Here is a 57,671-nt window from a genome sequence, read left to right as displayed (position 1 = left end):
GGTAGTAATCTTCTTTATAATCGAAATAACTGATCGTATCAAATAAAATATCCGTAATCTCCTGCGTCAGCTTTTCCGCGTCGCCGCCCCACCAATCTTCAAACAGGGCGGTGCGATCCTGCGCCGCGATTCTTTCCTCGAACCACTTTTTCACCGTACTGCCAAACACGGACTTTACTTCCTCATTCGGAATACGCAGCGCCATTTTCCCGTCCTCCGGCTGCATTCCCTTCGGAAGCTTCTCCGGCAGAACCTGCGTCAGATATCCCGTCAGATACAGGATGCTCCACAGGTTATCCTCTGTGGAATGGGCAATGTCGTATGTCAGGTCCTCACGAATTGGCTCCTGGATCACTCCTCCGGCGAGCAGGGTCTCAAATTTGTCATTGACATTAATCTGCGGATGGTCGATAAAACGCCGGATGATGTTATTATGACTCGTGTCGATCCAGTAATTTCCGGGCTTGGCAGCCCTATCAGTCAGCAGCACACCCACATGATTGATTACATCCCAGGGGCAGTATATCTCTTTTTCTCCGAAGAGGTACCCGTCATACCATTTCTTCATTTCAGGCAAGGCATCCTGCAATTCAGCGGCATCCAGCAGCGCGGTCACTTCTGCCTCGCTAAACCCAAAGCAATCCTGGTATTTTTTACTGGATATTGAATTGGAAATAAAATTGTTCGCTCCTGTGAAGATGCTCTCTTTCGCGATTCGAAGGCATCCGGTCACCACAGCAAATTTTAAGTTTGGATTGGATTTCCATACCATGCCAAGAAACATTTTAATGATGTTCAGCATTTCCTTGTAGTATCCGTTGTCGCTGGCTTTCGCAAGCGGAACATCATACTCGTCGACAATCAGGACTACATTCTTACCATAGTGCGCCTTCATCATACGCATCAGGACAAATAAAGCAGATTTAACATCAGCGGGTGTTCCCGACTGTTCCGATAAGCGTTGAAATATTCTTTTATCTGTCTCCAGAACGCGATTGCTGTCCAATAGATAATGATGTTCACCGCAGACGGAGGAAATTACAAACCGGAGCATACCATACGCATCTTCAAAGCTGTCCCCATCCACATCCTTCAGCGTCAGGAACAGCACCGGCCACTGGTTCATCCATTCCGAACAAAACTCTGTGTGTTTCACAATTTCAAGTCCTTCAAAAAGTTTCCTGCTATCCTTGCGGATGTCAAAAAACTCCGCAAGCATACTCATTGTGAGCGTTTTTCCGAAACGGCGCGGTCTGGTAATCAGGTTCACATCAAATGTCCAATCCAGAAGTTCCTTAATGAATCCGGTCTTATCAATATAGTAGCAATTGCTTTCCCGCACCTTTGCAAAATTATCAATGCCGTACGGCAGATTCACTCTCGCCATCTGTCCTCACACTCCTTCCCCGGTCATCCGGTCTGACTGTCTTCCAACAACGTATAATAACCCTATTATGTTTACCATACCATAAAACCTCCCCCTGTTGCAAGAGGATTTGCAAATAAATTCTCTGAATTTTCAGATAATTTTTAGACATAGACTGCCTCCCCGTAAATGCGGAAAAATAAAGAACGCCTCCAGGCATTTAAACCTGAAAACGTTCTTCACCGGTGAGGACTTTTTTCACAGCCTCATCTACTATTGTTCAACGGATTACCATGAGCATCAGCAATATGACAGATACTGCACACCAGACAAGCTGCGGTATACCGATGCGGCACAGAAGAGACCGGGTGTCCCCCTCCTCTTTTTTCTCTGCCAGTGCCGTAATCACGTAGCAGACGGTTCCAAGCGCCGCTCCGGCTGCCAGATTCGAAAGGAGTAACGTTCCGGCGACCGTTGTCATAAAGGGGGCAGTTTCTGTAAATTTTTTCAGCTCGGGGTACATACTGCCAGCTATCATGGATACTCCGACCAGAACCATAACGATATCGGCAACTACAAATCCGGTTTCCGCCATAAGCTGCATCACCGTTCCGTAGTGACCATACAGGTTAAAACTGATATCATAGGAAAAAGATGTTGCAAAAATAAACGGTACGATCCACACAAAGATGGATACAAGGAATCCAATGGACGCCACCACCGATGCCAGTCCCGACTTCGCTCCGTCTTTACCTGCAGCAACGGATTCTTTTCCGATGCTTACCGGCGTCGTACCGATCAGCGGAGCAGCGATGTTGATCACCGCATTGCACAGAAGCGCCTTCTGGACATCCTTCTGCTCGTCGGCGTCAAATACTCCGGTGGCTTTTGATACCGCCTGCAGCGCCGCCTCCGATTCGTACATATTCAGCAGCAGGAAGGTAAGGATTCCCACCGCAAACAGCAGCACCACGCTTCCGCCTGCTTCTGTGTAGGCGCTGAAATCCGAACCTTTTGTGAGTACCCTGGTGAAGGAAAAGCTCTTCAGCATAGCGGACAGATGCGTCTGCATGGCATCCTCGCTTCCCACCATCCACAGGCGTCCCCAGAGGGAATCCAGCGCAAATTTCTTTGTCTTCCAGTCGAAGCACACCCGGAAGATGCTCACCAGCAGATAAAATACCGTTCCGCCCATAAGGGAGATAAAAAACGGTCGCTTCGTGCGCTGGCGTACAACAAGGAACAATATTACTGTAAAGATTACCGCGATCGTTCCGATCAGCAGCAGCGGATGATACTTATCCGTTGAATAGGAATACTGCGAAAGCGCCACGCCGCCGGAGAGCAGAACGTTCTCATTTTCCGTAAGACCGTTGGTGCCCGCACCGTAAATGGTGATATTGCTTGCCGTCAGATTTATAATTCCGGTAAGCTGGAGGGCGATCCACGCCATCAGAAGCCCGGAGGCCGCCGGAAGCGCCCTGCGCACAGGCTGCGGCAGTGCCCGGAAGATAAACTGCTTTACTCCCGGCACCGCCACCAGAGCGGTGTATATGATGGAACTGATAAAACACACAAACAACAGATTATAGTAGTTCAGCCCCGTCTCAATTCCTATCATGGACACCAGAACCGTGGAAATGCCAAGCCCGGAGACCTGCACCAGCGGCAGTCTGGCAACCAGACCGATCAGAAGGCTGCCGGCAAACGCGATAATCATAGAAAGGAACCAGGTCAGCGCGTAGTATTCCCCGTTGACGGCGATCTGCTGCGAGGTCGCCGCCGCATATTCCCCGGAAATACTCAGCTTTGCAATTAGCTGCATATTGATAAATAATCCGCAGACCGACAGGAAAAACATGCCAAGTCCGGCTGTAATCTCCTTTCCAATCGTTCCGCCTCTGTCCTTGTAGTGAAAAAATCTGTTCATCATAACCTCCACTCCTTCTAATCTTTTATTCCAGCAGCAGTCCGGAAATTCCCTGGGCCGCCGCAGTATCCACGCGGTCCTCCTGCTGCCCCGGATTTGCCCCCGGCATATCCATCAGCGTCGGGTCTGTCCAAAGCTCTGTTGTAACTGCTGTATATTCTTCGGTGCACTCCCCGTCTGTCAGCGTGATTTCCAGCGCCGTGCTCACCTGGGAGTCTTTTGTGTAATCGTCCTTCGACAATGCCTGCGCCGTCACATAATAGGTGCCCGGCTCCAGATTATAGGTATAAATATCATTTTTAAATGCAAACGTTGATTCGTTGCTGTCAGAAGTAATCGTGTAAAAATGCGGTCCTTCCGACGTGCTCCAGCCCCAGATGTAAATCATGCCCGGCGGATTCTTGCGCAGGGTATCCATCAGCGGCTGCAGATCGACCGTTTCCGACTGTACCTCCTGCGTACACTCTGCATCCGCGTAGAAGGTAAACTTCATTTCCGGCATGTACTGCGTAAAAGCGTAATCGCACAGTGTCCACCAGTCCACTACCAGCTCAAGCTGATTGCCGCTCGTCATCGCCAGCAGCTCCGGACGCTCCAGCGTCTGATCCACGCCGTACTGGATGCTCACGGTAACAGGAGCCGGGTTTGCATAGTCCGTTCCCGCCGGGGCAAAGGAGGTCAGATTTACATGATAGGTTCCCCATGCCGCGCCGGAAAGGTCCAGCGTGCCGGAATATTCCCCGGTCTTGCCGCCGTTGATTCTCTTTGAGCTTGTAATATATTCGCCCGTCTCATTGCCGTTTTCATCCAACGCATAAAATCGCACAAAGTAGTAGCCCACCCGCTCATCCGTCGCGTTGAAGGAATATTCCCCCGTATTCGGATCGATCTGAAAATCGGTCGGCGCTCCAAGCTGGTCCTCAGATGCTTCCGCAGCCTCCGTTTCCACCGTATCCGCCGCTTCTGTCTCCGGCGCCTCTGCTTCTGCCGCTTCTGTTTCCACAGCCTCGGTTTCCGCTTCTGTCACCACTTCCCCGGCATATGCCGCGGACGGCACCGCCGCAGAAATTCCCGCGCATAAAACAAGCGCCCACAGTTTTTTTCTCTTCATCTCACATTTCCTCCATTTTCTCTTCTTATTCCAGCAGCTCGCCGTATACCTCCTGGTCGCCTGCAAAATCTGTCCGGTCTGTCTGGACACCGGCGCTTGCGTACATGCGCTGGAAGCCGTATGCCGGGTCTGTCCACAGCTCTGTGGAAGCCGCCGTAAATTCTTCTGTGCTTTCTCCTTCTGTAAGAACGATTTCCACCGCCGTGCTCACCTGAGAATCCAGACAATATTCATCTTTTGAAAGCGCCTGGCAGGTCACATAGTAAGTGCCCGCATCTAAGGTGTAAGTAAAGATATCATTGATAAAGGAGAAGCTGACCTCCTGCGTTCCCTGCTCACTTTCCGATGTCACCGTGTAGAGATGCTCGCCCTGGTTCATCGCAAAGCCCCATGCACTGCCGTTTGCCGGCGGGATCGCCTCGTAGCCGTCTCCGTCCGGAAGTGCCGCCAGGTCTACAGTATCCGAGAATACCTCCTGCGTACACTCCGCGTCAGAATAAAACGTAAATTTCATATCGGGGAGATATTCATAGTAGAGATAATCCGAAAGAGAATACCAGTCTACGATCAGCTCCGCCTGATTTCCGCTTGTAAGTATCAGCATTTCCGGGCGCTCCAGCGCTTTCCCGATTCCATAATGCGCCTTCAGCGTCACTGCCTCCGGGCTGCTGTAGTCCGTTCCCGCCGGTGCGAAGGAAACCAGATTGATATGATAACCGCCCCACGGCATTGCAGATACATCCAGCGTGCCGCTTGCTTCCCCTGTGCTGCCGCCTTTGATGCGCTTGGAGCTTACGACATACTCTCCTGTTTCATTACCCTCCTCATCCACATGATAAATACGGATAAAATAATAGCCCATGCGCTCGTCCGTCATCTGAAAAGAGTATTCCCCGGTATTCGGGTCGAACACAAAATCCGTCGGCGCCTGAAGCTGCGTATCTGAATTCTCCGCCGCGGTTTCCTCTGCAGCCGCTTCGTCCGCAGCCGTCTCTTCTGCTGCCGCTTCCGTGCTCTCCTCCGCTGCAGTTTCCTCCTGGGTTACTTCCGCCGCAATTTCCGTCTCCGCCGTCTCCTGCGCATATGCCGTTCCCGGAACCGCCGCCAACCCGGCGCACAGACAAAGTATCGTCATTTTCTTTTTATTCATATTCTGCCATTACCCTCCTTCTCCATATCTTTGCGCAATCCCCGGCAGCGCTCTGCAGCGCCGCCGGAAGTTTCTCTGAAATCTTTCTGTATCGTCTGCCCGCTGCTGTAAGCACAGTGGGCAGCCCTATTTATTCTGCCGCCGCATCCGAGGAGCCGCAATACTGATAAAGCGCGTCTCTCATGATGTTGTGGAGCATATGGCGGGCATAAACAGATTCCGTCGGATCGCCGTATGCATCTACTGTTGCAGAAGCGTTGATATAGTTGCTGATGCTGAGCATGCTTCCTTCGATGCAGAGCATTGCCTGCGGTGTATTGTAAACATCGCCGGTGCCGCCGTCACCGTCGGTAATAAGCATACCATGCCATCCCCACTCGTCTCTCATCATGGTCTTGTACATTCCATAGTGGAACCAGCTCATACCGATTCTGTTCAGGGAGCCCATCACACCGTCTGCACCATATTCCTTGATGCTGATCTCATACGGTACCATATAAAGCTCACGGATTGCCTGCTCATTTGCCCAGGTCGTGTTTCCGCCGCGGTTTGTATCGCCGTCGTTCAGTGCGCAGTGCTTGATAAATACGTTTGTTCCTGTGGACATGATTCCGGAAACTGCGTTGCCGCCAATCTGTCCGGAGAGCAGTCCATCCTCAGAATAATACTCAAAGTTACGTCCGCCAAACGGGGAGCGGTGCAGGTTCATTGCCGGTGCATATGCATTGCCGATGCCGTACAGTACACACTGGTTGCCGTAAGCAACACCCTCTGCATAAGCAAGGTCCTTGTTCCAGGTTGCCGCAATCGTAACGGCGCAGGTAAACCAGGTACCGCCGCTGTACTGTCCGTTGCCCGGTTCGCCCGGTCCGTCCACTGCGATTTCTTCGCTCTTTCCAACGCTGCTCACTGCCGGAACCTTCCAGCCGCTGTTGCCCTGCAGCTCAATCGCTTCATCCATAGAGGTCTCCGATGCCAGCATATCCCAGATTGCCAGCCCTTCCTCGGTATCGATCGGCACATTTGCCATATCGTCCACGGTCAGCTTGTGATAGGAGCCCTCTGTCGGTTCCTCCTCCACAACTACCGGCAGACCGCTTTCCGTTGTTTCACCCTCTACCACATAGTAGGTCTGATCCCAGAGCGGATCTTCCACTGCCGCTGCATCCTCGCCGTCCGGTGTTGTCTCCGCAAAAGGCATCATATTGTTGCCGTTTGCATAAATCGTCTCTGTTACGGTTGTCTTTTCACCCTTCAGATAAGTCTCAAAGGTATATTCCACACTGTCCGTTCCCTTTACCGCAAGCGCCTCCGCAATGCCATCCGCCAGCATTTCATTCGGCTCTTCGTTGGAGGTATGCTCCATGATGGTCGCCATGCCGCCCGCAATATCATTTCTGGAAAGATAGCCCTCCAGCATGTTTCCGTCGCCCGCGGTCACATCATCCATCGCATTTTTCGCTACTGTTACATCGGAATCTCTTGCTCCCGCGTACTCTGCGTCCGCCACATCGCCGCTCTCATCATAGATAATGGAGGTCTCCAGCGTCACTGCCTCTGAATCGCTTGCCGCGTTCTCGCTGCCTTCTTCGCCCCACTGATGCGCGTCCTTCTGCACATTGAATTTATAGTCGCCCTTTTCCAGAACATAGCAGCCCTGTCCGAAGTTATCGAAGGATGCCAGGTCATCAGTATCAAATTCAATCGTCACTTCCTCAGAAGCGCCCGGCTCCAGTGTGGAGGTCTTTCCGAATCCGACCAGCACTACCTTCGCCTTTTCCAATCCGACGCCCTTGATGCCGAAATTATCGGTATCGCTCTGATACGGCGCTTCCATGTAAAGCTCTACCACATCTTTGCCTGCCACATCGCCGGTATTTGTCACCGTCACAGTCACGCTGTTCGTACCGTGCGCCTCCAGGCTGATATCGGAAGCGGTGATTTCCTCAGTAAACTCTGTGTAGGAAAGACCGTAGCCGAACGGATACTGTACAACCTCCTCATAGCCCGTAGCTGTTCCGTTCTTAAATTCGATGCTGCTGAATTCCTCGGAATCAAAGTAGCCTACAGAATCCGCCGTCTCGTAATAGCGGTAGCCCACGTAGATGCCTTCCTCGTACTGATAGAAGGTCTGGTTGTCAGCGTTCGCATAACGGTTGTCATCTGTATTGTAATAGGTCGGATTCGTTGTCATATCGTATGCATAGGTATCTACCAGGCGTCCCGACGGATTTGTGCGTCCGGTCAGAATCGTTCCGACGCCTACCACACCTGCCTCGCCCGGATGTCCGATCCACAGGCAGGCATCTACGTTGTACTCCTCCGAATCCACGAAGCCGAGTTCCATTGCCGTTGCGGAGTTGATCAGCACGATGGTGTGCGTATAATTCTCTTTGCAGAACGCAAGCAGGTCTTTTTCCTCCTGGGTGAGCTCCAGATAGGTGCTTCCTGTCAGCGTGCTTCCATCCCCGTCATAATCCATAGAGGGCGATGCTCCCTCTGCTCCGGAACGCGAGAAGGTTACGACTGCATAATCTGTATAACCATCTGCTGTCAGTACATCCTTGCCGCTCTCATAAACATCGGAACTGAACTCGTGTACCGTCGTGTAGCTTGTCCAGTCACCGCCGCCGGCGCCGCCTGTTCCAAAAATATCATCGCCGCTGTCCTCACCGGCGCTTGCGCCCGGATCGGAGTCACCGTTGTTCCGGTAGCCGCCGCACTGCTCCTCCAGCCAGCTCCACGCCTCTTCGTTGACATCCAGCCCCGCCTCGATAAACGCATCGTTCATCATAACGGTGTTTTCGTCGTCCTGTCCTCCGGCGGAGCCTGTGCCGCCCTCCACGTAGTTATAGGACATAGCCCCCAGCATGGTCACCTTTGTTCCCTCTGCCAGCGGCAGGCAGTTGTCGTCATTTTTCAAAAGGACTGCGCCCTCCGCCTCTAACTGTACATTGACATCGTACCCTTCCGCGTAGCACTCATCCGCAGTGGGAGCCGCCTGAACGTAAATGGTCGCCGGATTCACCACGGACATTACCATTGCTGCCGCAAATGCCATACTTGATATTCTTTTTACTGCATTATGCTTCCTCATATTTTCCCTCCTGAATTGTTTCTGCGGTTTCTTTCAGCGGATTTTCTTTCCCCCTTTTTGCTGTGTCTGAAACCGGAATTGCTTGTTTTTTTGTGCCATCAGCATAACACGATTTCCATTTAAGTTTTATTTTCTGGCATGATTGGTAAATTTTGCGGCACGATTGGTAATTTTTCGTCAAAAAACAGCACAGCCGTTTTCCGGTTGTGCTGTTTTTATATCTGTTTACACTATTTACCTGTCTGTTTGTGCTATTTTTATATCCAGAGGCTTCCTAATGTAAAATACTTTTGCACCGAACATCCCTTTTAAACCGATGCCGCAGCAGAGTCTGCCGGCACCGGCAGAAGAATCTGCAGGGAAAAGTAATCTTCCCCGGCTACGCAGGTAATCCCGCCGCCGTATTTTTCCGCGGTATAGCGGATGCTTTTCAGCCCGTATCCGTGGTAATCGCGGTCCGCCTTGGTGCTGACCGGAAGCCCGTCCTCAAAAGCCGGCTTTGTCTCGCAGTAGTTGCGGACGCGGATCATCTGGAAATTGCCTTTGGGAAACACGGAAACCTGGATGACGCGCTTTTGGCGGTCCTTATACTGCATGACCGTCTCGATGGCATTATCCAGCGCATTTCCGAACATCGTGTACAGATCCACGCTCCCGACAAAATCCAGCGCGGTTCCGTCCGCCATGCAGGTCATCTGAATCGCATGCTCCTCACAGAAAAGGCTCTTCTCCGTCAGAACCGTGTCCAGCACCGGATTGCCGGTTTTCATCGCCGTATCGTAAATCATGATAGATTTTTCCATCTCGTCGATCTGCTCATGCAGCGCCTGCTCGTCGTGCAGCGCCCGCAGCGCTGCGATCTGATGCCGCAGGTCGTGGCATTTACGGTTTATCAGCTCAATATTCTCCTTCGACATCCGGTACTGCTCCTGCTGCTGGTGCCAGAGCTGCCGGATGGTATCCAGCTCCTGCTCCGTGCGCTGAATCTGCTCGACTCTGTTCTGCAAATAAAGCATCGTAAAGCAAAACACCGCCATAATCAGACGGAATACCGTGATCATATTGGAGCCGCTCTCCGGCTCATACCCCAGCAGCCAGAACAGCACCTGGTAGTTGGACAGTACCGCGTAAACTACCAGAATGAACATGCTGAACAGAAGTTTCTGCCTGCCGACATGATAACGCCCGTTTTCTGCAAATCTGCCAACAAGAAATTTTTTCGTCAGTATGCAGCAGAGCGCCGTACACGCCAGATAAACCAGAAAAATCCAGACATAACGTACCGGGGTCTGTATCCGGTAAAAAATATCCGAGACCGGCATGACGATCTGTGTGAGCGCGTCGGTCACCAGATACACCAGCACCGTGCAGTAAAGCGCCGCCCTGCGCGGGATTTTGTATATTGCCGTTCCAAAAAGAAAGGCTCCCAGAAAATACAGCGGCGCCTCCAGCGAAGTGGAAGCATTCTCAAAATCAACAAAAACATCATCCAGAATCAGGAGCACTGCAAGCAGCAGCGCCGCAAGAAGCCCCTGCCGGACGCGATTTCTCTTCCGCTCACAAATGCTGCAGAAGACCGTCATCAGCGCGAGCGAGCAGGCGGTCATAAAAAACATCGGTCCGCTAAATACCATTCTCTCAAGCATCCGCCGTTCCTCCTATATAATTTGTTAAAGCGGAAATAAAGGTTTTCCGCTTCTGCCTGCTGACAGGCACGCGCTCGCCGTTGACGATCACCATTTCTTTTTCAAAGCCGGAAACATAGGCGAGATTAATCAGATAGCTGACGTTGCAGCGCGCAAAATGAAAGGGCAGAAGCCGCTCCTCCACCTCCCGCATGGTCGACCTGGTCTGGATATTTCCGGTTTTCGTGTGGTAGAAAATCCGGTGTTTCTGACTCTCCACATAGCAGATATCCCCGATGCTGATTTTATACGCGCCATCCTCGTCCGATACCAGAAGCGCGTCGTCCGTCTTTCTTTTCAAAGAAGCGATCGCGTCGGAGAGCTCCATCGAAAAGCTGATGTAATTCACCGGCTTTAATATGTAAGAATGCGCCCGCACCCGGTAGCCCTGGATGGCATACTGCGCCATGCTGGTAATAAAAATCAGAATGACATCCCGGTCCTTTTCCCGTATTCTTTTTGCCGCTTCCATTCCGTCCATTTTCGGCATTTCGATATCCATCAGAATAATGTCATAATCCGATTCGTAAGAAAACAGAAACTGCTCTCCATTGTAGAACACCTTCGTTTCCAGAGTAATGCCCTTTTCCTTTACATACGTCCCCAGATACTCCTTTATGACGCTGATGTAAGCTTTGTCATCCTCCACTATGGCAATTCTTATCATGTGCTCCCTCTCCCGTTTTCCGTTAAAAAAAGAATCCCGCTTTGCGAGATTCCACGCCGCAAAATATGCTGCACAGGCAATCTGTCTCTTCCCGGCGAGACCTGGAAAAGATTCACCTGTTCTAAATGATGTGTGAGCAGAGCGGTAAGCCGGGTTATGTCGTGAATGGTCATCTATCCAGACCTGGCGTCGCCGCCAGGCTCGAGCGACCTACCTAAAGCTGACGGGCCGCCATATGCTTTGATTCGGTCTTGCTTCGGATGAGGTTTACATGTGCCCCGTCCGTTACCGGACGGGCGGTAGTCTCTTACACTGCCCTTCCACCCTTACCGGACATGCGCATCCCCTGCGGGTGCGCACGCCGGCGGTTCATTTCTGTTGCACTGTCTCTGGAGTCGCCTCCGCCGGACGTTATCCGGCATCCTGCCCTGTGAAGCCCGGACTTTCCTCGTCTGGCACCTTTCGGACAGCCAGCCGCGACCATTTGCTCTACTCACATTTACCATCATATCCCGGATTTGCTTTCCTGTCAACCACTGCCTGCTTCGCGAAAGTTACTGCGAACGGAGTGAACATTAACGTTTTCGTGTTACTGTTCACGCCAGCCATGCAGACCACAGACCGCCTTTGCTATACGCCGAAGCAGCCTCCGCCGATAAACTCGCGCAGCAGCGAATTCTGCGGAATGCTCTCGCCCGGGATCGCCACAAAGTAATCCAGGAATTTGAGCAGGCGCTTCGCCTCCACGTACTCCGGCGCCGTGCGCTCGATGCCAAATAAAAGCGGCTGTGCATAAGTTTTCAGCACGGCAAGCTCGTAGATAAGCGCGGAGTTAAACATCACGTCCGCCTCCTCCTGGTTCGGGAAGATGTATTGCTCCTCCCCGCGGCGCACGGAGGGCCACATCGCGATCGTGTTTTTCGCAGAGGTCCCCCGCGTGCGCGCATCGCGGATGATACGGCGCAGGAGACGTCCGTCCGTCGTCGGAATGCGGTTGTGCTCGTCAATATTAAGCTGCGTGAGCGCACTGATATAGATCTTAAACTTATTCTCGCGCGGCAGGCTGTGAGAAAGCTGATCGTTGAGCGCATGGATGCCCTCGATCACCAGCACATCCTTCTCGCCAAGCTGCAGGCGGTTCCCCGTATATTTGCGTTTGCCGAGGCGGAAATCGAACTCCGGAAGCTCTACCTCTTTCCCGGCAAGCAGATCACTCATATTCTGATTAAACAGCTCGATGTCAAGCGCATCCACGCGCTCAAAATCGTAATTTCCGTTTTCATCGCGCGGCGTCTTCTCACGGTCCACGAAATAATTATCCATCGGGATCGGATGCGGCTTGATGCCGCTGACAGCAAGCTGGATCGCCAGCCGGTGGGAAAACGTTGTTTTTCCCGAAGACGACGGTCCTGCGATCATGATCAGCTTCTTTTTCGGATCCGCCGCGATCTCACTGGCGATCTGCGCGATCTTTTTCTCCTGCAGCGCTTCCTGTATCAGAATAAGATCACTGATCTTTCCGGTGACTACCCGCTCGTTCAAGTCTCCGGCCGTCGTAACCTCCATCAGCTCGCTCCACTCCATCGACTCCTTCTGGATAGCGAACAGCTTCGGCTCCGGCGCAAACGGCGGCACCGTCTCCGGCTGCTCTCTGGTCGGAATCTGCAGGACAAAGCCCTCATCCCAGGGATACAGCTCAAAATATTTCAGATAACCGCTGCCCGGCACCATATATCCGTAAAAATAATCGCAGAAACCATCCAGACTGTAGGTATTTACCTTGGAAGCCATGCGATAGTGGAACAGCTTTTCCTTATCCTCCATGCCAAGACGCCCAAACAGCGCGATCGCCTTGTCCGTGTCCACCGCTTCCTTACTGATCACAATGTCGCGCTTCACAAGCTCCTTCATAGCCGCTTTCACTTCATGAAGGAACTTCGCCGTAACGCCCTTCTGCCCGCGCAGCGTGACATAAAGTCCCTCACTGACCGCAAAATGGATCCAGACGCGGTCCGCCTGCTCCTCGCCGCCCACCTGACGGATCGCCTTCAGAAGCAGCAGTATCATGCTCCGGCGATATGCCGAAAAGCCCATCGGATCGGCGACTGTCACAAACGTGATCCGCTCTCCGTTTGCCATACGTTTGTTTAATTCCTTCAGCTTTCCGTCCACCGTCGCAAGCACGATATCGTGCGCGTACTGCTTCTGGTACTCCTTGGCGGCAGCCAGATAAGAGGTTCCGTCCATGTAGCTTTTTTCTTCTCCGTTGATGAATACAGTGATCTGATCATTCATTTTCTTTCCCTCCTATCCTTTCTATATAACGGTAAACGGGCTGCACTCTTTTGCCGTTATGATCTCCAGCCCCTTGCAGTGCTTCTGCAGGTATTTTTCCATCTGTCCGATGAAAATATGCTCCAGCCCGTAATGTCCGGCGTCGATGATCGCCACGCCCTCGTCGATCGCGTCAAGGCCCTCGTGATGCCCGATGTCTCCGGTGATCAGCACCTGCGCCTTCGCGCGCACGGCAGGCTTTATCATGCTCTTGCCGGAGCCGGGCGAGATCGCCACGCGCTGCACGACCTGCTCCAGATCGCCGAAAATCTTGACATTTTCCAGCTTAAAAATCGTTTTCACCAGCTCCGCGCACTCGCGCAGCGTAACCGGGCGCACCAGAGAACCGACTCTGCCGAAGCCCATATACTGTCCGGTCTGCCCATCGATCCCGGTGATTTCCAAGATCTCCGGCTTCTGCAGCTTCATCATACTGCCCGCCAGCTCCGCCATCTCCACCACGTCGTAGGTGGTGTGGGAGGCATAGCAGCAGATGTCGTTCTGAAGCAGCGCCAGAAACTTTTTGCCCTTTAAGGTCTCCGATGTAACGCTTTTTATCCCCTCCATTGTGAGCGGATGATGCGTAAGCAGCATATCGGCGCCGCACGCAGCCGCCTGCGCGATTGTCTCATCCGTCGCATCCAGCGCGATCAGCACCTTCTTTATTTCCTTCTGGCGTCTTCCCGCCTGGAATCCGGAATTATCCCAGTCCGCCGCCTTGTCGAGCGGGAACTGCTCTTCTATTTTCTGAATAAACTCTTTTGCTGTCATGCTTTCCCTCCTTTGTAGAACTGCATAGTTTCATTCTATGTTCTAATGACGGAATATGTCAAGCATTTCCCGCTTTTTTTATGCAATCCCTGTTTAAGGCAATGCCGACGCCCAGCATTCCCCAGAACAGCGGGGCAACCGCAACAACGGAATCATTCAGAAGCCCCATCAGAAGATATCCCACGATCCCCAGGCAGATGCCTGCCGCCATCCACCAGGCATGGTCCCTGTTTTTTCTTTTTCTGAGCGCGCATACGCTCTCTTTAAAATAAATCGCCCAAAATAGCAGCAGACAGATCAGGGATGCGATTCCGGTCTGCACTGCCGTCTGCAGGTACATGCTGTGGGCTTTTGCCGGCGTCTCCATCAGCATCCGTTTGCTGGTGTTTATGCGCATCATATAATCATCCTGCGGAAATGCCAGCACAAAGGTATCCGGTCCTGTTCCGATAAGCAGCCGGTTCTTCAGCAGCGGGATGATCCTTCCCCAGAGATACCCTCTTCCGCTCATTGCCCGCTCATATCCCGGCAAAACCGTCGCTGCGTTGGATATCGTATCCGGCTTCCCATAAAGGTTTATATACTCATAAGGTCCGTCCCCTTCCCGGCAGAAGCGCCACACGACATCCTTCCACTCCATAATGACCCAGCTGCGGTTCTCCTCCTGATAAGCGTCAAATTTTAAATTCGCATATTCTTCGCCCTCAATAAAAAAGCACTGCTCCTCCATATCCCAGTAAACCGGAAGCCGGCTTTCTCCGTCTTCCATTACTTTTAAGGTATCGCCCATTTCCGTGTGCTCCGCGCTCAGATCCAGATTTTTTCCTTTGTAGCGGATTCTTACCGCATCCTGCATCGGCTCGATCTGTCTCATATTATAATAGATTTTCTTAAAGCTCTGTGCGATCCCTTCGGTCACCTTATGATCCGTCGCCCCGTCATAAAGCGCGATTGCTGCCACCGTCAGTAATACGCAGCCGACGATAGAAAGCCACCCTCTCTTATTTTTCGGAAACACCCACAGCACCGCTGCTGTTATCATAACCGCCAGAAAAATGAGTCCCGTTTTGGAGCCGCTCATCACAAGGCAGACTGTCAATACGCCGGTCAAAAGAACACAGCCCCATTTTTTCCGGCTCTTCTTCAGCCACGCAAAGCCCGCCGCTGCAGACGGCAGCAGCAGGATAAGATATACCGCTGCATAATTGGGATTATACAGTGAGAGATATACCTTCTGGCTTCCGCTTTCCGAAAATCCAAAGGACAGATTTTGCTTCACCGCATCGTCCTGCCATATCATCAGATATGCCTTGCCCGGCTGCGTACTCAAAAGATCCAGCCCGGCAGCCTGAAAAAGTCCCAGGATTCCCTGAAGAGCGGCCCCGATGAGCAATGCTGCCAGAAGGATTCTGGCGTCCTCCGTTTTTTCCACCACATGAAAGCAGTAGAATGCTGTAATTCCATATCCGCACAATACCCAGATATTCTCATACTGCTCCAGCATTCCCCTCAACGAAAGGCTTTTGTCTATGGAGCAGGCTGCGGACAGTATCGCCAGCCCTCCATAAAGCATCAGCGGGATCCATCTTTTCCAGCCTGTTTTTTTGATCCCTCTGAGCAGTATGCGATCCGCCAGGACCAGGATCATCCAGCCTGCCAGTACCAGAAATACTGCGCTTTTGGCATACATAAAGAAATCATACCAGTAGTCCTCGTCCGAAAACCAGGCATACCCGGACAGGCTGTTTTTTACCTTCTGACAGGAGACGACCAGCGGATATACGGAAAACAGAGCTATCCCCGGCCACAGATCCGCATTTGTTTTTATTTGCGCTTTTCTCTTCATGCTTTTCGTGAATTTTCCCTCCACAGACCGATCGCCGGGCTTTTTTAAAGCCCGGCGACCGGAAAATCATCGTTACTTTCTCTAAAATCGCTTATTTTACAGTAACCTTGCAGGTTGCGACCGCACTTCCGCATTTTACCGTAATCACAGCCGTTCCCTTTTTCTTCGCGGTAATCTTGCCCTTGGAATCCACCGTCGCAATGCTCTTATTTGAGCTGCTGTACGAAATGGTATCCTTGCTTGCCGCCGGTACTCTCGTCGGCTTTAAGGTATACGTCTTTTTCACCTTCAGAGAATACGTTTTCGGCACATTTTTCAGGCTTGTCGTCTTTATCCCCTGTACTTTTACCGTGCAGATAAATTTCTTCGATCCTGCCTTTACGGTGATCTTCGCCGTTCCTGCCTTCACGCCCTTAACGACGCCCTTGGAGGATACCGTGGCAACCTTCTTGTTGGAGGACGTGTAGGTGATCTTTTCCACGCTGGTTACCGGCAGGAGAGACGGAGTAAGCTTTAAGGTCTTGCCCTGCGTTACCGTCGCTGTTTTCTTCACACCGTTAATCGACGTCGTCTTCACCGCGCCCTTCTGAACCTTTGCCTTAATCGTCTTTTTCGCTCCGCTCGCCAGCGTAAAGGTCAGATTTACCGTGCCGGTCTTATTCAGTGCCGTCAGCTTCACGCTGCCGTTCTTGTTGACGCCGGAAACCCTCAGAACCTTTGTATTTGAGGATACCACCGATTTCAGATAGTCTCCCTTTGCCATGCCGGTTACTTTGAACTTCGTTGTGGACTGTTTTACCTTCAGCGTAAGGCTGTTTGCCGTGAGGTTGACGTATCTTTTCAGCTTCGCGATCGTGGCTGTCTCAGCCTTCTTGCACACGCTGCAGGTCCGCTTCTTTGAGCCTGCCGCCAGTGCAGTTGCCGCCTTGACCGTCTTCCATGCGCCGTACTTATGCGAGCCCGTCGCCTTGATCGCCACTGCCTTCTTCTTCGTATGGCAGATCTTACACTCCTCATGCTTGCTGCCCGCTGTGCCGCAGGTCGCTTTTTTATCTGTGATCCACTGATAGGTGTGTTTTCCGGTCGCGCTGATCGCCACTGCCTTCTTCTTCGCATGGCAAACAGTACACTCCTCATGCCTGCTGCCCGCTGCGCCGCAGGTCGCCTTCTTGTCCGTGATCCACTGGTAGGTGTGCTTTCCAGTCGCGCTGATCGTCTCTTTTTCCGTTTCTGCGCATCTGCTGCAGGTCCGTACCTTCTCGCCTGCCTTTGCACAGGTAGCCGATGTCGTTACCTGCCATTCGCCCCATACGTGGCCAAGCGCCGGCAGAATTGTTTCTCTGGTATCGCCATGGAGCCGGCAAGTTTCTTTTATCAGACCCGCCTCCTCACAGGTCGGCTCTTTTCTTTCTGTAACAGTCCAGACGCATTCGCTGTAAGTCACGATCAGACTGCAGGCTTCTGTAAATTCCCTTGCGGAAACGATATAGTGCTTTCCTGCTTCCAGATAATAATAACCATATATTCCATTGCCGAGAGACGTCTCGTCTTCCTCACAAATTACATACGTCCTTCCGCCATTTGCGGAAGTAAAGCCAAATACGTACGCTCCGGTGTTTTCCGGCGCAAACCGGAAATCGTTCCGGCTTCCGGGCGTCAATGGATTTTCCTTGTTTTCCTCCAGATCCTTAAGGTTATCCGCGCTTACCGCCGTCAGATCTGTATGGGTCCGGAACTGTCCAAGGAAAATGTACATACGATAGGTCTCATTATTGATCCATGCACCCTCCCAGCGCAGATATCTTCCGTCGGAGTCTTTGTCTCCCATTTCCAGAAGCTCCTCGCTTCCGTCTTCATAGGTCGCCTTTACCTGCAGGCCGTTAGCCTCTGCCACAAACGTTCCGCTGACCACCGTCGGATTCACAGGCTGTTTGACCACGGACAGTCCTGTAAGGCGCTTCAGCTTTCTGTTGCCAAGTGTCGTGGAGAAAGCAATTGTTTCGTCTTCTTCCCCGTATACCTGTGCAGATACACGGATCACATACTGCTTTCCGGCCTCCAGCCATACAGAGCATACGTTTTCGCCTGACGACGTCGAATAATCCGTATCCAGGTACTCGTAATTCCCGCGTCCATCAACCTGGATCACGTTAGCCCAGCTTCCATATTTCTCCGTACCTGCCCCAAGGCTAAATGCGTATTCACCGCTCTCCTGCGGGACAAAGGAATAATATCTGTTATACTCCTTATTCGGAGTCAGGTCTGCTGAAATACTCTCACTTCCGCCTGCCGCAATTTCTTCAAAATCAGAAACCCCTCTCCGTTTTACGGTCCTGGTTTCCTCATTCCAGTCGCCCGCGGATTCCTTCCGGTAAAGCACCCAGATGAGTGCTCCATCAACGCGCTGTTCTGCATTCGATTCAAAACGGTTTCCGTAGCTATCCCTGTAAGTGTACAGGCTCATCTGTTCCTGTAATCCATCCTCATAAGTTACCTGAATCTTAAATACATCCGAAGCATCCTGGAATATCGTGTAGTCTTTCTCATCTCCTAAAATCTCGACCTCTGTTATTTCTTTCTCCACAGCCTTGCTGAGAAGAACGGAAAAGCTGAAAGTTTGCCCCGAAGCTGCCCACCATACATTTGTATCCATATAGTATGTATAGGTTTCTCCCGCTTTCAGGTCATACGCCAGATAGAATTCTCCCTCTCCTTCAGCTTCTGCCAAATATCCCCCGTTGTGATATAGTTCCACTTGAGCAATTACGTCATCTCCTTCGCCGCTGAAACCATACCTTCCATCCTCTTCCGGAGTGAAGGTGAATTCCGCCCTGGAATGATCCTTGCTGACCGTCACTGTCGCTTTCTGATCCGGCTTCAGGACAATTGGCTTTTCCGGATTCTCCGCTTCCCCGACTTTCTTCGCACAGATTTCCGTTGCGATATTGGTAGTGCATACCAGCACACAGGTCTGATCCTTCTGCAGAGAAATGCGTTCGCCAGCCTCACGCAGACCGTTCTCTTCGTCATAATAGAAGTAGCAGTTGGCTATACCGTTATACTGCACTTCATATTTTCCAGCTTCAGCAGCCGTGAAGGAATACATCGTTGTGCGATAACCATAAGAGATAATCTGCGGCTCATCCTGCCGTATTACCGGAAGACTGCCTGCATCCACCCTTACACTCTGCACCGTTACCGGCTCTACTGCGATCTTCTCCGTTTCAATTGCGCTTCCGGAGCCAAAAGACAGATACGGAACAACGCTATACGTTCCGATAGGAAGCGCATCTCCACTATGATACTCATCGCCGTCCTTCTCTACCCGGTACCGCAGCGTATTTCCCTGCAGATCTGCATACTCCTTTGCAGTACTTACCGTGCCGTCTGAATAGGTAACCGTTGCCTTCACATCTTGTCCGCTAAAGTCCTCCAGTCCGGCAATATATTCCTTCTTCAGAGCATTCAGAACAATTTTTTCAATATTGCTCTTCGCTGTAAGCTCCGCCTCCAACGTCTGATATCCTTCCGGAGCCTTCAGGTATATATAATAGGTATCCGGCTCCGCCGCCAGAAGCACGCTCCCGTATCTGGAGGTACTGCTTACCTGCGCACGGTTCCCCGCCTTGCTCAGAGCCTGAATATTATCCACCGGAAGGTTAAACTCCAGCTCATATTTTCCGGCATTCTCCGCCTGGAATGCATACAGCGCTTTCCCCTGGTTCATCGAAAGCTTCGCCGGTTCGCCCAAAGTGATCGTTCCCTGGCAGGCGTTCTCCAGCGAGACCACCTTAAACGGAATGTCCGTATACGCTTCCCCGCAGGTAATCCGCAAGACATAATCGCCGGGAACATCCGCCTCCACTTCTCCTTCTTCCACTGCGCCGCTTCTGTATATGGACGCCCTTACCCAATTATCATAGGAATCATAACCATACACCGAAGTATCGTAAGTCTTTCCGTCAGAATACACGATCCTTACCCGAAACTCCGACGGGTTGATCTCTTCAAATTTCTCGATATACTGCAGACTCTCCGATACGCCCAGCGTCTCGATGCCGGTAACTTCCGGCACGGCTTCAATCGTAAGGTTGGTCGTTACAGGCGTATCCTCATAAGAATATACTCTCAGATAATATTCTTCTGCATTAAGCAAACTACTTAATGTTCTCCATCCCGAATCTTCAAATTCAAGATTTTCCCCAGCGAGTGTGTACAGACTTATCCCTACATCACTATCACATTTGAAGAAGTATCTTCCTTTTTCTGCTTTAAATCTGTAAAATGTAGTTTCCCCATTCCTGCTGACATCTACCCTCTGGCTTCCCAGAGAGACCGTTTCCCATTCAAACTCGTCAATGGGTTTCATAGAAACCGTATAACTGCACAGAGTCTCCCAGTTTTTGATATCAACTATCCGAATGGTGTATTCGCCGGAAGGCTGCTCGCTCCATTCGCTTACATACTCATCATTCTGGTCATACATTGAAAGCCGGAAGGTATTTCCATAGGAATCCTGCATACTTCCGTTGTTATACGTTACCGTCTCCGCCGGAATTCCTTCTTCATAATTCAATGTCACAGATAATCCATCATAATACACTGTTTGCCAGAAGTTCGCTATAAACTCTGTTCTGGCAGGATGTGCTTCTGCAGACAGAATCTTTGGAAGATAACGGATATTCAGTACCGACGAATCTGAATTTCCGCGTACTCCTACATAATAGGTGATCTCACTTTCCAGTTCATAGATATATTGACGGCTATAAGAATCTTCGCTCCTCGAGTATATCGTCTCATACCCTGTATCCGTCACTTTCAAAACCTTCAGATACTGAAAGCCATTAAAGGCATATCCGCCGCTCCTGCCCGGCCTGAACGAATAATATGTATATTCATCACCGCCTGCCAGACCTGCATTCTCTCCCTCAGCCAATGATCCTGCCAGTTCCAGATCCTCCACCGTGAAAAGATACTCCTGCCACACCGTTCCACTCGCGTATACCTGTGCCGTATAGTCGCCAGGCTGAAGCCCTGATACATTCCAGGTATACTCATTGTCTGCCTTTACAAACCTTATGTTCACTGTGTTTCCATAAGAATCTGTCGCATCATAATCTTCTGCCTGAATAATCTGGCTCTCTTCATTGTCATAGCCAAAGGTAACCGTCGCCCCGGCCAACACACCGCCGTCATCTCCCACGCGCCAGCTCGTCGGCTGCCCGGATACCTCAACAGATGTAAGCGTTGGCTGATATGCTATAGAAATTGTCCGTTCTTCCGACTCTCCACATCCTTCATAGGTGTAAAATGCAATATAGTATTCTGTTCCCACTGATAATCTATATTTGCTGCCCGATACTGAATACACATACAAATAGTCTTCTTCTGCCCTTTTGTATATGTCCATATTGTATACCCCGCCAAAGTACCATGTTCCGTCCTTTGAAGGTGTAAAAGTATACCAGTACACCCGGCTCTGCGGGCTGCTGACCGTAATATCTTTACCTTCTGTGAGTTCGCCTTTGTATCTATCCGACGCTGTCAGATTGACGGCCTCGATCGCATAACCCGTGCTTTTTTCCCCGCAGGTAAACTCCGCAACATACTCTCCAACCGGCAAATAATTGCCTACAGAGTATGGACTTATTCTGTCCGTATCATCCTGCGCATACACATCGACGTAAATGCTATTCCCATAATTATCCTCTGCCCAGGAATACCCTTCGGCAAATTCTACCGCAGCGCTGCTTCCATCGTCATAGGTCAGAGTAATTATGGCACCGTCAACCTGATAGTACTCAAGCCCGGCTATAAACGTTGTCTGCCCACTCTGCTTCATAGACATGCTCGTAAGGACCGGAATATACTGAACCTTTAATACCGCATCTTCCGATTCACCGCATACGCCTACATAATAGGTTTCATCCGCCTCAAGATCATAGTCATATCTGCGATAATTAGAATCTCTCCAGGATATCTCCTCATACCCTGTATCCGTTCCTTTTAATATCTTTGTGTTTTCAAAGCCCGCAAATGCGTACCTGCCGCTCCTCTCCGGCCGGAATTCATAATAGACGTCATACGATTCTCCGCCTTCTATTTCTGTGTTTTCTCCCAAAGACAGAGGCGTTTCCGCCCGCTTCAGGTCATTCACAGTAAAGTCGTATTCATATAGCACGTATTCTTCATATTGTACAATATCTTCGGAGTATGCCTGCGCGGTATACGTACCCACGCTAAGCTCAGCCACATTGTAAATGTATTCCCCGCTCTCATCAACAAACCTTATGTGTACAACATTTCCATAGGAGTCCTCTGCCCAGCTATAATCTGCCTGGACGGTCTTTTTAGTTCCATTATCATAGAAAAAGGTAACCTTTGCCCCCTCCAGAACTGTTTTGCTATCGCCTACTATACATCTGCTCACCGGTTGACCCGATATACTCACCGAAGTTAATATGGGTATATTTTTTATGCTGATCCTTCGCGTGTCTGACCCGGTTGCACTTCCACTGTAAAATGCAATGCAATAATTTTTTTCTGCTGACAGCATATATTTATTGCCACCCAGTGAACTTACATCTTGATAATTGTCTTCCTCCTTCTCGTATACGGTCATACCATCTGCGCCGTCAATTACCCACGCTCCCGTCTGAGACGGAGTAAAAGAATAATAGGCATACTGCTTCCATGGACTGCTGACACCAGACGTAGTTCCCTCCTGCAGTATTCCTTTATAGCTATCTGATTCCACCAGATCAACAGTTGAAATCTGATATTCCGCCCTTACGCCCCAGCAGGAAAATATCGCTTTATAATCTCCTCTGAGGAATGTAGAGTTCACGCTGACACTTGGGTTATCCGCAACACTCTCCGCATAGGTGTGAATCGTATTTCCATAAGCATCGTCTACCTCGGAAGAATGTCCCGCGGTAGTTAACTCATTAAATTCTACTGTAGCGTCACTTCCGTCCTTATATGTCACTTTAATTTGGGCGCCAGAGGGTGAATACACCTCAAGCCCGGCTATAAACGCTGTCTGTCCTTTCTGCACCACAGACATCCCCACGATGGTATGCTCATCGGATACGCTCTGTGCGTCAACTGTGTAAGCCTCCATTTCCACAGCAGAACTGTCGACGGTTCCCTCTTCGCCAATGATCAGCTCTTCCTCTGCGCCTTCCGGCTCTGCTTCCTCCGCAGGTTCCGCCGCCTGCTCTTCCGATAGCATTTCCTCTGCAGTCTGTTCGGGCGCCGTTTCCTCTGCACCTTCTGCTGCCTGCTCAGGAGCTGCTTCCTCTGCACCCTCTGCCGCCTGCTCGGGCGCCGCTTCCTCTGCTGCCTGTTCAGGCGCTGCTTCCTCTGCGCTCTCTGCTGCCTGTTCGGGTGCTATTCCCGCTGCCTGTTCAGGCGCCGCTTCCTCTGCACTTTCCACAGCTGCCTGTTCAGGCACCGCTTCCGCCTGCGGCGCGGCTTCCTCTGCTGGAACCGCCTCTGCGTTTTCCACGGAGATTTCCTCCGCTGCCGACGCATCTGCAGCGCTGACAAGTAATGCTGATGAATCCACACTGGTAAATGTCATTACCAGAGCCATCAAAAACGCCAATCGCCGTTTCCTCATACTTCTCTTTTCCTCCCTCAAAATTTAATATATTTATTTTACCTCTTTTTGATATCCCGGTCAACTTAATTCCTATTTCTGTAAATTTTTTATTTATTTTTGTCGCAATTGCAAAATCGATCCGTCCGGTATTTTTGTGAAATTTTACAAATGACATTAAGGGAGCTGTATGATACAATATAATTTTGTATGAAAGGATATACTTTTAAAGGAGAAACATCATGTGGAAAACAAAATTGACAAAAATATATGATATTCTGCTGTTTCTGTTGTTTGTGGGGCTTTTTGCCTACTGCATGCTCCACCCGGAGCTTTATTGTAAGACAGACAAGGAAACCGGCGCTCTGACGCTGCGGCCGTTTCTGCTTGCCGCCGAAATTCTGGTATTTCTTGCAGGGATGGTGCTGCTCTTTTTCCGCAGCCGCATCACACTGCTTCTGGCAAAGTTTGCCCGTCCTCTTAGCATTGCAGTCATGGTGCTTACGCCCTGCATTGCGTTTGCGTTTACCTATGTGATCACGCATTCCATACCAAAAAACTATTTGCCAAGAAATTACCGGAACCTTGCGCATTCCCCGGAGATTATTTTTTATAATGTCCTGGCTGCGGCAATGATCCTGCTCGTTTTCCTGATAATCACAAACAGCATCAGGATCTCCTGCAATCTGCTTATCTGGATCAGCATTATCTTTTGCGTCGCCAATTTTTACGTGACCCGGTTCCGCGATATTCCGATCCTGGCGTCCGATTTTTATTCCCTGCGGACCGCCGCTGCCGTGGCAGGAGATTACTCCTACAAGCCTAACTACATCTGTCTGTTTGCAGTGCAGGCGGGGCTTGTGTACCTGTTTTTCTTCCGCTGTCTCGGAAAAACGCGCCTGTTTTCCGCAAAACGCAGGCTTGTCTTTGCAGGCATCAGCTGCATCATCATCGCGATCTGGGGAAAGATTTTTGTATTCTCAGACTATCTGGAAAGCCGCGATATCCATTTAAGCATGTTCAAGCCGCTGGCTGGCTACAATTCGAACGGTACATATGTTACCATCATCCGCAGCATCCAGTATATGAACATTGACAAACCGGAAGACTATTCCGCACAGCAGATCGCGCAGATCACAGAGAACTATCCCAGCGATAAAGCGGTAGCCTCCGATGATTACCCGAATATCATCGTAATCATCGACGAGGCATTTTCGGACCTTGGCGTTCTCGGCGATCTGGAAGCGAATACTGATTATATGCCGTACATCCACAGCCTGCAGGAAAATACCATCCACGGCTATACCTACGCCTCCGTGCTCGGCGGCGGCACGGCGAATTCAGAGTTTGAGGTGCTGACCGGAAACAGCATTGCCCTTCTCCCGCAGAACTGCATTGCTTTCCAGGCTTATCTGAAGCAGAAAATGTCCTCTCTGGTTTCGGACTGTGCGGATCTGGGCTACCAGGGGCTGATTGCTGTTCACCCCTACGCCGCCAGCAACTACGGGCGTCTGACGGCCTACCCGCTGCTCGGCTTCCAGACCTATTTAAGCACGCCGGATTTCCCGGAGGATGCGGAGCGCATTCGGGGATATATCTCAAATGCTGAGGTAAATAATATGATCATCCGGAAATATGAGGAGGCAAAAACCGATTCTGACCAGCCGTTCCTCTTCTACACGATGACGATGCAGAACCACAGCGGCTACAAAAAGAAGCCGACGAATCTGCAGGATACTATCAAGCTGCCGGAGCATCCGAGCGCCGAGGCGGAGCAGTATCTGAACTGTATCAAGCATTCTGATGAAGCGTTTGAGGAGCTGACCGGTTATTTCTCACAGGTGGACGATCCGACCGTCATTTTGTATCTCGGCGACCATCAGCCGAATATGGAAACAGATTTTCTGAACAGCATCACCGACGGAGCTTATGAAAACTGGGATGAGGAGGAAATGATGAAGCGCTATGCGATTCCCTTTATTCTCTGGTCGAATTATGACCTGCCGGTAAAGGAGTACGAAAAAACAAGCATGAATTTCCTTTCAAGCATCCTGTTTGAAAACTGCGGCCTTCCGATGACAGGCTACCAGAAATACCTGCTGGATTTCGCCAAAGAAGTGCCAGTATTTACCGCAAACGGCTACTGGGGAGCCGACGGCGGCTTCTACACGAAGGACGACACCTCCTCCCCCTATTATGAAACAGTACAGGAATACTGCAGTCTCCTCTACAATAACATCAAGGATGTCAAAAACCGTCCGGAGGGCTTCTACGAGCTGCTGACAGAGTAATATTATTCATGTAAACAGCAACAAAAAAACTGACAGGGAACGCTGTTATAAAAGCTGTTCCCTGTCAGTTTTTTACATATCTATTTTATCTGGCTTTCCAGCACCTCAGCCGCCTTTGCAAGGGCGTCTTTTACACCTGCCGGATTCTTACCGCCTGCCTGCGCCATATTCGGACGACCGCCGCCGCCTCCGCCGACAAGAGCCGCAATGCCCTTAATGAGGTTGCCTGCGTGCGCGCCTGCCTTCTGTGCGCCGTCTGTCGCCATGGAGAGAAGGCTCACTTTTCCATCGTTGACACTCGCCAGGACGATCACGCCCTCTCCAAGCTTTTCCTTTAACTGGTCGCCAAGGTCGCGCAGACCGTTCATATCCACACCCTCCAGAGACGCCGCAAGCATTTTAACACCCTTTACTTCCTTCACGTTATCCATCACATCGCCGAGCGCATCCTTTGCAAGCTTACTCTTTAAGGATTCCACCTCGCTCTGCGCCGTCTTCAGCTCCTCCGTAAGATGATGCAGACGGTCGAGCAGGGTTGCCGGCGTTGCCTTTACCGCCTTCGCCGCCTCCGCAAGCTGCTGCTCCAGATTGTGATAATATGCAAATACGCCGTCGCCCGTGAGCGCCTCGATACGGCGCACGCCGGCCGCAATGCCGGATTCGGAAACGATCTTAAACGTGGTGATCACGCCCGTGTTGGCAACATGGGTACCGCCGCAAAGCTCCTTGGAAAAATCGCCCATGGAAACCACGCGCACGTCCTCCGCGTATTTCTCACCAAACAGCGCCATCGCGCCGGTTTTCTTTGCTTCCTCAAGATTCATGATCTGTGTGACAACCGGCAGGGAAGCAGCGATCTGCTCGTTTACCAGCGCCTCCGTCTTTGCGATCTCCTCCGCCGTCATCGGTGCGAAATGCGCAAAGTCAAAGCGCAGTCTGTCCGGTGTGACAAGAGACCCCTTCTGCTCTACATGCGCACCAAGCACTGTTTTGAGCGCTTTCTGAAGAAGATGCGTCGCGCTGTGGTTTTTACAGGTATCCGCGCGCTTTTTCGGTGAAACGGAGAGCGTCACCTCATCGCCCACCTTGAACATACCCTTTGTCACTTTTCCAACGTGGCCGATCTTACCGCCGAGCAGCTTGATGGTATCCTCCACCGCAAACTCGGCATCTGCTGTGCGGATGACGCCGGTATCGCCCTCCTGTCCGCCCATAGTAGCGTAGAACGGCGTCTTCTCCACAAAAATCGTAGCGTGCTCGCCGTCGGAAACCGCCTCAGTGATTTCCTTATCGGTCGTCAGAACCGTAATCTTCGAAGTATCCTCCAGACTGTCGTAACCGACAAACTCTGTCGTTACGGACGGGTCGATCTCATCGTAAACAGTGGCGTCAGCGCCCATGTAGTTTGTCACCTCACGGGCATTCCGCGCCTTGGTGCGCTGCTCCTCCATCGCCGCCTTAAAGCCGTCCTCGTCGATAGCGTAGCCCTTCTCTTCCAGGATCTCCTTTGTCAGATCGAGCGGGAAGCCGTAGGTATCGTACAGGGTAAACGCATCTTTTCCTGCCAGCGTCTTTGTGCCCTCCGCTTCCATTTTGCTCTCCATGCCGGAAAGAATGCTTAAGCCCTGGTCGATGGTCTTATTAAATTTATCTTCCTCCTGCGTCAGCACCTTGAAGATAAAGTCTTTCTTTTCCTCCAGCTCCGGATAGCCATCCTTTGAGCCTTCGATCACCGTCGCGCTCAGCTCGGACAGGAATTTGCCGGAAATGCCCAAAAGTCTTCCGTGGCGCGCCGCACGACGGATCAGACGGCGGAGCACATAACCTCTGCCCTCGTTCGTCGGCATGATTCCGTCCGAGATCATAAAGGTAGCGGAGCGGATATGGTCGGTGATCAGACGGATGGAAACATCCTTGTTTTCGTCCTTCTTGTATTCGGTGTGCGCAAACTCACATACCTTGTTGCGCAGTGCCTCAATGGTATCCACGTCGAAAATGGAATCTACGTCCTGCACGACAACCGCCAGACGCTCCAGCCCCATGCCGGTGTCGATGTTCTTCTGCTGCAGCTCCTCGTAGTTGCCGTTTCCGTCGTTCTCAAACTGCGTAAACACGTTGTTCCACACTTCCATGTAGCGGTCGCAGTCGCAGCCGACCGTACAGCCCGGCTTTCCGCAGCCGTATTTCTCGCCGCGGTCGTAGTAGATCTCAGAACAGGGACCGCAGGGGCCTGCTCCGTGCTCCCAGAAGTTGTCCTCTTTTCCAAAGCGGAAAATGCGCTCCGCCGGAATGCCGATTTCCTTATTCCAGATATCAAACGCCTCGTCGTCCTCCAGATAGACCGACGGGTACAGACGGTTCGCATCCAGACCTACCACCTCCGTGAGAAATTCCCAGGACCAGGCGATCGCCTCGTGCTTGAAGTAATCCCCGAAGGAGAAGTTTCCGAGCATCTCAAAAAAAGTGCCGTGGCGCGCCGTCTTGCCAACGTTCTCGATATCGCCGGTACGGATACATTTCTGACAGGTCGTCACCCTTCTGCGCGGCGGGATCTCCGCTCCCGTAAAGTACGGCTTTAAGGGAGCCATACCGGAATTGATGAGCAGAAGGCTCTTATCATTGTGCGGAACCAGAGAAAAGCTCTTCATTGCCAGATGACCTTTGCTCTGGAAAAAATCCAAAAACATCTTTCTAAGTTCATTCACACCGTATTGTTTCACAATCTTTCCTCCTCAAAATCACATTGCATCCATCTTGCGGACAGGCGCATTCTTTTCCCCGCGCAGACGCTATTTATTTCCCGCTTCCGCAGCCGTCTTTGCATCCTTGCGGTCCCGCAGAAACTTACCCAGCCGGATGCCGCCAAACGATGCCGCGCCGACCAGGATCATTTTTACTACCATCTGAATAAGATACGTTACAAAAGCCATGAGAATACCTCCTATTCTGCTTTAATCTGATGATACCCCTTTTTTCCTTTTTTAATCAGCAGCACGCCGTCGTCGTCCATGTCCGCCGTCGTGAATACGCGGTCGATCGCCGTCACCTTCACGTCGTTTACGGTAACGCCGCCCTGCTGCACCAGTCTTCTTGCCTCGGAACGGCTCGCAGAAAGCTTCGTCTCCACCAGAAGGCTTAAAATGTCCTTTCCGGCGTCAAGCTCCGCCTTCGGGAATGTGGTAGTCGGCACGTTTTCACTCTTGCCGCCGCCCGCAAACAGCGCCTTCGCCGCCTCGTCCGCTTTCTTTGCCTCTTCCTCTCCGTGCACAAGCTTTGTCAGCTCGTATGCCAGGATCTCCTTCGCTTTGTTGAGCTGACTGCCCTCCCACTTGTCCATCGCGTCGATCTCTTCGAGCGGAAGGAAGGTGAGCATACGGATGCATTTTAAAACGTCGGCATCTGCCACGTTTCTCCAGTACTGGTAGAATTCATACGGAGAGGTCTTGTTCGGATCAAGCCACACCGCACCGGACTGCGTCTTGCCCATTTTCTTGCCCTCGGAATTTAAGAGCAGCGTGATCGTCATCGCGTGAGCGTCCTTTCCGAGCTTGCGGCGGATCAGCTCCGTGCCGCCGAGCATATTGCTCCACTGGTCATCGCCGCCGAACTGCATGTTGCAGCCGTAACGCTCGTAGAGCTCCAGGAAATCGTAGCTCTGCATGATCATGTAGTTAAATTCAAGGAAGCTTAAGCCCTTTTCCATCCTCTGCTTGTAGCACTCCGCGCGCAGCATGTTATTGACCGAGAAATGCGGTCCCACCTCGCGCAGAAATTCGATATAATTAAGGTTCGTCAGCCAGTCGGCGTTGTTCACCATTAGCGCCTTGCCCTCGCCGAATTCGATGAAACGGCTCATCTGCTTTTTGAAGCACTCAATATTGTGATTGATGGTCTCTGTGGTCATCATTTTACGCATATCGGTCCTGCCGGACGGATCGCCCACCATGCCGGTACCGCCTCCGAGCAGCGCGATCGGACGGTTTCCCGCCATCTGCAGACGCTTCATCAGACAGAGCGCCATAAAATGACCGACATGCAGGCTGTCTGCCGTTGGATCGAAGCCGATGTAAAAGGTCGCCTTGCCCTCGTTGACCATCTTTTTGATTTCTTCTTCATTTGTCACCTGCGCGATCAGACCGCGGGCAACCAGTTCTTCGTAGATTCCCATAACTGTTCTCCTCGGATTTTCCATTAAACTATCCCTTACTATAGCACGCCGGACGCCAGAATGCAAGCAAAAACACGGCTGCCGTTCCGCCTTCCCTTATCAGCCTGCTGTCTTTATCAGGCAGGTTTTCCCCTGGAACGCCGCACCATAGCACAGCACGGTCTTATACCCTTCAAGCTCAAGGTTTTTCCTGTACTGCTTCTTCTCGATCTGCTGCAGTGCGTCCGCACACTCTTTTTCCAGGCTGTTCCCGTTTTCTTTCTTTCCGGGCCATTTTACCTCGATCACAAGCGCGCGCCTGCGCCGCTGCTCTTTTATAATGACGTCTGCCCGGCCGGTCCCGGCTTCTGAATTTGACTTCACCGCATATCCTGCGCCCAGGAACATGCCCGTGACCATCGCATGGTAGTAATCCTCTTTATAATCAAAATAACTGATCGTATCAAATAAGATATCCGTGATCTCCTGCGTCAGCTTTTCCGCGTCGCCGCCCCACCAGGCTTCAAACAGAGCAGTGCGGTCCTGTGCCGCAATTTTTTCCTCAAACCACTTTTTCACCGTGCTGCCAAACACCGACTTCACTTCCTCATTCGGAATGCGCAGCGCCACTTTTCCGTCCTCCGGCTGTATTCCCTTGGGAAGTTTTCCCGGTGGAACCTGTGTCAGATATCCGGTCAGATACAAAATGCTCCACAGGTTATCCTCTGTGGAATGGGCAATATCGTAAGTCAGATCCTCGCGAATTGGCTCCTGGATCACGCCGCCGGAGAGCAGTATTTCAAACTTCTCGTTGACGTTGATCTGCGGATGGTCGATAAAACGCCGGATGATGTTATTGTGACTTGTGTCGATCCAGTAATTTCCCGGCTTCGCGGTCTGATCAGTCATCAAAGCCCTGACATGGTTTATCACATCCCATGGGCAGTATATTTCTTTTCCACCGAAACAATACCCGTCATACCACTTTTTCATTTCGGTCAGGGCGTCCTGCAGCCCTGCAGTTTCCAGCAACGCCGTCACCTCCGGCTCGCTAAATCCAAAGTAATCCCGGTATTTTTTATCGGATATTGAATTGGAAATAAAATTGTTTGCTCCTGTAAAAATACTCTCCTTCGCAATCCTGAGACAGCCGGTTACCACAGCGAATTTTAAATTCGGATTGGATTTCCACGTCATTCCCAGCAGACTGCGTATCACCTCCAACATCTCCCCATAGTACCCATTATCACTGGCTTTCGCCAGTGGAACATCATACTCATCAATGAGTAAGATTACCTCTTTACCGTAATGCGCTTTCATCATACGCATTAAGACGAATAAAGCAGTTTTTACATCGGTAGATGTCCCGGACTGCTCCAGCAATCGATGAAAAACTCTCTTATCTGCTTCTGACACTTTGTCACTGTCTGACAAATAATCATGTTCACCACAGACAGATGAAATAACAAACTGAACCATCCCATACGCGCTGTCAAAGGATCTTCCCTGCACATCCTTCAGCGTCAGGAACAGTACCGGCCACTGGTTCATCCATTCCGCACAGAAATCTGCATACTTCATTATTTCAAGCCCCTCGAACTTATGCCTGCTTTCCTTACGGATATCGAAGAATTCTGCAAGCATGCTCATCGTAAGAGTCTTTCCGAACCGACGCGGTCTGGCAATCAGGTTGACTGTGAACTCCTCGCTTAACAATTCCCGGATAAAGCCAGTCTTATCCACGTAATAACAATTCCTGCTACGCAACTGTTCAAAAAGGTCAATGCCATACGGCAGATTCACTTTCGCCATTCTATCCACGCTCCTTTCCAGACTACCCGTTCTGGACTCCCAGCTTCACACACAGTTACTCTGCACAGCCTCAGTCCTCGTAGGCTGCCTCATCTCTCCCCCGTCGTCTATAAGCAGATTATCGCCGTCCGCCGCCGAGGTGGCGAGCCTGTCGCAGCGCTCGTTTAATTCATGTCCGTCGTGTCCCTTCACCCAGATAAAGCGCACCTCGTGCGGCTCCTTCGCGGCAAGCAGGCGCTTCCACAGCTCCACATTTTTCACCGGCTCATTTTTTCCGCGCTTCCAGCCCTTCCTCTGCCAGCCCTCGATCCAATGCTGGTTGAAGGCGTCCGTGAGATATTTGGAATCGGAATAAAGCTCCACCTGGCAGGGGCGGTTCAGCGCCTCCAGACCGATGATCGCCGCCATCAGCTCCATGCGGTTATTCGTCGTCTTCTCGTATCCCTGGCTGAAAGTGCGCTCATGCAGCACGCCCTTCGTATCCGTGTAATGCAGAATCGTTCCGTACCCGCCCGGTCCGTCCGGATTTCCGCGCGCGGCGCCGTCTGTATATATTTTTACTAACATTCCTCCAGCATCTCCCTGATCTGTTCCGTCACATTTTTTGCCCGCTTATGGTTCGCCCCGTTCGCCGTCACGCCGACCACCACGTCCTCCCTGGTGATCAGCCCCGGAAAATAAAAGTCGCATTTGTCCTTGTCGCTGCAGACATTTACCAGGATTCCCCGCTCCCTGCAGACGCGGAAGATATCCTCATTTATCTTGTGATCGTTCGTCGCAGCGATCACAAGCTCCGCATCATAAATATCGCTGCTCTCATATTTCTTCCGCAGGATTTTTATTTTCTCCGCCTTTTCCATTTTGTTCAGCTCCGGGTTCACCTCCGGCGCGATCACTGTCACGCAGTCCACAAACTCGCAGAGGGAGCGGATGCGCCGCTTTGCGATGGTCCCTGCGCCAACCACATATACGCGCTTTTTGCTCAGATCCACAAACATCGGGAAATACGGTTTTTTGATATTCGACACTCTATGCACCTCTGTTAATTCAAGATTCCATGATACCAGGTTCAAAAGGCCAAAACCCACGTTAGCCAGCATCATTCTATCTATTTAGTATACAAAATCTTCCTATTTTCATCAAGCACAAAATTTAATGCTGGTTTTTTATACGGTTATCGTATATAATGATGCCAGGGCCGAAAAGCCTGGATTCGCATGAACCTGATCATATGCGGGTGAAGGACTTTGGCATCGTACATATACACACTAACGGGAGGAAATTATGAGCTTCACATTTATAAAAAAACTGCCGATTCCGGCGGAGATAAAAAAACAGTTCCCCATCTCTAAAGAAGCTGCTTCTATAAAAGCACAGAGAGATGCAGAAATCAAGGAGGTATTTACCGGGGCTTCCAATAAATTTCTGGTGATCATCGGGCCCTGCTCGGCGGATAACGAAGAATCCGTCATGGATTATGTAAACCGAATTGCTGCTGTGCAGGAGAAGGTCGGCGACCGGCTTATTCTGATCCCGCGCGTCTACACAAACAAGCCGCGCACCACCGGCGAGGGCTACAAGGGCATGGTGCACCAGCCGGATCCGGAGAAAAAGCCGGATATGCTTGCCGGATTGATCGCCATCCGCAAACTGCATCTGCGCGTCATCGAAGAGACCGGGCTTACTTCTGCAGATGAAATGCTTTACCCGGAAAATTTCTGGTATCTTGCCGACCTGCTCTCCTATGTTGCCATCGGAGCACGTTCTGTGGAGGACCAGCATCACCGCATGACGACCAGCGGCATGGATGTGCCCGCCGGCATGAAAAATCCCACCAGCGGTGATTTTTCCGTTATGCTCAATTCTGTCGTTGCCGCCCAGGCTTCGCACGACTTTATTTACCGCGGATGGGAGGTTTCCACACAAGGAAACCCGCTTGCGCACGTTATTCTGCGCGGCGCGACCAACAAGCACGGAAATTCCATCCCGAACTATCACTATGAGGATTTGATCCGCCTGCTGCATATGTATGACGAACGCGACCTCAAAAACCCGGCTGCCATCATCGACGCAAACCATTCCAATTCCAATAAACAGTATCAGGAACAGGTACGTATCGTGAAGGAAGTCATGAACAACCGCAATTTAAACCCGCGTCTGAAGGAGCTGATTAAAGGCGTTATGATCGAGAGCTACATCGAACCGGGCAACCAGAAAATCGGCTGCGGCGAACACATTTACGGAAAATCCATCACCGACGCCTGCCTTGGCTGGAAGGAATCCGAGGAGCTGATCTACGACATTTACCGCATGTGCTGAAAATATAAAAAAACTCCATCTGTGCGGCTGGATTGCAACCACCCAGATTGAAAAAATTCCCCGGCTGATTTTCCTTACAGCCGGGGAATACATTATGTCCTTCGATTATACGTCTGCATCATTGAAGGCTCATGCATGATTTACACTGCAAAAGCGCAGATGAAATGTACAGTCATATTCTGGCAAAAAGGGTACGTGAATTAAAAGAAACCAGAGAAGGAGTTGATTCTATGTGTCGGGAAATGGAACAAATTTACAAAGAAGGCATTGAAGAAGGTATTGAGAAAGGTATTGAAAAAGGTATCGAGAAAGGTATCAAAAAGGGCGAAATGAAAAAGGCAAAAGAAGCTTCCTTTATCCTTGCGGATATGGGATTGCCGTTGGAGCAGATTGCACAGGCATTCCATGTCGATGTGCCGCTCATACAGGAATGGATAACAGAAAATATAAGCGCGGCAAAATAATACTAAAAACCGCCGGAGGGCGGATGGTCATCTGCCACCCGCCGTCTGGCGGTTTCTTCTGTAAATTATCCTTGGGTAAAAACACCATAAATGGACAGAACATCAACGCTCTGCTCAGATTTCACGCATGGACAAATGTGAAAACCCCCTTTATCCTCTCGGGTGCGCCTTGGCATAGATCTCCCGCACTCTTCTGACGTTCATGTCCATATAAATCTGCGTCGTGGAGATGTCGGAATGTCCCATCATTTCCTGCACCGCCCGCAGATCGGCGCCGTTCTGCACCAGATGAGCGCCAAAGGAATGCCGCAGGGTGTGCGGCGTGATGTCCTTGGTAATGCCTGCCTGCGCGGAATAAAATTTGATGATTTTCCAAAATCCCTGGCGGCTCATGGATTTCCCTGAGCAATTCACAAAAAGATATTCGCTCTCTCTGCCCTTCAGCAGCACGGAGCGGCTCTCGCCCATATACTGCTTCAGCGCCTTCTCCGCCTCCGTCCCAAAGGGAATCACGCGCTCCTTGTCGCTGTCACGGCAGAGCACATAACCCATCGCCATATTGACGTCCGTCAGCTTCATGGAAATCAGCTCGGAGACACGCATCCCGGTGGCATAGAGCAGCTCCAGCATCGCCTTATCGCGGATGCCCTTTGCCGAATCCATCTCCGGCTGATTTAAAAGCTGCACCGTTTCCTCCAGCGTCAGAATCTCCGGCGTCTTTTTTTCCACATGCGGCGCCTTCAGATTGTCGCTCGGGTCCTCTGTGATTGCTTTTGTTTTCATCAGAAAATGAAAAAAAGCGCGGATGGACGCAATCGTCCGCGACACGGATGAGGTGGAAAATCCCTCTTTTTCCATCTGCAGTATGTAGGAATTCAGGCTGGTAGCCGTAATATCCTGTACCTTTTCCACACCTTTACCGGACAAATAATGAAATAATTTTTTTAAATCCCTCTGATAGGACATCACCGTACTGTTTGACGCATTCTTTTCCTCTTCCAGATAGCCTGCAAACCGGCACATGTCCTGCTGTATCTGAGGAGCCAGCTCTCTTGTCATATCCATATTTCATAATCTCATCTTTCTTTTGTGTTGCATACGCTGCTTCCAGCGTGCGAAAAACGTCCGCCGGACGTTTTTATCGTATAACTGGCAGCAAAAAAATAAGAGTCGCGCTCCCCTTATAATTCTCCCCAGAATCATTATTTATGTAAACATTATATGTGCTTTTCCCAAGAAAATCAATGACTTTTTTTGCTCATTTTTCCCCTAAATACGCGGTTTTCCGGGCTTTCCACAAAATATCGAATCCAGAAATTATGTATACCACTATATCTGGTAAAATACGGCCGAAAAATTTTTAAAGAAAGTATGTGACCGCCTGCTTTAAAAGCCACAGACCGACGCTGCTTTCCAACAGAACGCCTACTAAAAGCAGGGCGGCGCAAACTCCCATCGTCTGCATGAACGACTTTTCCCCGCTCCACTCCTCCAGCACTCTCCTGCTGCGAAAGCGCGCTATGCCGCGCTCCATGACCGCCTCCGCCATCATCCAGATAAGCGGCGCGTAAACAAAGCTCTGCGGCATGATCGACGCCAGAAAGAGAAGGATCCCCATCAGACGCATACGGATCACAAAAATGCTAAGAAACATCCCCGCTGCAAAGCCGATCCAGCACAGAGAAGCTGCCAGCACCGGGATTCCAACAGCAGTGTGTCCAAGCAGGACCAGCAGTAAAAATGCTTTTCCTCTCTGCATGAGGATCCGGATAAAAAGCGCCTGCCGGTCGATTTCGGTATTTTTGATGGAGAGAAGCGTCTGTTCATTGAGAAGCTCATTTTCCTTCAGATAGGTATTTCCCCAAAGATTAACAAATAGGATTCCCAGAAGAAACCCCAGGAAGAAAAGTCCGGCGATCGCCAGCTCTTTAAGATCGTGCTTTTTCATACAAAAACCCCTGCACCGTCTTTTTACAGACTATGCAGGGGTATGTCCGTTTATGCTTCGTCAAAGTCCTCTTTGCCTACGCCGCAGAGCGGGCACTCGAAATCCTCCGGAACATCCTCCCATTTTGTACCAGGTGCGATTCCGCCTTCCGGGTATCCTGCTTCTTCGTCGTATTCCCATCCGCATACATTGCATACATATTTCATTGCTTTTGTCCTCCTTCTCAGAATATCGCGCCATATCAGTTTTCCCGGCGCATCTTTACTATATTACATACTGACAGAATAAGTCAATACAAATCTCAGCGCTTAATCGTCATACATGTAACCGCCTAAAAGGATCAATCTTCATTTGTGTTTACTTTACTTGCTCTTGCCTCCACTTCCTTTGCCTGGATGTCGGACGGAGCCTGCTCATATCTTGCAAATTCATAAGCAAAGGTTCCGCTTCCGCCTGTCATGGAGCGAAGCTGTGTGGAATAGCCGTACATTTCCATCATCGGAACGTCCGCCTCGATGATCTGATTGCCCTTGTGATCCGGGTTCATGCCGAGCACACGTCCGCGGCGCTTATTGAGATCGCCCATAACGTCGCCGGTGTATTTATCCGGAACCGTCACCTTCACCGATGCGATCGGCTCAAGCAGTACCGGAGAAGCCTCCATGAAGCCCTTCTTGAATGCCTGGATCGCCGCTGTCTTGAACGCCATTTCAGAGGAATCTACCGGATGGTAGGAGCCGTCGTACAGGGTTGCCTTCACGCCGACTACGGGGTAAGCTGCCAGCGGTCCGCGCTGAACGGATTCCTGGATACCCTTTTCCACTGCCGGGAAGTAGTTTTTCGGAACGGCGCCGCCCACAACGACCTGTTCGAATACATACGGCGTTTCCGGATCACCGGAATTTTCGAAGCGCATCTTAACGTGACCGTACTGACCGTGTCCGCCGGACTGCTTCTTATATTTTGCATCCACATCAGAATTCTTGCGGATGGTCTCGCGGAACGCTACCTTCGGGCGTGCAAGCTCCACATCCACTTTGTATTTTGTCAGCAGCTTGCTCACGATGATATCAAGATGCTGATCGCCCATGCCGTAGATCAGCGACTGACGGTTTTCCGCGTCGTTGACAGCCTTCATGGTGAGATCCTCCTGCATCATCTTTGCGAGCGCCTGGGAGATCTTATCCTCCTCGCCCTTGTTCTTTGCAAAGTATCTCTTGTAGGTATACGGCACGGAAACATCGATGCCCGCATACTGGATCGGCGTCGTCTTGGTGGAGAGCGATTCTCCGGTCTTTGTGACGTTCAGCTTGCCGATCGCGCCGATATCGCCCGCGTGAAGCTCCGGCACCTCAATGGTCCTGCTGCCTTCCATCACATAAAGCTTATTTAATTTCACTTCCACATCCTGCTTCGGATTGTAGAGCGTGTCGTCGTTCTTGATAACACCGGAAGCCACCTTGATGAGCGAATATTTTCCGATGAACGGATCCACGATCGTCTTGAACACAAAGGCAGATTTTGCCTTTGCGAAGTCGTAGTTTGCCTCGTAGATCTCGTTTGTCTTTGTGTTGATGCCCGCAATGTGACGTTTGTCCGGACTCGGGAAATACTGCACCATATCGTCAAGCAGGTTTGCAACGCCGTACAGATTGACAGGCGAACCCATAGCGACCGGAACGATGGAGCCGTCGGATACGTTCATGGTGAGCGCCGCCATGATCTCCGCGGTGGAGAATTCCTCTCCCGCAAAGTAGCGGTCCATAAATTCCTCGGAGGTCTCCGCAACTGCCTCAAGCAGATTCTCGCGGTATCTCTCCAGATATTCCATGGAGTAGTCCGGGATGTCGCACTCTACCTTCTCGCCCTTGCCTACCCAGCGTCTTCCGGCTTTCTTTACCACGTTTACGTAGCCGACAAACTTTTCATTTTCACGGATCGGCAGATGGATCGGCGCGATCTTCTTTCCGTAAAGCTCGGTCAGATCCTCCACTACCTGACGGAAGCTGGCATTGTCCACGTCCATGTTAGTTACGAAGAACATCCTCGGAAGCTTGTATTTCTCACAAAGCTCCCATGCCTTCTGCGTGCCTACCTCTACGCCGCTCTTGCCGGAAACAACGATGATCGCCGCATCCGCAGCAGCCGCAGCTTCTTCCGCCTCGCCCACGAAGTCGAAATACCCCGGCGTATCCAGCACGTTCACCTTGATGTCGCCCCAGATGATCGGGACAACCGTCGTGCTGATGGAGAATTTTCTCTTGATTTCTTCTTTATCATAGTCACTTACCGTATTTCCCTCCGGCACGCTGCCCATGCGGCTGGTAATACCGGATAAGTAAGCCATCGCTTCTGTCAGGGTGGTCTTTCCGGAACCGCCATGACCTAAAATAACCACGTTGCGAATTCTGTCTGTTGTATAAACTTTCATATACTTTCCTCCAATTTCGTTTTAGTCCGGGCAGAAAAACACTGCCTTTCTGCCGCCGCGCGAAGCCTATGGGTATATTCTACTAAAAATACGCGTAAATAGCAAGCAAATTATTCAAGATTACTAACTATATTTTCTACTATATTTTTCTTTCACACTTCAACGCGTAAAAGGGTTGACATCTGATCTATATCAATAGTACAATATATCTGTTTTGAACGAGATCATTACAGAAAAGAAGGATATCTGATGAAAAGTGATTTTACTGCCGGCTTTGTCGCTCTGGGGCTGATCGGCGGCTCCATCGCCAGAGCCATTAAACATTTTTACCCGGAAGCTACGGTGCTCGCCTGCGCGAGACGGCGCGAGACGCTCACCTATGCTTTAGAGGAGCATATCATCGACGAGGCGTACGACGATATCTGCGAGGCTTTCTCCCGCTGTGATTTTATTTTCCTGTGCGCGCCAGTGGAGGTAAATATCGACAGCCTTTCGAAAATAAAGCCGTTTTTGAAGGCGGACTGCATTTTAACGGATGTCGGCAGCACAAAGACCGATATCCATGAACGCGCCGCCGCACTTGGTCTGTCAGACTGGTTTATCGGCGGACACCCGATGGCAGGCTCTGAAAAGACCGGCATCGAGCATTCCCAGTGGGCTCTGATAGAAAACGCTTATTATATTCTGACGCCCTCCGCAGGGATTGCGCCGGAGAAGGTGACGCGCTACACAAAGCTGGTTTCTTCTCTGAACGCGCTGCCGCTGGTGCTCGACTGCAAAGAGCACGATTACGTGACCGCCGCTATCAGCCATCTGCCGCATATTATCGCAGCCACGCTGGTAAATCTGGTGCACGATGAGGACACACCCAACGAGACGATGCGGACCGTCGCAGCCGGAGGATTCAAGGATATCACACGCATCGCCTCCTCCTCCCCCGATATGTGGGAACAGATCTGCACGACCAACGCAGGCAACATTGTTTCCGTGCTGGACGCCTACACGGAAAGCCTGCAGAAGGTGCGCGCGCAGCTTCTTGCGAAAGATAGCTCCGCCATCCACAGTCTTTTTGAGCGCTCGCGCGATTACCGCAATTCCTTCTCCGACCGCTCCAGCGGACCGCTGAAGAAGGTTTATATGCTCTACTGCGATATGGTGGACGAGGCGGGTGGTATCGCCACCCTTGCCACGATTCTTGCAAGCAGCGGCATCAGCCTGCGCAATATCGGCATCGTACATAACCGGGAATTTGAGGAAGCCGTGCTGCGCGTGGAGTTTTACGACGAAGAATCTCTGAAAAAATCGGTAGAGCTGCTGCGCAGATACCGCTACACTGTATATGAAAGGTAGGTTTTCCGATGATTTTTAAAAAGCATTCTCCCTTAAAGGGCGAGATCACCGTTCCGGGCGATAAATCCATCTCGCACCGCGCCGTCATGTTCGGAGCGCTTGCCGAAGGCACCACCGAGGTGACGAATTTTCTGCAGGGCGCAGACTGTCTCTCAACAATAAGCTGCTTTCGCAGGCTCGGTGTCGACATCGAAAACACGCCGGAGCGCATTCTGATCCACGGGAAAGGTCTGCACGGACTGACCGTTCCCACAGAAACGCTGGATACCGGAAACAGCGGCACCACCACGCGGCTGATCTCCGGCATCCTCGCCGGACAGAAATTCACCTCCGTTTTAAACGGCGACGCTTCCATCCAGAGCCGTCCGATGAAGCGCATCATGGAGCCGCTCTCGCAGATGGGAGCGGATATCGTGAGCCTAAAAGATAACGGCTGCGCACCGCTTCGCATCTGCGGCAGTTCTCTGCACGGCATTCACTACAGCAGTCCGGTGGCTTCCGCGCAGGTGAAGTCCTGCATTCTGCTCGCCGGTCTTTACGCCGACGCTCCCACCAGCGTAACAGAACCGCAGCTCTCCCGCAACCATACCGAGCTGATGCTCGCCGGTTTCGGCGCAGACGTACAGTCTCGCGGCACCACAGCCACCATCCGGCCAGATCCACGGCTGTCCGCCGCAAAAATCACGGTTCCCGGAGACATCTCCTCCGCCGCGTATTTTATCGCTGCCGGGCTGATGATTCCCGGCTCCGAGATTCTGATACGCAATGTCGGCATCAATCCCACCCGCGACGGTATTCTGCGTGTTGTGCGTGATATGGGCGGCGACGTTACTGTTTTAAATGAAAAGGTGAGCGGCGGCGAGCCGGTTGCCGACCTTCTGGTAAAGCACAGTGCGCTGCACGGCACGGATATCAGCGGCGGCATCATCCCCACCCTCATTGATGAGCTGCCCGTCATCGCCGTGCTCGCCTGCATGGCGGAGGGCACCACGGTTATCCGCGACGCCCAGGAGCTGAAGGTGAAGGAATCCGACCGCATCGCAGTGATGACGGAAAATCTCACCGCTATGGGCGCTCATGTGACAGCGACCGATGACGGTATGATTATCGAAGGCGGGCATCCGCTGCACGGCGCTGTCATCGACAGCTATCTTGACCACCGCATCGCCATGAGCTTTGCCATCGCCGCGCTCGCCGCCGACGGTGAAACGGAAATTACCGGCGCCGACTGCGTCAGAATCAGCTATCCGGATTTCTATGAAACATTAAAGGCACTGATGGGTTAATCCATCAGTGCCCTGCTTCTTTCGTCAATCAGATTTAATACCCGCTCCGCTTCTTCTCCCGTCAGCGGCGTCGGCTGGTAGTTGTTAATTGTGCTATCGGAGGATACCGAGCAGGGAATCAGATTCGTTTTGCTCTCTGTAATCTCTCTGTCTGTGTTAATGACAAATCTCTGCTGAAAAATCACGGTATCTGTCTCCGTGGGATGCGTATTTCCGCCGAAGCAGAAGTTTCCCAGACTGTAGGCGATTGTTTTGCCCTTGTATGTCCCGATTCCCTGCAGGACGTGCGGGTGATGACCGACCACCACATCCGCTCCCTCGTCGATTGCCAGATGCGCCAGTGTCACCTGGTTCTCATCAGGAACCGTCACCAGCTCGTTGCTCCAGTGAAAAACCGCCACGATAATGTCCGCGCCCTCCTGCTTCAGTTTTGCGATATTCGATTTCACCTGCCCAGTCCGCTCCAGATGGTCGTCCAGCTCATAAATTCCAAATATCCCGACCCTGACGCCCTTCACTTCCATCAGCGCCGTATCGTCATAGCCAAAGGTCCGGATATGATTCTGCTCCAGAATATCGACGGTGTCCAGAAAGCTCTGCTCCCCATAATCATGACTGTGGTTGTTTGCCATATTTGCCGCCTCCACAGACGAAGACGCCAGAATCTTTACAAACTCCGGCTTCCCCTTAAACGCAAATTGTTTCTCCACTCTTGTCGTTTCCTCTGTCAGCGTTCCCTCCATATTAACAATCGTCAAATCATCCTTCTGAAAAATATCGCGCACATTTTCCAGAAAATAATCCGCCCCGTACATATCGTAATAAGCATTGAATCCAGTATCCCAGGCAAAATATTCGTCCGTTCCCAGAATGCAGTCCCCGGTAAAGCTTAAAAGCAGCTCCACCGGTTCCTCCAGCTTCACGATTTCTTCCGTCTCCTCCTGCTTTTCCGTCTGAGCAGGCGGCGCGCTTTGTCCTTCTCCCAGCAGCACATCCTGGATTCCCACCTCCGGCAGGGCGGATGCATTCTTTCTATCCGGCGCGGATGCGGATTTTTGCACACCGCTTTTATCCGCCGTTCCTTTTTCGGACATGACCGTCGCCATCCATAGAATCAGCGCCGCCAGCACGATGCACAATGCTCCGCCTGCAATGCAGAGCCGGGTCCGCCGTTCTCTCCGGTATTTCCGTATCAGCTTTCTTATGCGGCCAATTTCCCGGCGCTGCCCGTCATCTCCGGCTGCCAGAAGCAGCCCGCCCAACATCTGCTCCGCCTGTTCCAGCTCATGACTGCCGGTCAGACGACCTATAAAGCGCTGCATGGCATTTTGTTTTTTCATGTAATCACTACTCTTTCCCGTTTTTCTTCCAACAGTATAAACGGGGAATGTATCCTGATTTTATCATGTTTGTATCAAAGTTGTATCATCAGCACAGTACCACAATTCTGTCCGGCGTCGTCTGCGGCGGAATACTTCTTGTGACCGCAGTATAGTAAACCAGCAGGAACCGGTTCTGCAGACTGCAGGTAAATGCCTGCCCGTTTACCGTTCTGATTACGGTATTTCTGCCAACATTCAACTGCAGAGAACGGTCAGCCGCAGTCAGATTCCGGTCAAAGAAATTTAACATCACCTGTTCGTTTCTTCCAGGCACCGCAATGATCTGTGCACGGTACTGCGGCGGGAAAATCAACGGCACCGGCAGGCTGCTGTCATAGAAGGCAGTCACCTGCATTCCGGGTCTGAGCTGCCGGTTATCCATTATCTGCGTATCTGCCTCCACCGTAAAGTTTATGATTCCTTCCGCTGTACGGAGCGCCATCATCTGGCTGCAGCAGTTATTTCCTCTGGAAATGTTAATAATCGTGCCTGCCACGCCCACATAATCTGAATATCCCATAACACACCTTTTTTATTTAAGGTATGTTTTTTACAAAGAAAGGTGCATGTGTCCGGTACCCGATGCGCTGCAGCCCTCTTTCTTAAAAGCATTGCCGCGCAGAAAGACACGGTCAATATCCAGGTTTTCCGTGAGCAGGACAAGATCCGCATCCTTCCCGTCTGCGATGGAGCCCTTGCGGTCATACACTCCAATCAGTCTTGCCGGATTTTCCGTAAAGAGCGGCAGCAATTCCTCCAGCGGATATCCGGTAAATTTTTTCAGATTGCGCAGCGCCCGGATCTGCGTAAGCGTGCTGCCCGCCCGCGTGCCGTCTGACGCCAGCTTCGCGTCGCCGTCTTTCACGATCACCTCGTTGACACCCAGATGATATCTGCCATCCGGCAGGCCCGCCGCCATGATCGAGTCTGTGATCGCCACAACGCGCCCCAGCCCCTTTGTTTTCAGCAAAAGCCGCACGATGCCGGGATGCAGATGAAGCCCGTCGCAGATCATCTCGCAGTAGATATCCGTCTCCAGCGCTGCGCCAAGAATCGCCGGCTCATGCTGGTGCAGAAGCCGCATTGCATTAAAGGTATGTGTGCAGCAATCTGCTCCGGCTTCTATCGCCGCCATGGATGTCTTATAATCTGCTCCGGAGTGACCGATCGCCACTGTAATGCCAAGCGCCTTCAGCTTTGGTATCATTTCTACCATACCTTCTATTTCCGGTGAGACTGTAATATAACGGATATTCCCTTTTGCACGCTTCTGGTATTCCCCTGCAAGATCAATGTCTGATCCCTGCAGCAGATGCTCGGGCATCGCTCCCTTGTATTCTGATGAGAGAAACGGTCCCTCCAGATGAATGCCTAAAAGCTGTGCAGCATCCGCGTCCGACTGGTCGAGCTGCAGGTACTGGTCGATGCACCGCTCTGTCTGCTCCTTCGTATCCGTCAGCACGGAGGCAAGCCAGGAGGTCGTCCCGTTCCCGGCAAAGAATCTGCCGATCTTCTTTAAATCCTCCGATGACGCGCCGTTTACATCCACGCCGACCGCCCCGTGCGTGTGGACATCCAGAAAGCCCGGCACAACCTTTCTGCCTGCTGCATCAATAACCTCGCAGTCCGCAGGCAGGGCGCTGTCTCTGCAAATCCGCAGCTTTCCGTCTTCCAGCAGCAGGGATACTTTCTCAAATTGATGTTGAATATATACATCGCCATTGATTATGAAATATTTTTTCATGGTATCTTCTCCATTCTGCCGTACTATTTCACCCCAAAAATCTTTATTCCGGCAATTCTGCTACAAACTCCGTGATGCGCAGCAGCACATCCGGGTGCTCCTGCAAAAGCGTCACCGGAAAATGCGCGGACACCTCGCCGTATGCCGCATGGCGCACAACGCTCCGGTGCCAGTCACGGAAACATCCCAGACGGATTTTCCGTGCATTGTAAATCTCGTTCATTCCGATTGTGATGCAGTAGTTCGGCATATCGTCGATGGCGCCGTTTAAATCGCCGATTGCATTCGCCGTCCGTGTCTCCCGGCTGATTTTCAGCACGCGCGTGTGCAGACCGCGAAACTCCTCCGGCGACAGTTCGTCCTGCGCCTCATTAAACGCCACATGTCCGTTGATGCCGATGCCGCCAAAGCAGATATCCACGCCGCCGAGCTTCTCTATCAGCTCCTGCAGATAACCAGGGTTCTTCGGATCCGGGAACGCACGCTGATTTTCCGGCATCACCAGCTCCGGATCGATCTGAGAATAGACCGTGCGGTTCATAAAGCCGCGGAAGCTCAGCTTCTCCGAAGCGTCGATCCACTGCTTATCATCCGTCAGATACTCGTCCATATTGATAAACCACACATTTTTCAGACTGATGCGCTCCCGGTTTACGATATCCACAAAATACGGATACTGACCGACCGGTCCCACCGGGCAGATAAACACCGTGCGCTCCCCAAGCGCATTCTTTCTCTTTATCTCCTCCGCCATCTCCTGCGCCATCGCCCGAAAAACAGCCGCATTGTCTTCCATCACAGTAATCGGTATCTTTGGCGAAGCAAGTAATTCGTCCTTCGTATAGTAGTAGTATGCATGTTTCATCTCGTTCTTCCTCCCAAACCAATGTTACTGAAAACCTGTATATTTTTGTGTAACCTCCAGGACACGGTAGACGTCCAGATAAGGCTGAAATTCGTCCTCCCGACTGCAAAGGTACCGGCGCATCTCACGCCACTTTTCCCCCGCCTCCTGCCGCCTGCCCTTTGCAAGCAGCTCCATCGCCCCGGCAAGCCGCAGAATATATTCTTTATGAAAAGCAAGCAGCTTCCAGCATAATCGCGCCGGCTGCCCGTTTCCGTCCAGGCGGGATCCGCCGCAGCTTTCCCTCGTCCCGTCCTCCGTATCAATTTCCTGAAAATACTGCTCCGGCTCAAATGCCCCGCAGATTTCCTCTATCCGCCGCATCCGTTCCGCCATCTGCGCGTCAACGCGTTCTCCCTTACCGTTTAAATAATCGCAGCATTTCAGCGCGGACAGAGCCTCCAGATATGCTTTCGCATCCTTTGCTTTTTTGCCGTATGCCGCTTCAAAATACTCGCTGATCAGCGCCTCCACGTCCGCCTGCTCCTCAAAGAGCACGCGTCCCATCACATAATTCGGAAGCGCATTTGGAAGTGCAGCGCGCAGCTCCTGACAGCTTATATAACCGTTCAGCCCCATTCTCCGCAGCTTTTTGATATCCCCGCCAATGATCCGCGCAATGTGGACAGAGCCGAAATCCCCGTAATGTGCCCGGCCAAGGGGGTAGTCGTATACAAAGCTGTCGCCTGCAAACTGCGCCTGCCATGCCCGCAGAAACGCAAGATTTTCTCCGAGGTTTGTCGGAAGCGTGATCCGGTTCCGCACATACTCCGGCAGCTTCTTCGGAATCTGCCCCATATCGTACGATTTCTCGAAGGTCCGGCTGATCGGGGCAAACATCAGCACAAACCGCTCCGGATGATGCAGCCGCTCCTTCACCGGCGGCCACAAAAGCTCCTGGTAAAGCAAAAATACGATCCGCGTATCTAACCCCTCTTCTCTTAAACGGCGGTCAATCTCGTTCAGCAGCGCAGCATACTGGTCGGAAACTGTCGTCTTCCGGCATTTTGCGCACTCGCAGACATTGTTGTACTCATCCGCCAGCCAGATATGCAGATAATCCACCTCCGGGTTCTCCCTCGCATACGCCGTCACTTTTTCGGCAAACCGATCCGCAGCCTCATGATTGTGATAGCAGAGGTTCGTATTCATCGGCGCTCCCTTATAAAGTCCGCGCACGCCGTCCACCAGCGCCGCAAACGATTTTTCCGGTTCCTTCAGCGGTTCCTTTACCGCATCCCAGGAACCCGTCTCATAGCCGAGCACTTCTCCCGTCCATCCATGTCCCACCTTGTGCAGCAGCAGATCCCTTTTTTTCAGCTCCGCTTCCAGCAGCTTCATGCAGCGGCGGGCGTCCTCATAGGTAAAGCTCTCCGCCTCCCGGTAAGGATTCTGCTCATGGTGATACCACCTTGCAAAGAAAGCATAGGGCACTTTAAACTGCAGAAAAAAGCTATTAAAGCCCACCTTCGGCAGCCAGTCAATAAATTCCCGGACATTCTCAAACGAATCCGCCCCTTCAATGCAGACGCCCCGGTGATAAAAGGACGCCGTCTTTTCGTAATCCGCACAAAGCTTTTCACAGGTGATGCGCGGAACATACTCGCCCTTCCTGCCCGGCATCAAGAACCGGCAGCCAAGATAATGCAAATAATCATAGACGCCCAGCAGCACGCTGCGCGGACGATTCCCCGCAATCACACCGCCCTCTGCTGTCATCACCACGCGGAAGCTGTCATTCTCCCGGTCGTAGATTTCCTCACATCTCTCCCCGGCAGCCTTCGCCTCCACTGCCAGCCGTATCGTCCGGTTATCATCCTTCAGCTCCGGCAGCATCCTGCAAAGATACGCTTCCAGCTCCTCTGCCGCATAAACAACCGCCTGCGGACTGCATTGCTCATAAATAATTCTCATTGTCCCCCACCACCTAAAAAAGCCCCGTGGAACAGACTTTCGCCGCCCCACGGAGCCTGGTCCGCTTTGTCAGATAATTGCTGTGCGTTTTTTTTCTTATTATTCGCCCAGCGCCTCTGTCATCAAATCAAACAGCACATAATTTTCAAGCGGAACCTCCGCTTCCACGTCGCCGCTGTTGATGAACATCTGCTGCTGTCTCTGATAGTAATCCTGCATTGTTCCGTCTGCAATACCGTTCTTTACATCATCTGCGCTGAACCATGTTGCATCGCCGGTCTCCACCATGCAGGCTTCCTTGTCCTTCGCACACTGTGTTGCATACAGTCCGACCGCGTAATCCCAGTTATCCTCCTGGGAGGAGTAAGCCATCGCCTTATACAGCGCACGGCTGAAGCGGAGCAGGATGTCTCTGTTTTCTTCCGCATAGGACGGCAGGCAGATCCAGCTCGACAGGTTTACGGAATCCGTCGCAAATTCCAGCTCCAGGGCGCCCTCGCAGTTCTGCATGATCTGGTTGCTGTACGGGTTCCATGCCGTGCAGGCGTCTACGGAACCGGAAGACATTGCCGCTACCATGTTTGTTGCGTCCATCTCATAAGCCTCGATATCATCCATCGTAAGGCCTGCCGCCGCCAGCGCGCCGTTTAAAGCCGTCTCGGAAGAAGAGCCTGCATTGTAGGCTACCTTTTTGCCCTTCAGATTCGCGATATCATCCACGGAAGTAACCTCAGAAGACGGGAGCACGATGATTTTGTCCGTGCTGTGCACAGAGCTCGGCGCGAAAATGGTCGCCTGTCCGTTGATACAGAGCTTATGCGCACCGTGTCCGATATAAGCGATATCAATGCTGCCGCCCTCCATCGCCGCGATCTCAGACGGACCGTCCGCAAACTCCCAGAGTTTAATCTCCAGCCCTTCCTCTGCGAAGAAGCCCTGGTCAATACCGGTCAGCACCGACCAGAGGGATGCATAGTTCGGCATGTAAGCCACGTTCAGTTCGATCGTTTCCTCCGCATGTCCCACTGTCGCCATCGCCAGTGTCATCGCAGCCGCTGCCGCCACGCCGAGAAGTTTCTTCATAGTACCTTTCAACATAATAAAATCCTCCTTTAATGAAATTATTTTAACCGCTTTGCGGTCAGTCACATCATCAGGGTCCGCTGCTTCTGACCCGGCTTCATTATTTGCGTACCGCCAGGAATTCCTGGTATACCTCGTTCCAGATCTCCGCCTTCAGCTCCAGGAAGCGCGGATCTGATTTCGTCTCCTGCGTTCTCGGATACGGAATATCGATATCCACGATTCTTTTAATACGCCCCGGACGCGCGCTCATGATAATCACGCGCTGCGCCAGAATAATTGCCTCATCCACATCATGTGTGATGAAAAAGCAGGTCTTTTTCTCCTGCTCCCAGGTATTTAAAAGCTCCGTCTGAAGCTGCACGCGCGTCTGCGCATCCAGCGCTCCGAACGGCTCGTCCAGAAGCAGCACCTCCGGGTTTGCCGCATAGGCGCGGGCGATTGCCACACGCTGCTTCATGCCGCCGGAGAGCTCCTTCGGATAGGAATGCTCAAAGCCCTCCAGGCCGACCGCCTTTATGTATTTCCGGGCGATCTCCTCCGCCTGGTCCTTCGGCACCTTTTTCATTTCCAGACCGAACATAACATTCTTGATGACTGTCCGCCACGGAAACAGCGCATACTGCTGGAATACAACGCCGCGCTCCACGCCGGTCCCCTCGATCTGCTTTCCGTCCAGATAGACCGCCCCGCTGGTCGGCTCCAGGAGACCGGCAATGATATTCAGCAGCGTGGACTTGCCGCAGCCCGAGGGACCTACCACGCAGATGAATTCATTTTCCGCAATATCAAGGTTTACCCCGTTCAGCGCCACCACCTTGCCGTTGCGCCCCTGGTATTCCTTGTATACATTATCGATTTTTAATTTGACTAATTTATCTTCTCTTGCCATCCCGTTAATTTCCTTTCTATGATATCTACAATCTTCACCAGAATTAAACCGATGATGCCAAGCAGAATGATGTACATCAGCATCGGAGCCGACTCAAAGGAGTTCGACAGAGAGCGGATACGCATACCGATACCTGCCTGCGCACCGGTCGATTCCGCCGCCAGCAGTGTTGTCAGCGCCGCGCCGAGTCCGAGACGGATCGCCGTGATGATAAACGGTACGGTTGCCGGACAGATGATTTTCCAGAAAATATCAAAATCGTTTGCCCCAAGCACTCTTGCCGCTTTGATCAGCGTAACGTCGATGTTTTTGATTCCCTGATAGATGGTGATGCTCATGGTCATAAAGGTGCAGATCCAGATAAGGATTACTGCCGGTTTCTGACCGACACCGAAGGTGATGACCAGAAGCGGCGCGTACGCCAGCGCCGGGATATTGCGGATAAAGTTAATCCACGGCTCGATGATTTTCTGCACCGGCGTGTACCATGCCATCAGAAATGCCACCGGCAGCGCCGTGATAAAGCCAAGCCCGAAACCGATCCCCACGCAGGTCATACTGCTGGCGATATCCTTCCAGAATACCCCGCGGTCGACCATCGTGCCGACCGCCGGCACTACCTTGTCGGCAAACGGAAAGCTTCTCCCGGTCGCCTCACCGATGGACAGCAGAAACCAGACGAGCATTGCCGCGAGAAACGATATCAGCAGCCAGACCTTATCACTGATTACGATTTTCTTCTTTTTTGTTCCCTTCTCATTCATGTTTTACCCTCCTTTTATCCCATTATCCACAGCAGGGATGTCCATGACCGTCTCTTGTATGACTGTTCTGGGAAGGATCCTTCATACAGAGATGCACCGCCGCCGTGGTAAAGGTTTTTGGCAGCGCCAGGATGTTCGGATTTGGACCGACGTACTTTTTCATCGCGTCCTGCAGCGCTTCCTCGACGGTCGCGCGTGTTTTCAGTCCCATGCCCCTGGCAATTCCCGGTTCGCGCGCTCCCACAATATAGATCGCGCTGGTGTGCTCTTCTGCCAGATGTCCGCAGCTCATCATGGAAAAACCATGGAAGGGATGGAAGGCATTGGCAAAACGGTATTTGCGGATATATTCTTCATTCGTGGCGAAATATTCACCGTAGCGGTTCATATCGGGCAGAATATTCATAGAATCATGCTGGAACATCTCATAAAGTTCGCGCAGGTAAGGCCATCTCTCGTCGTGGAACCACCCGTCGCAGATGCTCGGAACAATAAATACGCAGCGGTCGCTCAGCACCCGTTTGTGGCGGATCACCTGCGCAGACAGCGCCTGCATCATCTGGATAGGGTTCGTACCCATGCCATCGCCGTAATGGAAGTTCGTCGGCATTCCGAATACCACCACATCGTACTTCTTCTCCGCCCAGTGTACGTAGGTGCGCTTATCCGCCATCTTCCAGCTGACGGGCTGCATCTCCTTTGCATAGCCGGAATTAATTTCGATCTGGCGCGACTTCGTGTCCAGCACCGCGTCGCAGCAGAAGAATTTCTTCCCCATCTTCTCTTCCATAAACATGCCGTGGCGGTCAAATTTCTGGCGCATCACGCTGCTGGTGGAGACCGGAACGAAGTCCGGCTTGTGCATCACCTCCGGCACATGGTGGCTGGCAATGCTCCGCCAATGGCTGATGCCGGTCGCACAGTGCTTGTAGCCGCCCGAATAGCCGCCATAAGGATTGCCCTGCGTATGCCCGATGAGGATCGCAACATCCGCGTCAAACACGTATTTGTTCATGATCACATGGTCGCCCGCCTCGGTATATCCAAGGTCTACCAGGTGATCGTAGTCTTCGCTGTCATGGCTGGTGATCTGCCCGAGCGGATAAAACTCATTAAACAGCTCCTCGCCGAGGATCGTGCGCATCTCCTTCACCGTTGCACGCGGGTGCAGTCCGTTGGAAAACAGCAGGAGCACATCCTTCTTCTCCACGCCGACGCTGTAAAGCTCGTCGAGGCAGGCGCGGATCGCCACCTTGCGGTGCGAGGTCGGCTGGTTGCCGCCCTTTACGATATCCGGAATGACGATGACAACCTTATCGCCCGCCTTCGCAATTTCCGTAAGCGTTGGCATCCCGATCGGATTGCGGATACTCTGCATAGTCGCCTCATAAAGGCTGTCCCAGTCCTGCGGAAGACACGGCGGATCGGGAACCGTTTCGCCGGGTATAAAAACATCTGTGGTATCCGGCAATTCGGCGCTCATCATGCCATTGCCATACTCAAACTCTAATCTCATATCTCATCCTCCTGCTATTCTCCCAAGTATAAACGAATGATTTCCAGATATTCCTCCGGATAGAAGCCAATTTCACCCTGAAATCTTGTCAGCGCGATCAGTCCGCCGTCAATTTCTTCAATAGATGCAAGCATTGCTGCATTGTCGGCTTTTAATCCCCCGCCGTACACCACGTCCATGCCGCCCGTCTGCTCCTTTACAAAGCGTGCGATCTTTGTGATGTAATCCTTGCCCGCAGGCGTCTTGCCCGGCCCGATGCTCCACACAGGCTCATAGGCAATGACCACCTTCGATTTATCAACGCCATCCAGCCCGACGGAAAGCTGTTCTCCAAGGACCTGCTCCCACTGCGGCTGTTCCTCGCTTGTCTCACCGATGCAATAGACCACCTTCAGACCGGCGTCCATTGCGCATTTGATTTCCTTATTTAATAGGCGGTTGACGGCTGACATATCGGATACGCCCGCCTCCGCCAGAATGCCTTTTTTATCGTTGCGCTCCTCGCAGTGCCCGATCAGCGTCGCCGCACAGCCCATCGCTTTCACGATGGATGCCGGGCGGTTTGTGGTGAACGCACCGAAATTGCCGCCGACCGCCGTGTTATCGCGGTACACGCCCTGGCTGCCGATCTGCAGCGGGCTGTTTTCGGAAAGCGCCGCCACTGCTTGCAGAAGATGCGCCTCCGGCAGAAACTGAACAAATTCCACCTTCTGCGGATCGTATTTTCTAAGCGCATCCTGGGTATTCTCCACGATCGTCTTTCCCCACTCCTGCACCGGTGCAAGACGGTTGACGCCGCCGAGCGATACCGGAACGTCAAAGCGCTTTAAATTCAAATAAATATGCTTCATAATCATTCTACCTTTCTATCTGAGAAATGCATACTGCGGGAAATCCTCTCCCATCAGCGGCTCCGCGTAATCAAAGAACGCGTCGGCGATCTGATTGCCTCCCTCGATCCATTCCAGCGGAAATTTCTTTTCCGCATTCGCCACGCCGGAAAGCGGCGTCAGAAACAGTCTGCTGATATATTTCGGTCTGCGGATCGCCTCGATTGCAACCATCTGCCCGCTCTGTCCGCGCAGCGCTGATTCCAGTGCGTATCTGCCGACCTCGTATGCTTCCTTCCGGTCGGTCGATGATACGTAGGGAATGCTGCATCTGCCGAGCAGTCCCGGTTTTTCTGCACGCGATTTGATGCCAAGCTTCTGCATGATCTGGTCTGATATGTACTGCGCCGTTCCGCCCGGAACTGTATGCCCAAAGCCGTCCACGATGCCGGTGTCCGCCAGCGGCTTTCCATCCAATCCGCAGAGACCCTCGCTCACCGTCACCAGCAGCCCGTTCCCCTTCGCGTAGCCCGCCTCGATATCGGCAAGCATTTTATCAACATCCACCGGAAGCTCCGGCAGATAAGTAAGCTGCCCGCAGCGCGTCAGGCGCTTCGCCATCGCGCTCGCCGCCGTCACCCAGCCTGCGTTTCTGCCCATCAGCTCCATCACGACCACATGGATCGGCAGCCCGGAGGCATCCAGCGCCAGCTCGGAGGCGCTGATCGCTGCATAGCGCGCCGCGCTCCCAAAGCCCGGACAGTGATCCGTCACCTCCAGATCGTTGTCCATCGTCTTCGGGATTCCGATCACGCGAAGATCCAGTCCTTCCTTCACCGCAAGCTCATTTACCTTATTGCAGGTGTCCATGGAGTCGTTGCCGCCGTTATAAAAGAAGGCGTTGATCTCGTATTTTTTCAAGGTTTCCATCACTGTCGGATAATCGTCTTCCGTCAGCTTCCTGCGGCAGGAACCGATCGCCGACGCCGGGGTGTACTGTAATCTGGCGATCACCTCAGCCGGAACATCCGTCAGATCGATGAGATCACCTTTTAATATCCCCTCCGCGCCAAACCGCGCGGCATATATCTTATCTACTCTGCCTGATGTGCGCGCCGCCTCCACCACGCCCTGCAGCGAGGTGTTGATGACCGCTGTCGGTCCGCCTCCATGGGCGACCAGAATATTCATACTCATACTATATCCCTTTCTTTTTGTAGCGCTCCGCCATCTCATCAAGCGATACGTTTTCGATGAGCGGCGCCCTGCCCACGCTGTCAAATTCCACGATCAGCGTTCCCACAACTTCTTTCACGCCGCGCTCAATGCAGTCTACGATCAGAGCAACATCGTCATCCGGCACATTTCCATACATTACGGTATCCATGATCGGCGGGAAGAACACGCGCGGATCAAATGCCGACGGGTTCTTGCAGAGCAGCTCATAGATCGCCCCGATAGAAGCGCTGTCCCGCAGCGACGGGTTGTACGTAAACAGCTCGCGCAGATTACGGGTAACGGCAAGGCGAATGTCTGTGTCGACGTTGATCTTTCGGATGCCGAGTTTGGAAACTTCCTTTAGCTGCTCTTTCTTGATGCCGTATGCGTCGTGGATATCGCCGCCGAGCGCATTGATCTCGCTGACGATATACTGCGGAACGGTAGAGGAGCCGTGACTGACAAGCGTGCCCTCGATGCCCTCATGCATCATGCATTCCTTCGTCGCGATCGCAATTTCCTTGCGGATAACCGTATCCTTTCCTTTGTTTGCGCCGTGCTTCGTGCCATAGCTGATCGCGAGAGCGTCCACGCCGGTATTTTTGAAGAATTTCACCGCATCCATCGGATTTGTATAGGTAGAGGTTGCCGCAAACACATGATCCTCCACGCCCGCAAGCACGCCAAGCTCGCCCTCAACGGTGACGCCGCGCTCATGCGCATATTTTACGACCTCACGCGTCAGCTCCATATTTTCTTCAAATGGAAGTGCGGAGCCGTCTATCATAACAGAGGTATAGCCTCCCTCGATCGCCGCTGCGCAGGATTCAAAATTCTTGCCGTGATCCAGATGCAGCGCCACCGGGATCGGGCTGTTCTTGGCATATTTCTTTACTGCATTCGCGATATTTAACGCGCCCTTTTTCTTATCCTCCAGTGTGCCGTTTGCAAAATCGGTGCGTCCTCCCATAAAGGCGTTCGCAAGATCCGCTCCCTGCAGGATCGCCGCCGAGCGAAACATCTCATGGACCTCGATCACCGCTTTTGCCTGGCACACTGCGTTTACATTGAATGCGCCCTGCGCGTAATTGTATTTCTCCGTTGCGTCCAGAATCGCTCTCATTGGTACTAATGGCATTTTCTCCACCTTTCCTTTCTTCATTGTTTTGGCAAATTGTTTGTTTTCTTAAACTTAATCCTCTGATATTTTCTGTTTTGAACAATTAATTAAAACTTTTAAAAATTATTGAAAACATTATAGCACATTACTTTCTTTGATACAACAGGAAATTAAGGAAATTTTTGAGAATAAAAAAGCGCCTCTGCCATCAGGCAAAAGCGTTTTCTTTTTATTCTACCGTAAGATGTGTTTCCAGGGCATGATTAATAGCCACAGCAGCGGCGCCGAGCGCTCCGCTCGTATGGTCAGGCTCCACAAAAAGAAACTCCGAGCCCCGATATGTCTTGTTGCAGAGGTTCCTGTCCGCCTGCTCTAAAAGCAGCGTGCGGTTCTTCTCCAGACCAAAAAGCTTGCAGTCGATCAGAATCTTCTCCGGACAGGTGAAATTGATAATATTTGCCACTGCCGTTCCGAGCACCTTCACCGCATCCTCCACGATCGCGGCAACGTCTTTATCGCCCTGGCGCTGCGCTTTCATGATCTGAAACATTTCCGGTCTCATCTGTCCGCACAGCTCCTTCAGCCCTGCCGCCTTTCCCTGGCGCAATGCTTCCTCGCACCGCTGTATGACCGCGTAGTCGCTGGAGTACGCCTCCAGACAGCCGCGGTTTCCGCAGACGCACTGCCTGCCGTTCGCCTCCATCACCATATGTCCGACCTCACCGGCGCCGACTACCGAGCCGAGATAATTTGCCATGTTGACGATCAGCGGACAGGCGATACCGGTATCCACGAAAAGATAGGCAAAGCTCTGCACATTTTCCATCTCCCGCCGACGGCGGAACTGCGCGCCGATCGCGCGCACGCAGGCATTGTTTTCCACGATCACCGTTCCCTGATAACCGGTAAGCTCCTGAAAATCCTTACAAATATTTTTGTTGCTCCACTGGGTTCGCGGATGCACCCGCAGAACCCCCTCCTCACGGTCCACCCAGCCTGGCAGCCCGAAGCAGACGCCGGAGATATCTTCTAATTTCAGGCGGCAGTGCTTCAGACAATTCATCACCACCTGGCAGGTCTCCTCCATGCTTCGCCGGTAGTCGGCGTACACCTGCTCGTCGTAATGGGAGTACAGCGGCCGTCCGCAGTAATCTGTCACGCTGACACAGCGGCGCGTTCCGGTGCTCTCGATCCCGATAAAATGATATGCCTCCGGAACGACCTCCAGCAGTCGCGCTTTTCTGCCGATACGCGCCTGATTTGCGTCTCTTACGCTGACCTCCCGCACAATTCCCGCGGAGATCATACTGTTTACATTGGTTGTAATGGTCGGAAGAGTAAGCTCAAGCTGTTCTGCAATGTCCGCACGCTTTACCGGTCCCAGATAATAGATCAGCCGCAGGATGGTCGCCTGATTTGCCGCCTTTACGCGCAGCAGGCTGTTTCCCTGCTCTATTCGCATGGATTTGCCCCTTTCCCCTTCTCCGCGGGCGCCGCAAAGGCTGTCCGGTTTTTCTGATAGATCGTCAGCATTCCCTTCAGAAGCAGCTCTTCATCCAGGATAATCTCTCGGCGGCAGAGCGGAACGACCGTTTTTGCAAGCCCGCCGGTCGCAAGCACCGTCGCCTTCTTTCCAAGCTCCTCCTCGATCCGGTCAATAATGCCGTCCATGGCTGCGGCATTACTGTTTAAAATGCCGCTCTTCATGCAATCAACGGTATTCTTCCCGATCACGCGCTCCGGACTGTCCAGCCCGACACCCTGAAGCTGCGAGGCATTCGACGTCAGCGCGTCCAGGGATACCCGCAGACCGGGATAGATCATGCCTCCGATATAGTTTTTCTTATCATCCACCACGCACACAGTCGTCGCCGTGCCAAGATCGAAGATGATCAGCGGAACCTGATAATGCGTAATACCGGCAACCGCATCCGCCACCAGGTCACTGCCGAGCTGGTTCGGGAAATCCATCAGGATATTAAGCCCCGTTTTCAGCCCCGACTTCACCACCATGATCTCCCGGCGCAGAATTTTTTCCGCCGCCACGCGCATCACGTTGGTGATCTGCGGAACGACCGAGCACACGATACCGCCTGAAATGTCGTCCACCGTATAGCCGTAAATATCCAGCACGTTTTTTATGTCGATGGCATACTCCAGCTCCGTCTTTGTCCGTATCGTCGAGACGCGCTCTATAAAATACGTCTTTTTCTCGTCGATACCGCCGATGACAATATTGGTATTGCCGATATCAATCGCTAAAATCATAGTATCCTCCGATAAAATGCCGGTATTTTATGCCGGCTGTGATTTCTGTTTCAGCGCCGGAATAAACCGCGCTTTATATAAAGCAACTCCTACCGCACCCGTCAGTATCGTCGAAGAAAGCATCTCGCACACAGCGTTAATGCCCACAAAAGTGCAGATAAATACGATAATGTTCTGTCCTCCCATCAGCCCCTGCACATATTCCGTATTTCCGTACAGAAGTACCAGTGCAAGCATGAAAAATGCCGTGTTCAAAAATGCCGAGCAGAAGCCGGTCACGGCACATGCCACGTAAATATTTACATGCCTGCGCACACCGCTGAAGATATAACCGAGCAGAAGCCCGTCGAGCACACGCGGTACAAAACGCTGAATAAAGGCAAGCACCGGATTGATCTCAAACAATATCACACCCATAGCGCTTGTCC

The 57,671-nt window shown here is 51.9% G+C and carries 41 protein-coding genes and 1 other RNA gene (2 of these 42 running past the window's edge); 5 read left to right on the top strand and 37 right to left on the bottom strand.

Translation table 11 applies throughout. From position 1 onward, the window contains the following. The 12 genes from ACLU9Q_RS07225 to ACLU9Q_RS07170 form a co-directional block, all read right to left on the bottom strand. Positions 1 to 1,387, bottom strand: the 5' portion of a protein-coding gene (locus ACLU9Q_RS07225; protein ID WP_412624852.1) for an AAA family ATPase. It extends 308 nt beyond the left edge of the window; only the first 1,387 of its 1,695 coding nucleotides appear in the window; its start codon is at positions 1,385 to 1,387; its stop codon lies beyond the left edge, outside the window. A gap of 259 nt (positions 1,388 to 1,646) precedes the next feature. Beyond that, the gene (locus ACLU9Q_RS07220; protein WP_296832274.1) at positions 1,647 to 3,299 is read right to left on the bottom strand and encodes a hypothetical protein; all 1,653 of its coding nucleotides are present in this window, start codon (positions 3,297 to 3,299) and stop codon (positions 1,647 to 1,649) included. Between the two features lie 22 nt (positions 3,300 to 3,321). Next, positions 3,322 to 4,407 (bottom strand): FxLYD domain-containing protein, encoded by a 1,086-nt coding sequence (locus ACLU9Q_RS07215; RefSeq protein WP_296832271.1) that lies wholly within the window; start codon positions 4,405 to 4,407, stop codon positions 3,322 to 3,324. A gap of 25 nt (positions 4,408 to 4,432) precedes the next feature. Further along, the gene (locus ACLU9Q_RS07210) at positions 4,433 to 5,557 is read right to left on the bottom strand and encodes a hypothetical protein (RefSeq protein ID WP_302592241.1); all 1,125 of its coding nucleotides are present in this window, start codon (positions 5,555 to 5,557) and stop codon (positions 4,433 to 4,435) included. A gap of 130 nt (positions 5,558 to 5,687) precedes the next feature. Beyond that, positions 5,688 to 8,654: a beta-glucosidase gene (locus ACLU9Q_RS07205; RefSeq protein WP_296832264.1), complete on the bottom strand. Its 2,967-nt coding sequence runs from the start codon at positions 8,652 to 8,654 to the stop codon at positions 5,688 to 5,690. A gap of 308 nt (positions 8,655 to 8,962) precedes the next feature. Further along, positions 8,963 to 10,300, bottom strand: a complete 1,338-nt coding sequence (locus ACLU9Q_RS07200; protein WP_302225612.1) for a sensor histidine kinase — start codon at positions 10,298 to 10,300, stop codon at positions 8,963 to 8,965. Next, positions 10,293 to 11,006, bottom strand: coding sequence for a LytR/AlgR family response regulator transcription factor (locus tag ACLU9Q_RS07195; protein ID WP_296832257.1), 714 nt, complete (start codon positions 11,004 to 11,006; stop codon positions 10,293 to 10,295). The genes ACLU9Q_RS07200 and ACLU9Q_RS07195 overlap by 8 nt, the downstream gene beginning before the upstream one ends. Positions 11,007 to 11,135: 129 nt before the next feature. Further along, an RNA gene (gene rnpB, locus ACLU9Q_RS07190) (RNase P RNA component class A) lies at positions 11,136 to 11,502 on the bottom strand. A gap of 134 nt (positions 11,503 to 11,636) precedes the next feature. Beyond that, positions 11,637 to 13,301 carry a nucleoside kinase gene (locus ACLU9Q_RS07185; protein ID WP_296832254.1) on the bottom strand — a complete coding sequence of 555 codons (1,665 nt, stop codon included), beginning with the start codon at positions 13,299 to 13,301 and terminating at the stop codon, positions 11,637 to 11,639. A 21-nt stretch (positions 13,302 to 13,322) separates the two neighbouring features. Continuing rightward, complete coding sequence (locus tag ACLU9Q_RS07180) at positions 13,323 to 14,111, bottom strand: Nif3-like dinuclear metal center hexameric protein (RefSeq protein ID WP_296832251.1); 789 nt, start codon at positions 14,109 to 14,111, stop codon at positions 13,323 to 13,325. Between the two features lie 58 nt (positions 14,112 to 14,169). Continuing rightward, a complete protein-coding gene (locus tag ACLU9Q_RS07175; protein ID WP_296832247.1) occupies positions 14,170 to 15,957 on the bottom strand; it encodes an O-antigen ligase family protein in 1,788 nt (595 codons plus the stop codon). Between the two features lie 91 nt (positions 15,958 to 16,048). Next, positions 16,049 to 23,581, bottom strand: coding sequence for an Ig-like domain-containing protein (locus tag ACLU9Q_RS07170; RefSeq protein ID WP_296832243.1), 7,533 nt, complete (start codon positions 23,579 to 23,581; stop codon positions 16,049 to 16,051). A gap of 221 nt (positions 23,582 to 23,802) precedes the next feature. Between ACLU9Q_RS07170 and ACLU9Q_RS07165 the strand changes: the two genes are divergently transcribed. Then, the gene (locus tag ACLU9Q_RS07165; RefSeq protein ID WP_296906133.1) at positions 23,803 to 25,851 is read left to right on the top strand and encodes an LTA synthase family protein; all 2,049 of its coding nucleotides are present in this window, start codon (positions 23,803 to 23,805) and stop codon (positions 25,849 to 25,851) included. An 80-nt stretch (positions 25,852 to 25,931) separates the two neighbouring features. Here the strand turns inward: ACLU9Q_RS07165 and alaS are convergent, their stop codons facing one another. From alaS to ACLU9Q_RS07135, 6 genes are all read right to left on the bottom strand, one after another. After that, the gene (gene alaS, locus ACLU9Q_RS07160; RefSeq protein WP_296832238.1) at positions 25,932 to 28,571 is read right to left on the bottom strand and encodes an alanine--tRNA ligase; all 2,640 of its coding nucleotides are present in this window, start codon (positions 28,569 to 28,571) and stop codon (positions 25,932 to 25,934) included. A gap of 69 nt (positions 28,572 to 28,640) precedes the next feature. Then, positions 28,641 to 28,781 carry a vanadium nitrogenase gene (locus tag ACLU9Q_RS07155; protein ID WP_296832235.1) on the bottom strand — a complete coding sequence of 47 codons (141 nt, stop codon included), beginning with the start codon at positions 28,779 to 28,781 and terminating at the stop codon, positions 28,641 to 28,643. Between the two features lie 11 nt (positions 28,782 to 28,792). Further along, positions 28,793 to 30,019, bottom strand: a complete 1,227-nt coding sequence (gene tyrS, locus ACLU9Q_RS07150; RefSeq protein ID WP_296832232.1) for a tyrosine--tRNA ligase — start codon at positions 30,017 to 30,019, stop codon at positions 28,793 to 28,795. A 99-nt stretch (positions 30,020 to 30,118) separates the two neighbouring features. Continuing rightward, positions 30,119 to 31,810, bottom strand: coding sequence for an AAA family ATPase (locus ACLU9Q_RS07145; RefSeq protein WP_296832229.1), 1,692 nt, complete (start codon positions 31,808 to 31,810; stop codon positions 30,119 to 30,121). Positions 31,811 to 31,855: 45 nt separating this feature from the next. Beyond that, entirely contained in the window at positions 31,856 to 32,377 is a 522-nt protein-coding gene (gene rnhA / locus ACLU9Q_RS07140; protein WP_296832226.1) for a ribonuclease HI, read from the bottom strand. Further along, complete coding sequence (locus ACLU9Q_RS07135) at positions 32,371 to 32,838, bottom strand: bifunctional precorrin-2 dehydrogenase/sirohydrochlorin ferrochelatase (protein ID WP_296832223.1); 468 nt, start codon at positions 32,836 to 32,838, stop codon at positions 32,371 to 32,373. The genes rnhA and ACLU9Q_RS07135 overlap by 7 nt, the downstream gene beginning before the upstream one ends. Before the next feature lie 256 nt (positions 32,839 to 33,094). On the opposite strand from ACLU9Q_RS07135, the gene ACLU9Q_RS07130 reads away from it, so the two are divergent. Next, entirely contained in the window at positions 33,095 to 34,129 is a 1,035-nt protein-coding gene (locus tag ACLU9Q_RS07130; protein ID WP_296832219.1) for a 3-deoxy-7-phosphoheptulonate synthase, read from the top strand. Between the two features lie 230 nt (positions 34,130 to 34,359). Then, the gene (locus ACLU9Q_RS07125; RefSeq protein WP_296832216.1) at positions 34,360 to 34,593 is read left to right on the top strand and encodes a hypothetical protein; all 234 of its coding nucleotides are present in this window, start codon (positions 34,360 to 34,362) and stop codon (positions 34,591 to 34,593) included. Between the two features lie 150 nt (positions 34,594 to 34,743). On the opposite strand, the gene xerD is transcribed toward ACLU9Q_RS07125, so the two are convergent. The 4 genes from xerD to ACLU9Q_RS07105 form a co-directional block, all read right to left on the bottom strand. Next, positions 34,744 to 35,658: a site-specific tyrosine recombinase XerD gene (xerD, locus tag ACLU9Q_RS07120; protein ID WP_296832213.1), complete on the bottom strand. Its 915-nt coding sequence runs from the start codon at positions 35,656 to 35,658 to the stop codon at positions 34,744 to 34,746. 295 nt (positions 35,659 to 35,953) lie between these two features. Beyond that, positions 35,954 to 36,541, bottom strand: coding sequence for a stage II sporulation protein M (locus ACLU9Q_RS07115; RefSeq protein ID WP_296832210.1), 588 nt, complete (start codon positions 36,539 to 36,541; stop codon positions 35,954 to 35,956). 50 nt (positions 36,542 to 36,591) lie between these two features. Further along, positions 36,592 to 36,747 (bottom strand): rubredoxin, encoded by a 156-nt coding sequence (locus ACLU9Q_RS07110; protein ID WP_296832207.1) that lies wholly within the window; start codon positions 36,745 to 36,747, stop codon positions 36,592 to 36,594. A gap of 134 nt (positions 36,748 to 36,881) precedes the next feature. Next, a complete protein-coding gene (locus tag ACLU9Q_RS07105) occupies positions 36,882 to 38,972 on the bottom strand; it encodes an elongation factor G (RefSeq protein ID WP_296832204.1) in 2,091 nt (696 codons plus the stop codon). Positions 38,973 to 39,221: 249 nt separating this feature from the next. Here ACLU9Q_RS07105 and ACLU9Q_RS07100 point away from each other — a divergent pair, with 249 nt between their 5' ends. Beyond that, the gene (locus ACLU9Q_RS07100; RefSeq protein WP_296832201.1) at positions 39,222 to 40,322 is read left to right on the top strand and encodes a prephenate dehydrogenase; all 1,101 of its coding nucleotides are present in this window, start codon (positions 39,222 to 39,224) and stop codon (positions 40,320 to 40,322) included. An 8-nt stretch (positions 40,323 to 40,330) separates the two neighbouring features. Next, a complete protein-coding gene (gene aroA / locus ACLU9Q_RS07095) occupies positions 40,331 to 41,608 on the top strand; it encodes a 3-phosphoshikimate 1-carboxyvinyltransferase (protein ID WP_296832198.1) in 1,278 nt (425 codons plus the stop codon). Here the strand turns inward: aroA and ACLU9Q_RS07090 are convergent. From ACLU9Q_RS07090 to ACLU9Q_RS07020, 15 genes are all read right to left on the bottom strand, one after another. After that, positions 41,605 to 42,948, bottom strand: coding sequence for a CapA family protein (locus tag ACLU9Q_RS07090; RefSeq protein ID WP_296832196.1), 1,344 nt, complete (start codon positions 42,946 to 42,948; stop codon positions 41,605 to 41,607). The two genes, aroA and ACLU9Q_RS07090, sit on opposite strands and share 4 nt — an antisense overlap. A gap of 88 nt (positions 42,949 to 43,036) precedes the next feature. Further along, entirely contained in the window at positions 43,037 to 43,510 is a 474-nt protein-coding gene (locus ACLU9Q_RS07085; RefSeq protein ID WP_296832193.1) for a hypothetical protein, read from the bottom strand. Positions 43,511 to 43,540: 30 nt separating this feature from the next. Continuing rightward, positions 43,541 to 44,734: an N-acetylglucosamine-6-phosphate deacetylase gene (nagA, locus tag ACLU9Q_RS07080; protein WP_296832190.1), complete on the bottom strand. Its 1,194-nt coding sequence runs from the start codon at positions 44,732 to 44,734 to the stop codon at positions 43,541 to 43,543. Positions 44,735 to 44,777: 43 nt separating this feature from the next. Continuing rightward, positions 44,778 to 45,599, bottom strand: a complete 822-nt coding sequence (locus ACLU9Q_RS07075) for a glucosamine-6-phosphate isomerase (protein ID WP_296832187.1) — start codon at positions 45,597 to 45,599, stop codon at positions 44,778 to 44,780. Between the two features lie 24 nt (positions 45,600 to 45,623). Next, positions 45,624 to 47,552 carry a DUF4838 domain-containing protein gene (locus ACLU9Q_RS07070; protein WP_296832183.1) on the bottom strand — a complete coding sequence of 643 codons (1,929 nt, stop codon included), beginning with the start codon at positions 47,550 to 47,552 and terminating at the stop codon, positions 45,624 to 45,626. A 99-nt stretch (positions 47,553 to 47,651) separates the two neighbouring features. Next, positions 47,652 to 48,650, bottom strand: a complete 999-nt coding sequence (locus ACLU9Q_RS07065; protein WP_296832179.1) for an ABC transporter substrate-binding protein — start codon at positions 48,648 to 48,650, stop codon at positions 47,652 to 47,654. An 85-nt stretch (positions 48,651 to 48,735) separates the two neighbouring features. After that, complete coding sequence (locus ACLU9Q_RS07060) at positions 48,736 to 49,527, bottom strand: ABC transporter ATP-binding protein (RefSeq protein WP_296906125.1); 792 nt, start codon at positions 49,525 to 49,527, stop codon at positions 48,736 to 48,738. Further along, positions 49,506 to 50,291, bottom strand: a complete 786-nt coding sequence (locus tag ACLU9Q_RS07055) for an ABC transporter permease (protein ID WP_296832173.1) — start codon at positions 50,289 to 50,291, stop codon at positions 49,506 to 49,508. The genes ACLU9Q_RS07060 and ACLU9Q_RS07055 overlap by 22 nt, the downstream gene beginning before the upstream one ends. Positions 50,292 to 50,313: 22 nt before the next feature. Further along, on the bottom strand, positions 50,314 to 51,807 hold the full coding sequence (locus tag ACLU9Q_RS07050; protein WP_296832170.1) for a lactate racemase domain-containing protein: 1,494 nt from the start codon (positions 51,805 to 51,807) through the stop codon (positions 50,314 to 50,316). Between the two features lie 14 nt (positions 51,808 to 51,821). Continuing rightward, complete coding sequence (locus ACLU9Q_RS07045; RefSeq protein WP_296832165.1) at positions 51,822 to 52,658, bottom strand: triose-phosphate isomerase family protein; 837 nt, start codon at positions 52,656 to 52,658, stop codon at positions 51,822 to 51,824. Positions 52,659 to 52,673: 15 nt separating this feature from the next. Next, positions 52,674 to 53,834, bottom strand: coding sequence for a 6-phosphofructokinase (locus ACLU9Q_RS07040; protein ID WP_296906122.1), 1,161 nt, complete (start codon positions 53,832 to 53,834; stop codon positions 52,674 to 52,676). Position 53,835: 1 nt separating this feature from the next. Continuing rightward, positions 53,836 to 54,993: a class II fructose-bisphosphate aldolase gene (locus ACLU9Q_RS07035; RefSeq protein ID WP_296840322.1), complete on the bottom strand. Its 1,158-nt coding sequence runs from the start codon at positions 54,991 to 54,993 to the stop codon at positions 53,836 to 53,838. A gap of 211 nt (positions 54,994 to 55,204) precedes the next feature. Then, positions 55,205 to 56,437, bottom strand: coding sequence for an ROK family transcriptional regulator (locus ACLU9Q_RS07030; protein WP_296840319.1), 1,233 nt, complete (start codon positions 56,435 to 56,437; stop codon positions 55,205 to 55,207). Next, positions 56,428 to 57,243, bottom strand: coding sequence for a type III pantothenate kinase (locus ACLU9Q_RS07025; protein WP_296840316.1), 816 nt, complete (start codon positions 57,241 to 57,243; stop codon positions 56,428 to 56,430). Before ACLU9Q_RS07025 ends, ACLU9Q_RS07030 begins: the two co-directional genes overlap by 10 nt. A 27-nt stretch (positions 57,244 to 57,270) precedes the next feature. Next, on the bottom strand, positions 57,271 to 57,671 hold the 3' portion of the coding sequence (locus tag ACLU9Q_RS07020; RefSeq protein WP_296840313.1) for an ECF transporter S component. Its footprint extends 229 nt past the window's final position; 401 of the gene's 630 nt are visible here — the last part of the coding sequence; its start codon lies off the right edge, out of view — the gene reads right to left on this strand; it ends in the stop codon at positions 57,271 to 57,273.

Source organism: Marvinbryantia sp. (assembly GCF_047017445.1).
GTDB lineage: Bacteria > Bacillota > Clostridia > Lachnospirales > Lachnospiraceae > Marvinbryantia.
This window is presented reverse-complemented; position numbering and strand designations above follow the sequence as displayed.

Bases quoted from the DNA above. Each gene is read 5' to 3' on its own strand.
- ACLU9Q_RS07220 (WP_296832274.1), bottom strand. From the start codon at position 3,299: ATGATGAACAGATTTTTTCACTACAAGGACAGAGGCGGAACGATTGGA.
- ACLU9Q_RS07215 (WP_296832271.1), bottom strand. From the start codon at position 4,407: ATGAAGAGAAAAAAACTGTGGGCGCTTGTTTTATGCGCGGGAATTTCT.
- ACLU9Q_RS07210 (WP_302592241.1), bottom strand. From the start codon at position 5,557: ATGAATAAAAAGAAAATGACGATACTTTGTCTGTGCGCCGGGTTGGCG.
- ACLU9Q_RS07205 (WP_296832264.1), bottom strand. From the start codon at position 8,654: ATGAGGAAGCATAATGCAGTAAAAAGAATATCAAGTATGGCATTTGCG.
- ACLU9Q_RS07200 (WP_302225612.1), bottom strand. From the start codon at position 10,300: ATGCTTGAGAGAATGGTATTTAGCGGACCGATGTTTTTTATGACCGCC.
- ACLU9Q_RS07195 (WP_296832257.1), bottom strand. From the start codon at position 11,006: ATGATAAGAATTGCCATAGTGGAGGATGACAAAGCTTACATCAGCGTC.
- ACLU9Q_RS07185 (WP_296832254.1), bottom strand. From the start codon at position 13,301: ATGAATGATCAGATCACTGTATTCATCAACGGAGAAGAAAAAAGCTAC.
- ACLU9Q_RS07180 (WP_296832251.1), bottom strand. From the start codon at position 14,111: ATGACAGCAAAAGAGTTTATTCAGAAAATAGAAGAGCAGTTCCCGCTC.
- ACLU9Q_RS07175 (WP_296832247.1), bottom strand. From the start codon at position 15,957: ATGAAGAGAAAAGCGCAAATAAAAACAAATGCGGATCTGTGGCCGGGG.
- ACLU9Q_RS07170 (WP_296832243.1), bottom strand. From the start codon at position 23,581: ATGAGGAAACGGCGATTGGCGTTTTTGATGGCTCTGGTAATGACATTT.
- ACLU9Q_RS07165 (WP_296906133.1), top strand. From the start codon at position 23,803: ATGTGGAAAACAAAATTGACAAAAATATATGATATTCTGCTGTTTCTG.
- ACLU9Q_RS07155 (WP_296832235.1), bottom strand. From the start codon at position 28,781: ATGGCTTTTGTAACGTATCTTATTCAGATGGTAGTAAAAATGATCCTG.
- tyrS (WP_296832232.1), bottom strand. From the start codon at position 30,019: ATGGGAATCTACGAAGAACTGGTTGCCCGCGGTCTGATCGCGCAGGTG.
- ACLU9Q_RS07145 (WP_296832229.1), bottom strand. From the start codon at position 31,810: ATGGCGAAAGTGAATCTGCCGTATGGCATTGACCTTTTTGAACAGTTG.
- rnhA (WP_296832226.1), bottom strand. From the start codon at position 32,377: ATGTTAGTAAAAATATATACAGACGGCGCCGCGCGCGGAAATCCGGAC.
- ACLU9Q_RS07130 (WP_296832219.1), top strand. From the start codon at position 33,095: ATGAGCTTCACATTTATAAAAAAACTGCCGATTCCGGCGGAGATAAAA.
- ACLU9Q_RS07125 (WP_296832216.1), top strand. From the start codon at position 34,360: ATGTGTCGGGAAATGGAACAAATTTACAAAGAAGGCATTGAAGAAGGT.
- xerD (WP_296832213.1), bottom strand. From the start codon at position 35,658: ATGGATATGACAAGAGAGCTGGCTCCTCAGATACAGCAGGACATGTGC.
- ACLU9Q_RS07115 (WP_296832210.1), bottom strand. From the start codon at position 36,541: ATGAAAAAGCACGATCTTAAAGAGCTGGCGATCGCCGGACTTTTCTTC.
- ACLU9Q_RS07110 (WP_296832207.1), bottom strand. From the start codon at position 36,747: ATGAAATATGTATGCAATGTATGCGGATGGGAATACGACGAAGAAGCA.
- ACLU9Q_RS07105 (WP_296832204.1), bottom strand. From the start codon at position 38,972: ATGAAAGTTTATACAACAGACAGAATTCGCAACGTGGTTATTTTAGGT.
- ACLU9Q_RS07100 (WP_296832201.1), top strand. From the start codon at position 39,222: ATGAAAAGTGATTTTACTGCCGGCTTTGTCGCTCTGGGGCTGATCGGC.
- aroA (WP_296832198.1), top strand. From the start codon at position 40,331: ATGATTTTTAAAAAGCATTCTCCCTTAAAGGGCGAGATCACCGTTCCG.
- ACLU9Q_RS07090 (WP_296832196.1), bottom strand. From the start codon at position 42,948: ATGAAAAAACAAAATGCCATGCAGCGCTTTATAGGTCGTCTGACCGGC.
- ACLU9Q_RS07085 (WP_296832193.1), bottom strand. From the start codon at position 43,510: ATGGGATATTCAGATTATGTGGGCGTGGCAGGCACGATTATTAACATT.
- nagA (WP_296832190.1), bottom strand. From the start codon at position 44,734: ATGAAAAAATATTTCATAATCAATGGCGATGTATATATTCAACATCAA.
- ACLU9Q_RS07075 (WP_296832187.1), bottom strand. From the start codon at position 45,599: ATGAAACATGCATACTACTACTATACGAAGGACGAATTACTTGCTTCG.
- ACLU9Q_RS07070 (WP_296832183.1), bottom strand. From the start codon at position 47,552: ATGAGAATTATTTATGAGCAATGCAGTCCGCAGGCGGTTGTTTATGCG.
- ACLU9Q_RS07065 (WP_296832179.1), bottom strand. From the start codon at position 48,650: ATGTTGAAAGGTACTATGAAGAAACTTCTCGGCGTGGCGGCAGCGGCT.
- ACLU9Q_RS07060 (WP_296906125.1), bottom strand. From the start codon at position 49,527: ATGGCAAGAGAAGATAAATTAGTCAAATTAAAAATCGATAATGTATAC.
- ACLU9Q_RS07055 (WP_296832173.1), bottom strand. From the start codon at position 50,291: ATGAATGAGAAGGGAACAAAAAAGAAGAAAATCGTAATCAGTGATAAG.
- ACLU9Q_RS07050 (WP_296832170.1), bottom strand. From the start codon at position 51,807: ATGAGATTAGAGTTTGAGTATGGCAATGGCATGATGAGCGCCGAATTG.
- ACLU9Q_RS07045 (WP_296832165.1), bottom strand. From the start codon at position 52,658: ATGAAGCATATTTATTTGAATTTAAAGCGCTTTGACGTTCCGGTATCG.
- ACLU9Q_RS07040 (WP_296906122.1), bottom strand. From the start codon at position 53,834: ATGAGTATGAATATTCTGGTCGCCCATGGAGGCGGACCGACAGCGGTC.
- ACLU9Q_RS07035 (WP_296840322.1), bottom strand. From the start codon at position 54,993: ATGCCATTAGTACCAATGAGAGCGATTCTGGACGCAACGGAGAAATAC.
- ACLU9Q_RS07030 (WP_296840319.1), bottom strand. From the start codon at position 56,437: ATGCGAATAGAGCAGGGAAACAGCCTGCTGCGCGTAAAGGCGGCAAAT.
- ACLU9Q_RS07025 (WP_296840316.1), bottom strand. From the start codon at position 57,243: ATGATTTTAGCGATTGATATCGGCAATACCAATATTGTCATCGGCGGT.